Origin of the sequence: Candidatus Phytoplasma asiaticum, assembly GCF_015100165.3 — a bacterium.
GTDB classification, from domain to species: Bacteria; Bacillota_I; Bacilli_A; order Acholeplasmatales; family Acholeplasmataceae; genus Phytoplasma; species Phytoplasma citri.
In genome coordinates this window covers 173014-230684 of sequence record NZ_CP097206.1, presented here as the reverse complement: position 1 = coordinate 230684, position 57671 = coordinate 173014, and the positions used below count along the sequence as shown (strand labels likewise).

General features: G+C 24.7%; 66 protein-coding genes and 4 pseudogenes (1 of these 70 running past the window's edge). 6 read left to right on the top strand and 64 right to left on the bottom strand.

The genetic code is table 11. The annotated features are described in order from the left end of the window. Positions 1 to 197: 197 nt before the first annotated feature. The 4 genes from H7686_RS01065 to H7686_RS01050 form a co-directional block, all read right to left on the bottom strand. Complete coding sequence (locus H7686_RS01065) at positions 198 to 683, bottom strand: hypothetical protein (RefSeq protein ID WP_193621861.1); 486 nt, start codon at positions 681 to 683, stop codon at positions 198 to 200. A gap of 266 nt (positions 684 to 949) precedes the next feature. Next, positions 950 to 1288, bottom strand: coding sequence for an SVM family protein (locus H7686_RS01060; protein ID WP_249175850.1), 339 nt, complete (start codon positions 1286 to 1288; stop codon positions 950 to 952). 29 nt (positions 1289 to 1317) lie between these two features. Continuing rightward, the gene (locus H7686_RS01055; protein WP_444517555.1) at positions 1318 to 2181 is read right to left on the bottom strand and encodes a coiled-coil domain-containing protein; all 864 of its coding nucleotides are present in this window, start codon (positions 2179 to 2181) and stop codon (positions 1318 to 1320) included. Between the two features lie 281 nt (positions 2182 to 2462). Continuing rightward, a complete protein-coding gene (locus tag H7686_RS01050) occupies positions 2463 to 2744 on the bottom strand; it encodes a hypothetical protein (RefSeq protein WP_193621862.1) in 282 nt (93 codons plus the stop codon). A 132-nt stretch (positions 2745 to 2876) separates the two neighbouring features. Between H7686_RS01050 and H7686_RS01045 the strand changes: the two are divergent. Together H7686_RS01045 and H7686_RS01040 are read left to right on the top strand one after the other, a co-directional pair. After that, positions 2877 to 3477, top strand: a pseudogene (locus H7686_RS01045) (sigma-70 family RNA polymerase sigma factor). Continuing rightward, positions 3477 to 3655: pseudogene (locus H7686_RS01040) on the top strand (single-stranded DNA-binding protein); the annotation flags it as partial. The pseudogenes H7686_RS01045 and H7686_RS01040, both read left to right, overlap by 1 nt. Before the next feature lie 868 nt (positions 3656 to 4523). Here H7686_RS01040 and H7686_RS01035 read toward each other — a convergent pair. Beyond that, complete coding sequence (locus H7686_RS01035; protein WP_193621863.1) at positions 4524 to 4919, bottom strand: effector protein; 396 nt, start codon at positions 4917 to 4919, stop codon at positions 4524 to 4526. Between the two features lie 3284 nt (positions 4920 to 8203). Here H7686_RS01035 and H7686_RS01030 point away from each other — a divergent pair. The 3 genes from H7686_RS01030 (at position 8204) to H7686_RS01020 (ending at position 10138) form a co-directional block, all read left to right on the top strand. Continuing rightward, entirely contained in the window at positions 8204 to 9016 is an 813-nt protein-coding gene (locus H7686_RS01030) for a hypothetical protein (protein WP_304513375.1), read from the top strand. A 512-nt stretch (positions 9017 to 9528) separates the two neighbouring features. Continuing rightward, positions 9529 to 9741, top strand: a complete 213-nt coding sequence (locus tag H7686_RS01025) for a hypothetical protein (RefSeq protein WP_444517554.1) — start codon at positions 9529 to 9531, stop codon at positions 9739 to 9741. Positions 9742 to 9763: 22 nt separating this feature from the next. Further along, the gene (locus H7686_RS01020; protein ID WP_304513368.1) at positions 9764 to 10138 is read left to right on the top strand and encodes an SVM family protein; all 375 of its coding nucleotides are present in this window, start codon (positions 9764 to 9766) and stop codon (positions 10136 to 10138) included. A 329-nt stretch (positions 10139 to 10467) separates the two neighbouring features. On the opposite strand, the gene H7686_RS01015 is transcribed toward H7686_RS01020, so the two are convergent. The 49 genes from H7686_RS01015 to rpsD form a co-directional block, all read right to left on the bottom strand. Continuing rightward, positions 10468 to 10926 (bottom strand): effector protein, encoded by a 459-nt coding sequence (locus H7686_RS01015; protein ID WP_444517553.1) that lies wholly within the window; start codon positions 10924 to 10926, stop codon positions 10468 to 10470. A gap of 374 nt (positions 10927 to 11300) precedes the next feature. Then, positions 11301 to 11738, bottom strand: coding sequence for a hypothetical protein (locus H7686_RS01010; RefSeq protein WP_444517552.1), 438 nt, complete (start codon positions 11736 to 11738; stop codon positions 11301 to 11303). A 275-nt stretch (positions 11739 to 12013) separates the two neighbouring features. Further along, positions 12014 to 12427, bottom strand: a complete 414-nt coding sequence (locus tag H7686_RS01005; RefSeq protein WP_193621906.1) for an SVM family protein — start codon at positions 12425 to 12427, stop codon at positions 12014 to 12016. A gap of 2309 nt (positions 12428 to 14736) precedes the next feature. Then, positions 14737 to 15270: a hypothetical protein gene (locus tag H7686_RS01000; protein ID WP_193621905.1), complete on the bottom strand. Its 534-nt coding sequence runs from the start codon at positions 15268 to 15270 to the stop codon at positions 14737 to 14739. Between the two features lie 139 nt (positions 15271 to 15409). Beyond that, the gene (locus tag H7686_RS00995; protein ID WP_193621904.1) at positions 15410 to 16969 is read right to left on the bottom strand and encodes a class I tRNA ligase family protein; all 1560 of its coding nucleotides are present in this window, start codon (positions 16967 to 16969) and stop codon (positions 15410 to 15412) included. Positions 16970 to 17008: 39 nt separating this feature from the next. Further along, positions 17009 to 17857 carry a 16S rRNA (cytidine(1402)-2'-O)-methyltransferase gene (rsmI, locus tag H7686_RS00990; RefSeq protein WP_193621903.1) on the bottom strand — a complete coding sequence of 283 codons (849 nt, stop codon included), beginning with the start codon at positions 17855 to 17857 and terminating at the stop codon, positions 17009 to 17011. A 21-nt stretch (positions 17858 to 17878) separates the two neighbouring features. Further along, the gene (locus H7686_RS00985) at positions 17879 to 18823 is read right to left on the bottom strand and encodes a hypothetical protein (protein ID WP_444517551.1); all 945 of its coding nucleotides are present in this window, start codon (positions 18821 to 18823) and stop codon (positions 17879 to 17881) included. Positions 18824 to 18828: 5 nt separating this feature from the next. Then, positions 18829 to 19449: a dTMP kinase gene (tmk, locus tag H7686_RS00980; RefSeq protein ID WP_193621901.1), complete on the bottom strand. Its 621-nt coding sequence runs from the start codon at positions 19447 to 19449 to the stop codon at positions 18829 to 18831. 94 nt (positions 19450 to 19543) lie between these two features. Then, a complete protein-coding gene (locus H7686_RS00975) occupies positions 19544 to 20545 on the bottom strand; it encodes an energy-coupling factor transporter transmembrane component T family protein (RefSeq protein WP_193621900.1) in 1002 nt (333 codons plus the stop codon). Continuing rightward, positions 20529 to 21404 carry an ATP-binding cassette domain-containing protein gene (locus tag H7686_RS00970; protein ID WP_193621899.1) on the bottom strand — a complete coding sequence of 292 codons (876 nt, stop codon included), beginning with the start codon at positions 21402 to 21404 and terminating at the stop codon, positions 20529 to 20531. Before H7686_RS00970 ends, H7686_RS00975 begins: the two co-directional genes overlap by 17 nt. Then, positions 21380 to 22201: an ATP-binding cassette domain-containing protein gene (locus H7686_RS00965; protein ID WP_193621898.1), complete on the bottom strand. Its 822-nt coding sequence runs from the start codon at positions 22199 to 22201 to the stop codon at positions 21380 to 21382. Before H7686_RS00965 ends, H7686_RS00970 begins: the two co-directional genes overlap by 25 nt. 124 nt (positions 22202 to 22325) lie before the next feature. Next, the gene (gene rplQ, locus H7686_RS00960; RefSeq protein WP_193621897.1) at positions 22326 to 22682 is read right to left on the bottom strand and encodes a 50S ribosomal protein L17; all 357 of its coding nucleotides are present in this window, start codon (positions 22680 to 22682) and stop codon (positions 22326 to 22328) included. A gap of 50 nt (positions 22683 to 22732) precedes the next feature. Further along, a complete protein-coding gene (locus H7686_RS00955; protein WP_193621896.1) occupies positions 22733 to 23698 on the bottom strand; it encodes a DNA-directed RNA polymerase subunit alpha in 966 nt (321 codons plus the stop codon). Between the two features lie 13 nt (positions 23699 to 23711). Further along, positions 23712 to 24104, bottom strand: coding sequence for a 30S ribosomal protein S11 (gene rpsK / locus H7686_RS00950; protein WP_078122918.1), 393 nt, complete (start codon positions 24102 to 24104; stop codon positions 23712 to 23714). A gap of 8 nt (positions 24105 to 24112) precedes the next feature. After that, the gene (gene rpsM / locus H7686_RS00945) at positions 24113 to 24511 is read right to left on the bottom strand and encodes a 30S ribosomal protein S13 (RefSeq protein WP_193621895.1); all 399 of its coding nucleotides are present in this window, start codon (positions 24509 to 24511) and stop codon (positions 24113 to 24115) included. Positions 24512 to 24533: 22 nt separating this feature from the next. Beyond that, positions 24534 to 24650, bottom strand: coding sequence for a 50S ribosomal protein L36 (gene rpmJ, locus H7686_RS00940; protein WP_078122916.1), 117 nt, complete (start codon positions 24648 to 24650; stop codon positions 24534 to 24536). 22 nt (positions 24651 to 24672) lie between these two features. After that, positions 24673 to 24897 (bottom strand): translation initiation factor IF-1, encoded by a 225-nt coding sequence (gene infA / locus H7686_RS00935; protein ID WP_439099936.1) that lies wholly within the window; start codon positions 24895 to 24897, stop codon positions 24673 to 24675. A gap of 22 nt (positions 24898 to 24919) precedes the next feature. Beyond that, positions 24920 to 25666, bottom strand: a complete 747-nt coding sequence (gene map / locus H7686_RS00930) for a type I methionyl aminopeptidase (RefSeq protein WP_193621894.1) — start codon at positions 25664 to 25666, stop codon at positions 24920 to 24922. An 80-nt stretch (positions 25667 to 25746) separates the two neighbouring features. Then, positions 25747 to 27003, bottom strand: coding sequence for a preprotein translocase subunit SecY (gene secY, locus H7686_RS00925; RefSeq protein ID WP_249175854.1), 1257 nt, complete (start codon positions 27001 to 27003; stop codon positions 25747 to 25749). A 32-nt stretch (positions 27004 to 27035) separates the two neighbouring features. After that, positions 27036 to 27473: a 50S ribosomal protein L15 gene (rplO, locus tag H7686_RS00920; protein ID WP_193621892.1), complete on the bottom strand. Its 438-nt coding sequence runs from the start codon at positions 27471 to 27473 to the stop codon at positions 27036 to 27038. Between the two features lie 47 nt (positions 27474 to 27520). Then, positions 27521 to 27703 carry a 50S ribosomal protein L30 gene (rpmD, locus tag H7686_RS00915; protein WP_193621891.1) on the bottom strand — a complete coding sequence of 61 codons (183 nt, stop codon included), beginning with the start codon at positions 27701 to 27703 and terminating at the stop codon, positions 27521 to 27523. Beyond that, positions 27700 to 28224, bottom strand: coding sequence for a 30S ribosomal protein S5 (gene rpsE, locus H7686_RS00910; protein ID WP_193621890.1), 525 nt, complete (start codon positions 28222 to 28224; stop codon positions 27700 to 27702). Before rpsE ends, rpmD begins: the two co-directional genes overlap by 4 nt. 36 nt (positions 28225 to 28260) lie before the next feature. Further along, positions 28261 to 28614: a 50S ribosomal protein L18 gene (gene rplR, locus H7686_RS00905; RefSeq protein ID WP_078122909.1), complete on the bottom strand. Its 354-nt coding sequence runs from the start codon at positions 28612 to 28614 to the stop codon at positions 28261 to 28263. A 20-nt stretch (positions 28615 to 28634) separates the two neighbouring features. Next, the gene (rplF, locus tag H7686_RS00900; protein WP_193621889.1) at positions 28635 to 29180 is read right to left on the bottom strand and encodes a 50S ribosomal protein L6; all 546 of its coding nucleotides are present in this window, start codon (positions 29178 to 29180) and stop codon (positions 28635 to 28637) included. Positions 29181 to 29205: 25 nt separating this feature from the next. Beyond that, positions 29206 to 29586: a 30S ribosomal protein S8 gene (gene rpsH, locus H7686_RS00895; RefSeq protein ID WP_078122907.1), complete on the bottom strand. Its 381-nt coding sequence runs from the start codon at positions 29584 to 29586 to the stop codon at positions 29206 to 29208. A 28-nt stretch (positions 29587 to 29614) separates the two neighbouring features. After that, positions 29615 to 29884 (bottom strand): 30S ribosomal protein S14, encoded by a 270-nt coding sequence (rpsN, locus tag H7686_RS00890; protein WP_193621888.1) that lies wholly within the window; start codon positions 29882 to 29884, stop codon positions 29615 to 29617. A 19-nt stretch (positions 29885 to 29903) separates the two neighbouring features. Then, positions 29904 to 30455 carry a 50S ribosomal protein L5 gene (gene rplE, locus H7686_RS00885; protein ID WP_193621887.1) on the bottom strand — a complete coding sequence of 184 codons (552 nt, stop codon included), beginning with the start codon at positions 30453 to 30455 and terminating at the stop codon, positions 29904 to 29906. Between the two features lie 19 nt (positions 30456 to 30474). Continuing rightward, positions 30475 to 30822, bottom strand: coding sequence for a 50S ribosomal protein L24 (rplX, locus tag H7686_RS00880; RefSeq protein ID WP_193621886.1), 348 nt, complete (start codon positions 30820 to 30822; stop codon positions 30475 to 30477). 11 nt (positions 30823 to 30833) lie between these two features. Beyond that, positions 30834 to 31214 carry a 50S ribosomal protein L14 gene (gene rplN, locus H7686_RS00875; protein ID WP_078122904.1) on the bottom strand — a complete coding sequence of 127 codons (381 nt, stop codon included), beginning with the start codon at positions 31212 to 31214 and terminating at the stop codon, positions 30834 to 30836. Then, complete coding sequence (rpsQ, locus tag H7686_RS00870) at positions 31211 to 31477, bottom strand: 30S ribosomal protein S17 (protein ID WP_193621885.1); 267 nt, start codon at positions 31475 to 31477, stop codon at positions 31211 to 31213. Before rpsQ ends, rplN begins: the two co-directional genes overlap by 4 nt. Positions 31478 to 31899: 422 nt before the next feature. Then, positions 31900 to 32091 (bottom strand): 50S ribosomal protein L29, encoded by a 192-nt coding sequence (rpmC, locus tag H7686_RS00865; protein ID WP_193621884.1) that lies wholly within the window; start codon positions 32089 to 32091, stop codon positions 31900 to 31902. Further along, complete coding sequence (rplP, locus tag H7686_RS00860) at positions 32088 to 32507, bottom strand: 50S ribosomal protein L16 (protein ID WP_078122901.1); 420 nt, start codon at positions 32505 to 32507, stop codon at positions 32088 to 32090. The genes rpmC and rplP overlap by 4 nt, the downstream gene beginning before the upstream one ends. Before the next feature lie 85 nt (positions 32508 to 32592). Then, positions 32593 to 33309, bottom strand: coding sequence for a 30S ribosomal protein S3 (gene rpsC / locus H7686_RS00855; protein ID WP_193621883.1), 717 nt, complete (start codon positions 33307 to 33309; stop codon positions 32593 to 32595). A 24-nt stretch (positions 33310 to 33333) separates the two neighbouring features. Next, a complete protein-coding gene (gene rplV, locus H7686_RS00850) occupies positions 33334 to 33678 on the bottom strand; it encodes a 50S ribosomal protein L22 (RefSeq protein WP_078122899.1) in 345 nt (114 codons plus the stop codon). A 29-nt stretch (positions 33679 to 33707) separates the two neighbouring features. After that, entirely contained in the window at positions 33708 to 33989 is a 282-nt protein-coding gene (gene rpsS, locus H7686_RS00845) for a 30S ribosomal protein S19 (protein WP_193621882.1), read from the bottom strand. Positions 33990 to 34007: 18 nt separating this feature from the next. Next, positions 34008 to 34838: a 50S ribosomal protein L2 gene (gene rplB, locus H7686_RS00840; RefSeq protein WP_193621881.1), complete on the bottom strand. Its 831-nt coding sequence runs from the start codon at positions 34836 to 34838 to the stop codon at positions 34008 to 34010. A gap of 69 nt (positions 34839 to 34907) precedes the next feature. Then, the gene (gene rplW / locus H7686_RS00835) at positions 34908 to 35201 is read right to left on the bottom strand and encodes a 50S ribosomal protein L23 (RefSeq protein ID WP_078122896.1); all 294 of its coding nucleotides are present in this window, start codon (positions 35199 to 35201) and stop codon (positions 34908 to 34910) included. Next, a complete protein-coding gene (gene rplD / locus H7686_RS00830; RefSeq protein WP_193621880.1) occupies positions 35194 to 35829 on the bottom strand; it encodes a 50S ribosomal protein L4 in 636 nt (211 codons plus the stop codon). Before rplD ends, rplW begins: the two co-directional genes overlap by 8 nt. Next, on the bottom strand, positions 35822 to 36487 hold the full coding sequence (rplC, locus tag H7686_RS00825) for a 50S ribosomal protein L3 (protein ID WP_193621879.1): 666 nt from the start codon (positions 36485 to 36487) through the stop codon (positions 35822 to 35824). The genes rplD and rplC overlap by 8 nt, the downstream gene beginning before the upstream one ends. Before the next feature lie 89 nt (positions 36488 to 36576). Continuing rightward, a complete protein-coding gene (gene rpsJ, locus H7686_RS00820; protein WP_078122893.1) occupies positions 36577 to 36891 on the bottom strand; it encodes a 30S ribosomal protein S10 in 315 nt (104 codons plus the stop codon). A 323-nt stretch (positions 36892 to 37214) separates the two neighbouring features. Continuing rightward, the gene (gene rsmH, locus H7686_RS00815; protein WP_193621878.1) at positions 37215 to 38153 is read right to left on the bottom strand and encodes a 16S rRNA (cytosine(1402)-N(4))-methyltransferase RsmH; all 939 of its coding nucleotides are present in this window, start codon (positions 38151 to 38153) and stop codon (positions 37215 to 37217) included. Positions 38154 to 38177: 24 nt separating this feature from the next. Beyond that, positions 38178 to 38402, bottom strand: a complete 225-nt coding sequence (gene rpoZ, locus H7686_RS00810; RefSeq protein ID WP_193621877.1) for a DNA-directed RNA polymerase subunit omega — start codon at positions 38400 to 38402, stop codon at positions 38178 to 38180. A gap of 37 nt (positions 38403 to 38439) precedes the next feature. Continuing rightward, a complete protein-coding gene (gmk, locus tag H7686_RS00805) occupies positions 38440 to 39051 on the bottom strand; it encodes a guanylate kinase (RefSeq protein WP_444517550.1) in 612 nt (203 codons plus the stop codon). A 105-nt stretch (positions 39052 to 39156) separates the two neighbouring features. Further along, positions 39157 to 41610 (bottom strand): leucine--tRNA ligase, encoded by a 2454-nt coding sequence (leuS, locus tag H7686_RS00800; RefSeq protein ID WP_193621875.1) that lies wholly within the window; start codon positions 41608 to 41610, stop codon positions 39157 to 39159. A gap of 46 nt (positions 41611 to 41656) precedes the next feature. Further along, entirely contained in the window at positions 41657 to 41896 is a 240-nt protein-coding gene (acpP, locus tag H7686_RS00795) for an acyl carrier protein (RefSeq protein ID WP_439099937.1), read from the bottom strand. A gap of 299 nt (positions 41897 to 42195) precedes the next feature. Further along, positions 42196 to 42975 (bottom strand): diadenylate cyclase, encoded by a 780-nt coding sequence (locus H7686_RS00790; protein WP_193621874.1) that lies wholly within the window; start codon positions 42973 to 42975, stop codon positions 42196 to 42198. A gap of 38 nt (positions 42976 to 43013) precedes the next feature. Then, positions 43014 to 45461 (bottom strand): magnesium-translocating P-type ATPase, encoded by a 2448-nt coding sequence (gene mgtA, locus H7686_RS00785; RefSeq protein ID WP_304513245.1) that lies wholly within the window; start codon positions 45459 to 45461, stop codon positions 43014 to 43016. Between the two features lie 26 nt (positions 45462 to 45487). Further along, on the bottom strand, positions 45488 to 45688 hold the full coding sequence (locus H7686_RS00780; protein WP_249175852.1) for a hypothetical protein: 201 nt from the start codon (positions 45686 to 45688) through the stop codon (positions 45488 to 45490). 90 nt (positions 45689 to 45778) lie between these two features. Further along, entirely contained in the window at positions 45779 to 46384 is a 606-nt protein-coding gene (gene rpsD / locus H7686_RS00775) for a 30S ribosomal protein S4 (RefSeq protein ID WP_193621873.1), read from the bottom strand. A gap of 512 nt (positions 46385 to 46896) precedes the next feature. Between rpsD and H7686_RS00770 the strand changes: the two genes are divergently transcribed. Beyond that, positions 46897 to 47568, top strand: coding sequence for an adenylate kinase family protein (locus H7686_RS00770; RefSeq protein WP_193621872.1), 672 nt, complete (start codon positions 46897 to 46899; stop codon positions 47566 to 47568). 63 nt (positions 47569 to 47631) lie between these two features. Here the strand turns inward: H7686_RS00770 and H7686_RS00765 are convergent, their stop codons facing one another. The 10 genes and pseudogenes from H7686_RS00765 to H7686_RS00720 all read right to left on the bottom strand — a co-directional run. Beyond that, the gene (locus tag H7686_RS00765) at positions 47632 to 48261 is read right to left on the bottom strand and encodes a hypothetical protein (RefSeq protein WP_193621871.1); all 630 of its coding nucleotides are present in this window, start codon (positions 48259 to 48261) and stop codon (positions 47632 to 47634) included. A 40-nt stretch (positions 48262 to 48301) separates the two neighbouring features. Next, on the bottom strand, positions 48302 to 49585 hold the full coding sequence (gene obgE / locus H7686_RS00760; RefSeq protein WP_193621870.1) for a GTPase ObgE: 1284 nt from the start codon (positions 49583 to 49585) through the stop codon (positions 48302 to 48304). 297 nt (positions 49586 to 49882) lie between these two features. Continuing rightward, the gene (gene rpmA / locus H7686_RS00755) at positions 49883 to 50185 is read right to left on the bottom strand and encodes a 50S ribosomal protein L27 (protein ID WP_193621908.1); all 303 of its coding nucleotides are present in this window, start codon (positions 50183 to 50185) and stop codon (positions 49883 to 49885) included. Between the two features lie 80 nt (positions 50186 to 50265). Then, positions 50266 to 50436 (bottom strand): hypothetical protein, encoded by a 171-nt coding sequence (locus H7686_RS00750; RefSeq protein ID WP_212304293.1) that lies wholly within the window; start codon positions 50434 to 50436, stop codon positions 50266 to 50268. 153 nt (positions 50437 to 50589) lie between these two features. Continuing rightward, positions 50590 to 52321, bottom strand: a pseudogene (locus tag H7686_RS00745) (reverse transcriptase domain-containing protein). A 659-nt stretch (positions 52322 to 52980) separates the two neighbouring features. Further along, on the bottom strand, positions 52981 to 53304 hold the full coding sequence (gene rplU, locus H7686_RS00740) for a 50S ribosomal protein L21 (protein WP_193622141.1): 324 nt from the start codon (positions 53302 to 53304) through the stop codon (positions 52981 to 52983). Positions 53305 to 53402: 98 nt separating this feature from the next. Continuing rightward, complete coding sequence (gene trhO / locus H7686_RS00735; protein ID WP_193622140.1) at positions 53403 to 54368, bottom strand: oxygen-dependent tRNA uridine(34) hydroxylase TrhO; 966 nt, start codon at positions 54366 to 54368, stop codon at positions 53403 to 53405. A gap of 109 nt (positions 54369 to 54477) precedes the next feature. Then, a complete protein-coding gene (locus H7686_RS00730) occupies positions 54478 to 54834 on the bottom strand; it encodes a nucleotidyl transferase family protein (protein WP_439099974.1) in 357 nt (118 codons plus the stop codon). 204 nt (positions 54835 to 55038) lie between these two features. Beyond that, positions 55039 to 56758: pseudogene (locus H7686_RS00725) on the bottom strand (reverse transcriptase domain-containing protein). A gap of 573 nt (positions 56759 to 57331) precedes the next feature. Beyond that, positions 57332 to 57671, bottom strand: partial view of a GNAT family N-acetyltransferase gene (locus H7686_RS00720; protein WP_193621764.1) — the 3' portion only. 323 nt of this gene lie beyond the right edge of the window; only the last 340 of its 663 coding nucleotides appear in the window; its start codon lies beyond the right edge, outside the window; its stop codon occupies positions 57332 to 57334.

Here is a 57671-nt window from a genome sequence, read left to right as displayed (position 1 = left end):
CATCTTCAGGAAGAAGTCGGATACCATTATCGAAATAAATGGCAAAGTTTTCCAACCCATTAAAAATTCCCCTAGAGAAAGGTACCACCAAACCTGTAGTCGGAGTAGCGTTATAACAACCTAATTTAATCAAGAGATGTTTATTAATGATTTGGTTTTTGATTAAATAATCATTAATGGCATCCTCTTTACTTTCGTCAGCAAATAGATTGAGAACGATTAATTCTGGATTGATTTCTGTTGAGGGGGGGTTGTTGGTTAGCATCCCAAAAAACAAAAGCCTCTTCAATCGCAATTTCATATTTTAACAGATCTGTTAAAGTATATTTACTATCTGCCACAGGATATCGGATATGAAAAGGATTATTTCTCGGTTTTAAATAAACTCCTAATAGACCTGATGGGGGATCTTTTAGTTCCCAGTAAAAGAAATCTAGACCATAAGGGTTATAAGCGGGGTTATCCAACTCATAAGTAGAAGTTTCAATTTTAAAAGATTTTAAGATTTCGAGAATGCTTTGTTTAGTTAAAACAGAAATATCGTATCTTTTTAGCTTAGGTTGATTTTCTAACCATTTTTGTTGGAGCGTTTGGGAGTCAGATAATTGGATTTTGGTTTTATTTTGGCGATGAAAACCAGAATAAGCAGAAAGAGGAGGGATAACATATAAAATAATCAACAAGAAGATGATGAAGTAATTTTTAAAGAAAGGGAATTTTGATTAATTTAAAAATTATCCGACAACCTCCTATTATTGGAATTTCTTTTATTAATTGTTTTAAATTGTTCATATTATAAAAAACTCCTTTGTTTTGTTTAGTTAATAAGATATTCATTTATTTAATGGCAATAAAAAAAGACTCTTGTCGAAAGAGTCTTGTTATTTAGTATGGTTAAATAAAAAAGACCCTTCGAAAAGGGTCTTAAACAAAAAATAATAGTTTATTTTTATTTTTTAGAATCATCAGGTTTTTTAGAGGAAGAACCTGTTTTTTGTGAATTAAGTGCTTTTTCTTGTAATGATTTTAATATTTTTGGATCTGATAACATCTTAATAATTTTATTCCGATCTTCTTCGGAATAATTTTCAAGAGTATTGTATAATTCATAATATTGTGATACGTCTTTTTTTGTTGTTTTTTCTTTTTTTTGAGATGAAGAAATTTCTTTGCCTTTATCATTTTTTTTCGGAGCAGCCATAACAGAATTAATATTGATTAAAAGGAATAATCCTAAAAAACTAATTAAAAAGAATGGTAAAAGATGTAATTTATTTTTTACTTGCATCAGTTTAACTTATAACTCCTTTTATTTTTTTATCCCTCAGCTGAGGTTATTTTATAAAAGGAATTTAAATCTGAAAGAATTGAATTTGTAGATTCTTTTTTATCTATTTCATATCTTTTTTCTAACCTTTTTTTAGAATTTTCGGCATCAGTTAACATTTCTTGGTAGTATTTTTGGCCCGCTTCTAATTTACCAATTCGAATATTAATATCTTTTATTTTAACAATTATTTCAAGTGTTTCTTCCTGGAGTTTTTCAATTTCCGCTTGTAGTCGGTTTCGATTAGTTTCCCTTTCGGTTCTTACTGAAGGCGATTGATTATGTATATATTTGTATTGTTGTGATTCATTTTTTAACCTATCGATTTCTGCATTTTTTTTTGCTAGTTGTTCTTCTAATGGTAATTTTTGTTGTTTGAAAGAATTTATTTTTGGGGAAATAAGATTTAATTGTGATTGATACTCATCACAATTTTTTTGTTGTTCATCTACCCATGTTTTTCGCTCTTTTAATAAATCCAATGATAATTTCCGACTCTTTTTTAATTTCGCAATTTTTTCTTGTTCTTCAGAAGATAAATCAGATGGTAAGATAGCATGATGAGCGGTTTCTTGAAAAAGATAAGTTTTCATTTGTTCGAAACGACTAGCTTTTGTTTTGATTTTTGGTTGGGGAATTTCTAAAGAACGTTTTGGTCTGGGAGAAATTGGTTTTTCTCTTTCTGATTCTTCAGACTCGGATTTTTCTTTTTCTGCTTCTAAAGAAGATAAAGGTTTTTGCGGATAAGTAACATGAGTACGATTTTTATTAATTATAATGATAATTACTATTCCCACGAATAAAATTACCATTATTTCAATAAAATATTTTGAAAAAAAGTTTTTTTGATTCACGAATTTATGAACCTTTCTGATAATAAGAGATTTTATTATCAAATTTAGAAATTTAAATATATCGCTATTATATCACTTTAAGCAAGAAATGTGGAAAGAAAATAATGATGAAAATTGATTTCATCATTATTTATTGATAATTGGTTGATAAAATTTAGCATATTTTTTTCTTTTTTGTTGTTCTTCAAAACTTTTTTGAGTGCGAGCGTAACTCGGATTTTTTTGTTTTAGTTCTTCTTTGGTGGTATTTATTTTTTCATTTTTAATTTCTAATTTTTCTTCTAAATTGTATTTTTTTTAAATAAATCTGAGGTATCTGAAACTTCTTTTTGTTTTTCGGTTAATTCCTTGGAGATGGTTCGATATTCATTAATCCAAGATTGAAATTCTTTGTTTATATTTTCTTTTATTAGGACAGAATTCATAATTTCTTGTTCTAAATTATCTTTTTCTTGACGTTTTTGATAATCAGCTATTCTTTGTTGATAATCTTTTTCATCCGCTTCGAGTTTGGCTAAATCACGGTCAATGCGAGCACAAATGGATAGATAAGCGCACTGCACCCCAAAATTATGACAACTAAATAATTACTTAATAATCATTAAGATCAACTTATCAGTTGGTCTTTTTATTTTTTAAAAAGAATAAAAAGTTAATTTTCAGCTTTTCTAAAAATATTTTTAGAAAGGGGACTCATAAATCTAAAAACATTATTTTTACTTTTTTTAAAAGATAAAAGTGATTTTAAGTTACGCGAAAAATTAATAATATTACATTTTACCTTTAGTTAAAAAACTAGTTTATCAATTCAAATATTATCCGCGTTGTTTAACTCGAGCCGATTTAGAACAAGAAGGGATGAGTGGTTTAAGCAAAGCTCTCGATCATTATCAAGATTTAGGTTATGATTTTTTAGCTTATGCGAAACCCCATATTCAGAAAGCGATTTCCGAAGCCATTCGAAAAATGACTAAATCAATTACTTTAGTTAGTTGGGTAGATCATTATCATTATCCTTTAACATCGCCCTTATTAACACCACATCAATACTGGTTAAAACAAGGGCATCATGAACTTTTTTTAAAAAAAATGAAAAAGAAATTAAGTACAAAGGAATTTAAAATTATTCATTTAAGTTTTGGGATTATTTTGAGCAATATCCATGAAAATTACCAAAGCTGTTATACCAACAAGGAAATTGCTGAACAACTAAATTTAACTTTAAGACAAGTAGCAAATATAAAAGAAAAAGCAATCAAAAAATTAAAAAAAATTTATCGAAAGATCAATAAATGATTTTAAACAAATTCCAATTAATTGGCCGTTTGAGCCATGATTTAGAAAAACAATACATTAATAGCCATCATGAACAAATTCCAAAATTGATTTTCAATTAGCCGTTAATCACAAAGACCAAGTCCAATTTATCCCTTGTGTCGTATTTCGAAAACTAGCGGAAAACATGAGTCAATATTTTGACATAATAACCCCACTCTTTTGGTAATTAATTGGTAATGATGTTGACGTTTTTGTTGAGCTTTTTGACTTTTCCGCCAATAATAATAAAGATGCCTTTTGATTTTTAAAAGGTTAAAAATCTTGGTAATCGTTAAAGTTTGGCGGTAAACTTTGACTAAAGGTAATATTATTTTTGATAAATCGGGGCGTTGATAAAGAATGACTGTTTGTAATAATTCAATTTGTTTCGGGATTAACATGTGCAACTTTTTTCCTTTATTTAAGATAGTACCATTTTACCATCCTTATCGGAAATAAATGAACTAAAATAAAAAAATAATTTATTTGAGAGGCGATTTTTTTCTTTTTTTTGGTTAACTAATAAGTGAGGAGGTAAAATAATTTTGGTTTTTGTCTTGAGTAAAACTTTTATTGGACATTTAACTTTCTACAAATGGCGCAGTTCCAAAAAGTTTGGTTCACGAGAAAAGCTGAGATATTTCCGACTTAAATAGCGATTGAGATGATTAATAATATTCTTAAAAGTTGTCACAAAATATAGGTTTCAGTGCGGGGCATGATGGATGTTAAGTAGGGTGTTTAATTCCAGGCCAACTTTAAATTTTTTCCGCAATTAATTTTGCGGTTAATATAGTTTCGATTTAGGAGATAGCTCGGGATAAATTAATTATCTGAAATTATTCATCTAAATCTAGACAAAAATAGCGAATAATTTATGTACAAATGGTTTTATAGGTACCAAATTACTTCTAATTCTTTTCTTTAGGGTTAATCCATGTAAGATAAGAATCGATTTCCTTTATTAGAATAAAAATTAAAATTTCAAAAATAAATTAGTTATTTTGATACCAGAAAACAAATTATTATTTTTCTTTATATTTCCAAAAAATATACATATTTTTAGCATTATTAGCTATATATTTTAATTCTTCTAAAGAATACTTATTATCTTCATTATCTCTATTACCTGCATCAAAAAAAACACCTAATAAATTTTCGGGTGGATTTTTAATTTTCCAAGTCATGCCAAATTCTTCTAATTCGGAATTATAACTAGGATATTTGCAAGACCAATCAAAATATTTTTGAAACAAATTATGTTTTTTTAAAATATCATCACTAGCAACAATTACATTAACAATTCTAGTTCCATTAATGAATTCATCTTGTGATGGTGAAGCTATAATAATATTATTCAAAACAGAAATTTTAATAAATATGAATAAAATATATAAATAATAAAAATACAATTTTATCATAATTTTCCTAAACCTCTTTTTCTTGAAAAATTAAATTATTTCATTAACTTAATTTATTAATCTTACGATTCATATTCTATAATAATTTCAAAAAATTTTGATACAAAAGTAAAAATTAGTCAAAATTATTATTATATTTAATATCTTTTTAGTTAAAAAATAATAATTTAAACAATCATCGGAAATAAAATAATTTAAATTAGAAATTATATTAAATTCCGCAATATTTCACTTATATACTTAAATGATTTTTATTCATTCATCGAAACTAAGAAATAATTAACTCTCAACATTATAAACTTTAGATATAGTTACAATTTAATTATGTGATGGATATTATATTTATCAATTTAGTATTAAAAATTAGATAATAATAGGATTAAAATTATAATTATTAATTTTCCGATTCTTAAATTTTTTTCAATATTTATTTATTATATTTAGAAAATATATTAAAATCATAATTCAAAAAATTATTAAACTTCTTAATATTTATATGCTATAATTATTAATAGAAATTTATTCTAATTAGAAATTTTAAATAATATTAATAACACAAATGTAAAAAATAAACAAGAAATATTATTAATATTTTTTTTATTAATTATATTTATCTTAGTAACTTTATATATTTTAATTTCTTAAAAATATTTTTTTAATAAATAATAAATCTTCAATAATAACTCAAATTTAAAATTTTAACATAATAAGAATACAATAAAAATTCGATTCCCAAGCGAAAGATAATTGAATAATTGTAAATAAATATCTTATATTTATTAAATTTTTATAGAAAAAATTATTTAAAATCTTGATCATAGGCTATGAATTTATATAAAATTAGATTATTTCATCGAAATACACAAAAAAATTAAAGTTTTAAAATAAACAAAATCAAAAAAATAATATAAAAAATATAATTATATAAAAAAATAACTTTTCCTGAAGTAAAAATATCATTAAATATTATATGATTCAAGTAAATATGATAATATTACATCACAATTAATATTAAAAATTAATATATTCCGCATTAGAAAAAATAAATTTCCATATATTTTAGAAATTGATATAAATTTAAATTTGTTATTAAATGAAAATTATTTATTTCTAATTTAAGATTTTTTTTAATTTAAATAATAATTAATTATTTTTTTATTAATATTTTTTAAATTATATTTAAAAAAATATAAATTATAATTTCTTATTTAAATTTATTTAAATTAAAAAAATATATAGCTTAAATCGCTTATTAATAGAGATAGATTATTTGCGTTTATTTGACAACTATCAAATATTAAAAACAGTCCCCATCCAAACGATGCGAGTAAGTTTCCCAGCACACCGCTTTACCTAATTTATCCCTTTTCCGGGTTTAACTTTGTGTCACCACTGGTTAAATACTTATTCTTGACCTTTTGTTCTTTTCCGATACTCTCATACCTTTTTATCTATCAACCCTTCTCCAATTAGGTTTCGACATAATAGACTTTTTCTAATAATTTATTTTCTAACTGGAAAATATCACATTTCTGCACTATCAGTCTAGCAGTTAATCTCGTTTGTCCTGGGAAGAGATTGAGATTGATAATTATCTTGCTTAATTCGCTTTGATAATTTCTAATCCCTTTAATTCTTTCGCGAAAGAAGCTCTACCATGACTCAACTTTTATCCTTTTAAGTTGTGAGTTATCTTTGGCTCCCCATCCCGATCGATAACTAAAGATTTTTTAGAAATCCAAAACTTTTTGCCGCTAAAACGATTTTTAATTTATCGGTGTTGATTTTCAGACCTAGGTCTTCCGTCAACTACTGACTAACTAGTTTATGAATTTTTTCCGCCTATCTCTCTTTCCCGTTTAACGCCGATTATAAAATCATCAGCATATCTCGCACATACTTGACGCGCAGTTTAAGGTTAAAGTTAATAAAGCTGTTTATTTTTGTTCCTTTCTTTATAAAGCCTTAATTATGTAGCTTTCTTTTATCTTTAACTTTGTCTTTCCTTTTTTGAATATTTCCTCTAATTTCGTATCCATATAATCTCAATAGATATCGGTGAGTAGCGTCAAAATGATTCCTCCTTGTGGAGAACCTGACGTTAACTTGTATTACCACCCTTTTTCGATGATGTTTGCTTTTAACCATCTTTAGATAGTTTTGAGCACTTTTTATTTTCGGATATACTTATTTTATCATCTTTTGGAGAATATCATGATTGATAGCGCAAAAGTAACCTTGAATATCGATTTTGATCAAATAACCAATGCCTTTGAATCTTTGTTAAATTCGTTTAATCTCTTTCGAACCCAATTTCTTAGGTCTAAATCCTAAATTCCATTCCGAAAAGATGTTTTCAAAATAGGAAGTTAATAATTGTTCTAGTGCTTTTAGGATAATTCTATCTTGAATCAAAGATCTGTTTTTATCCTTTTTTTTCGTAAGATAAACTCTTTTAACCAGTTCCGGATTGTCTTAGTTATAAACATATTTTTAGCGATCCTTACTTAATTTATTTAAGTCCATATAACTTATTGTTCTCTCATCAACTCCGGGTGTTCCTGACTCTTTATGGGCGGTAATGAGGTTAAATTTTATGTAAATGTTCATTAAATTATTAATTCCGTATTCGAGTTCTTATTTTAATGGGGGGATACAAATATCAGTCATAAATCTTATTCATAGTCCGCGAAAGCTTAACTCCAAATCATTCCTAGTTTCCGCGGTCTCAAAAATAAACAATACATTACTTTCTTCTTTCTCCCTATCCCTATAAGAGTGATTAACTCTCTTCTCGGTAAGACGATTAACTAAATTATTATAATGCATATATTAGTAAACTCTGGACTGTTCATGTAAGCAAATTTCGAACAGGTTTGTCAATTACCTCAATTTTCCTTTTTAGGCCATTCCAGGCTTCTCCATCGAATTATTTGGTGGCGAGGTCTGTTTGACTAATTTGCTTTTGTCGCAACCCGCTTTTATGGTCTGCTGTAATCTGACATTCTTTCGTTTGCTATACCGACCATTTCCTTTCAGGGGGGTTTATATCGGCCCTAGCTATTGGTTAGATAGCGCGAAATTTAGGCATCTTTAGTGATATTTATAATGTAGTATTTTTATTTTTTATATAATTTTAAAATACTTTACAAATTAATGTTTTTTATTATATAAAATTATTTAATCATATTATATTTGATAATAAAAATTTGCTCAAAATTAATTTCAAATATAAATATGTTTATTCGCTTCAACAAATAAATTTTTTTAAAAAGGAACAAAATATGAAATTTATTAAATTATCTAAAAAATTTTTAATATTTATAATTATTATAGTTATAATATCATTTTTCATTTTAAATAATATTAATTTTTTCAAAAATATCAATATTAGTAAAATTAAAAATCAATCATTTCAGAAAAGTTTTTTATCTTCTCCTAATAAATTTGAAAAATCAAATTTATCTTTATCTAAATTAAAAAGAAATAATGTTTATAAATTGAAAAATCTTAAATCTTATATTATTTCGGAAGATAATAATGATTCGGAAAAATTTTTAAATGATATTAACAAAGAAGAAAAAGAAAAATTCGAATCTCTTAAAAAAATGTTTTTATCAGATTTATCAGAATTTAATGATATTAATAATTTAATTAAAGAATATAAAAATAAAATTATAGAAGTTCAACAACAAATAGATTTAGTTCCAAAAAAAATAATTTTTACAAACGAACAAATTCTAAAATTTAAAAAAATTAAAAAAGAAATATATAAAAATATAAATATTCAAAAAAAAAACATACAAGATAAAAAAAGCAATTTACAAACTCAAGGTATAACAATTTATAATAATCAAGAAATTTATAAAATGGAAAATCAAATAAAAGAATTAATTAAACAAAAAACAGAAATAAACAAAGAAATATTAAAAAATTTAAAAGACATAACATTAATTAAAAAAAAATTAAATGATATTAATACACAAACACATCAAAACTGGGAATTATACCAAAAATTAAATAAAATAGCACATCAAAAAAAGCAATTTTATATAAACAAATTTTTATATTGTCTTGAAAAATTATACATTAATTAAAAAAATATTTTATTTTTTATTTTTTTTAATTTATTTTAAACAAAATTAACACTTACAAAAAAGAAAATTTTAATTATAACAAATACGAAGATCAAAATTTAATCTAAAAAAGTTTTTAGAAAAGATAGAAAATTTTATTAGTCTAAAAAATCTAGATTATTAATTATTAAAATAGAAATAGGTGAAAAATTAATTATCAATAAATATAAAACCATTATCAAAGAATTAACTCAAAAAAGATATACAAGATATTGATGAATTAAAAATAAAAATGATGAAATAAATATCAAAAAAAGAATAACTAAAACAAAAAATTCCAGTTATGCTCGTGCTTAAAAACGTTTCAAAATATGCTAAATTTTATCAACCGATTATCTAACAAATCATGATTAAATTAATTTTCATCATTATTTTCTTTAAACATTTCTTTCTGAAAGTTATATAATAAGGGTATATTCAAATTTCTAAATTTGATAATAATATTTATTATTATCAGAAAGGTTATGAAATTCGTGAATCAAAAAAAAGATATAAAAAAACATAATTCCATTATTAAATATAAAAAAAATTATGATGAATATCGATCTCAATTAATTTCTCTTTTACTTAAAACAGCAGTTTTAAAACCACAAAAAAGTTTATTAGACAAAGATAAAAAAGAATATCCAAATTCAATTCTTTCGGAACTAAATTCTCTTTATGAAATCGCCTCAGCTGAGGGATAAATAAAAGGAGTTATAAGTTAAAATGATGAAAATAAAAAATAAATTACATCTTTTACCATTTTTTTTAATTAGTTATTTAGGATTATTCTTCTTAATTAATATTAATCCAGTTATGGCAATGAATCCAAACCTTCCGGGAACTAGTAAAAATCAACCTTCTCAAATTAATCTCACCATTGAAGAAAACATCATTAATTTAAAACAAAAAATTTATGATAACGCAAAAGAAATAACAAACATAAATAAAACATTACAAGGATCAGTTAATCTCACTGATGATCAAAAAGAAAATCTCTTAAAATTAAAAAAAAATCATGAAAAATTAGTTAATAATCAAAAAGAACAACTAAAAACTTATCAAATGCTTTTAAACACTTTAAATTATGACAATAACTAAAATATTATCAATATAAAAATAAGTTTCTCTTCTTGAATATAAAAGACCCTTTCACGGGTCTTTTTTTATTTAAATAAATATAGTAAAAAATTAATGAACTTAATTAAAAGATTTACTATTTCAAATTTTTAAAATGAAATAGTTATTAAAAAAAAATTATTAGTATAACTTTAAAAGATTAACAATATAAATAATTCATAAATAAAACAAGATGAATAAATATATAATCTTAAAAAAAATTCTTTTTTATTAAAAAATGAAAAATTTAACAAAAAAATCGAAAATTTTTAATTTTTTTATGATAAAATTAATTTTAAAAAAGAGCAACATTATTTTTTCTTTAAAAAATCTAATTTTTTTCTTAATTTAAGTTCCAATTCTATTTGTTCTAAAGATAATTCATATAAATTTGTTTTAAGATTATTTTTTTTCGCTTTTAAACAAGAAATTTGATATTTTAAAAAACTTTTAGAAACATTAAAATTGGATTTATTTTTAATTCTTAAATTCAATAATAATAATTCTTTGTTTACTGTATCAATTTCTTTTAATAATTCATTTTTTTTCTTTGAACATTGATCTATTTTGTCTTTTAAAATTTCTATTTTGGTTTCCAAACAATCAAATAATATTTCAGAAGATTCTGTTCTTTTAACTACTGAATAATTTGAACCAGCGTAAACTATATAAGATTTTCGATTATTTATAAATATTAAAGCTAAGCAAATTATAAATAAAAAAATCATATTGTTTTTTTTTATTTGTATTTTTGTGAACTTGAAATTCATATGATAAAAAACTTTCTGATGAAATTGACAAATATTTATAAAATATTTATAAATTTTTTATAAATTAATGAATATTTTTAAAAATTTACTAACAATCCATTTACAAGAAATAATAATTTTATTAAATAAATTATTAAATAAAAATATAATTCGATCAAATTAAAATTCTTTTATTAAATATATATGTCTAAATATTAATAGAAAAAATATTATTAATTTAGTTCCTCAAATCAAAAAAATGTTCATATTATTTTATTTAAATTCAATATATTAAGATAAAATCAATAATTATATAAATTTTATTAAATTTTTAATACATTTTTATTATATAATTTTTTGAAATTTTATTTTCATAATAATGTAAAATTTAATTTTTAAATTACATAATTATGATAATTTTTTATTATTTTTAAAAAAACACATTTACTAATATAAATTAATTGTTTATAAAATTTTCTATTAATATTATTTTCTGTTTCCAATAGCGAATCGCTAAATAAGGATAGTCCTAAGAAAATAAATAAATAAAAACTTATTATTTTAAATACCCATTCTTCTATTTCTTTTATAGAAGCATTTTGCAAAAGAGGTTTTTTTGCTTTTATATCTGAAATATTTTTTTTTAATCTTTTGGTTGATAATTCAAAAAAATCATTTATTTCTTTATCACTAACTTCATAATTTTTAATTTGTTTATCTTTATTGTTATTATCCATTGCTATAACTGGATTAATATTGATTAAGAAAAAGAATGCTAAATAACTCATTAAAAAAAATGGCAAAAGATGTAATTTATTTTTTATTTTCATCATTTTGACTTATAAATCCTTTTATTTATTGTTGATGATTTGGTTTAATTACGTAATTTATTGTGCTTGTTGATTTATCATTGAGATTTGATTATGGGTTGTGTTTCTATTATATTTAAAATAGCAAACATTATTTTTCTATTCCAGGAGTAGCTAATTTTTTTATTCTTATTACATAAATAATAGTCCTAAGAAAATAAATAAATAAAAACTTATTATTTTAAATCGATTTTTTTGTAATTTAAAAATTATTAAAACTCTTTTTGAATTCAGAAAAATTATTTTTGTTCATATTGCCAAAAAATATACATATTTGAAGCACCATTTCCCATTTTTTTCAAATCTTCTAAGGTATATTTATCATCTTCATCATCTCTGGTACCATCATCAAAATAAACACCTAATAAATTATGATGCGGATTTTTGATTGTCCACATAATAGCAGAAGTTGCTACAGTTCCATTATAACAAGGTTCGCTTATTGCGAAATCAAAGTATTGTTTAAATGTTTTATGATTTTTAAGAATATCAATATTTGATACAGTTACATTCACGATTCTCATATTACCGAAAAACTCTTCATTAGGAGCAGCTATTACTTGTTTATTATTAAGATTAAGAATTGAAAACAATCCCCAGAAAATAAACAAACAAATACTAATTATTTTAAATCTATTTTGTAATTTAAACATTTTAATTAAATCTCCTTTTGTTTTTATTCTTTTCAATATAACATATCGTGAGTTATTAAATTTTATCATCAGTTATCAGAGTTGGTTTTTTTATTATTTTCAGATTCTTGAATTTTATTATAATTGTGTTTATCTTGATAAAACGATAAAGTATTATGGACAGGTTTTAAGTAGAGGTTAAAATTAATGAATTCAAAGTTAGAATCGGGAAATACGCGCTTATCAAAGATATTATTCTTTATATTTCTATCTAAGAAGTGTTTCGGACTTTTGTATTTAATAATTAAATAATTTCCGCCTAAGCTTTCGTATTTTTATTTTGCAATTTTTATATATAAATATAATTAACTGTTATCTTTTTTATGGCAAGAAGAAGAATCGAATTCGTTTAAAGTAGGTACGATCATAAATTAAATAAACCTCTTTTATTCTGACATTCGAAAGAATGAAAGCCTTTGATTTACAAAATGAATTTAGAATTTTTTTTGGAGTTTCGATAAATTTTAAATGTTCATAAATCGAAAATAGCCAATTTTGTCTCTTTTGGCAAGTTGTTTTCAATAATAAACAATACCATTAATGGCATGAAAAGTATATTTGACTTTAATCAAAGTATATTTTTATTATTATTAAACCATTTTTCAACATTTTCAAAATTAGTTTCTTGTATGCCAGAAATTTCTTCTTTTGGTAACTTAATTATGTCTGTTTCGGTTAAAAAAATCCAACCAATAACTAAAAAAAGAATTATTCCTAAAATACTAAAAAACCATTTAATAATTTTTTAATATTAAACATAATTAATTCCTTTCGAATCATCGGAATATACAAATATTTTAACACATTTGCCTTTTTAATTTTCATTAAAACCAATTTTTCAAACAAGAAGTTAATTATTTGTTTATTTTTCCGGTTCAAAATCGAATTAATCTAAATATTAGGAAATTCTATATTTTTTTAATTTCTTCATATTCTGTTGTTTATTAAGTTAATTCGTTTTTTTAAGTTTAAATCAGATTTATTCTTCTCATGAGATTCTTGTTCTTCTTTAATTTGTTCTTTAAGTTGATTAATTTCATGACGAATTTAAAAATTTTTTTAGATATATTGTCCTGAAATGTTTTCTAAATTTTAATATTATCTTAGAAGTCTAAAAAATGTAGACTTTGTTAGTACCTATTGGTTATTTTTTGTTCGAATTTCTCGATTAAACGATTAATTTCCTTTGCTTATAGGTTTTGAAAAAAGTTGTTAAATAAAAAACTCGCCAAATTGAGCGAGTTTGTTTAGATTAAATTATGTTCTTATAATTTTTTTTGATTTGAATTAATATTAAAGAAGCAATAAATATTAATGAGAAAATTAAGCCATAAAATAATAAATTACTTAAACTTATTATTTAAATCTATAATCTAATAAGGAAATTTTTGCCAAATAACACATAATATCAAATATAAAAAAGGATGAGTTAAACTAATATATAAAAATTTTTTAATTTTAACGAAGTTTTATTTAAAAAAAGTAATAATATGAAAATACTAAAGATAAAAATATATGTTTTAAATAAATAACTAAAATCTCAAAAGAATTTCTTTGATAATAAAGATGTTTATTTTCTATTTTCAAATTGTAAAAAATTAACAAATAATCAATTAAACAAATAAAACTTAAATTTTTTTTATTTTAGAGTTTACAAGTAAATATAAAAGAACAAAATAAATATTTATTAATAAAATAGTTTGTCTTTTAAATAAATATAATGAATACAAAGGTTTATAAAATACTTTAGCTAAAATTAATATTAAAATTAATAAATTAATTATCAGTAAATATATATTTTGTTCATAATTATATCACATTTATAAGCTTATTAAGTTTTTAATTATTATGTTGAAATAAAACATGATGTTTATTTTGTTAAAACGATAAAGTTTTCAAGATTAAAGTAAAAATAGAAATCGGTTAATTTGAAATAATAATTGTGAAAGCGCACGTAACCAAAGTAATAATCTTGTTCTTATTCTAAGAATTGTTCCGGAACTTTTTATTTCAAGATTAAGTAAGTGCCAATTGGACTTTCGTGTTATTTTTTTATAATTTTACATATAAATATAATTAACTGTCATCTTTTTTATAGTATATTGAATCTTGAATTCGGTTTTATCTTTAGATTTAGTTCAATATTAATTCCTCCTTTAACTCCATCGAGAGTATCGCCTGATGATTTGTTAATTTACTTGATATTTAAGTCTCTTTATCGCTTTAATCATATTATCAATCTATTTATAATTTTATTATCAAATAAAATATTAAAATAAATTTTGTTTAAAAAATAAAATTACTTTTTTCATATCAAGATTTTTAGGTTTTAAATTTCCTTGCTTATTGGAAAACATAAAATTATCACAATACCATTTTTTTAAATATTGATACATATCTAAAGATAATAAATCGTATAAATTATTTTGATTATCAATGGATAAAAAAGATTTAATAATTATATACCATGATATATTTTTATTATGAGGCATAAACCTTTTTAATTCCCATTGCAAACAACATTCTAAAATTACTAAAAAATTTGTATTAACGATTTTATAATTATGATTTTTAGAATAAAAATCATGAAAACTATTAACATAATGAATTCTTTGATGCATTTCTAAAACCCATTTATTAATAGACAAATTAAAATAATTACGACCTAAATCTAAAAAAGGTTGCATAGCTTTGTTTTTAATATTTTTGTTTAAACAATAATCATACATACCAAATTCTTTTCTTAAAGCACATAAAGAAATATCAGGGGCGTATGGATATAATTCATAAGGTATTATTCTCATTTAAAATCCTTTTTAAATAATTTTATTTACAATTTAATCTTATAAAAAGAAAATTATACTTTTTTATATTTATTTATCGAAATAATAAAATTTTTTTATGTCTAAATCAAAATGATTAATTAAAAAAATATTTTTAATTTTATTTTTCGAAACGCTGAAATAGTTTATCTTTCTTACCTACTAAAATTTTATTTTTGGTAATACCGAAAAATTTTAAACTTTCAAAATTATTTTCTTCTGATTGAATTTGATCTAAAATACATTTAGCTGTAGTTGGCAAAAAAGGCTGTAATAAAACACCAATAAAACGTAAAATTTCTATTGTATTATATAAACAATAATTTAATTTATTAATATCTTGAGAAGAATTACTTTTAAATAATTCCCATGGTTTTATTAAATCGATATATTTATTACCATAACGTGCTAAATTCATAATATGTCCAATAGCTTCAGATATTTTAAAATCTTTCATACATACACGAATTATTGGTAAAACCGAAAGAGCAAAATTTGATAATTTTAATCCTAATTCATTTTCAAAATTATTAACTTTAATAACTTTATTATCACAATATTTTTTTAACATGCCTATAGAACGACTTAATAAATTACCAATAGTATTTATCAAATCCGTATTATAACGTTCGAACATTAAATCATAAGTTAAACAACCATCAGAAACATATGGAATTTCATGTAAAACAAAATAACGAATAGCATCAATAGGAAAAATTTTATTTAAATCATCTACATAAACTACATTTTGAGTCGATTTAGACATTTTGCGATTATTAAATAAAATCCAAGGATGAATTAAAAATTGTTTAGGCAAAGGCAATTTTAAAGCAAATAAAAAACTCAAATAATAAATTAAATGAAATCTCACAATATCTTTACCTATAATTTGCAAATCAGGCGGCCAATATTTAACGAAATTTAAATCTTCATACCAGAGTTGATCATCATTTGATTTCGGAAATTTTAATAAACCTGTAATATAATTACTTAAAGCATCAAACCAAACATAAGTGATGTGTGTGTTATCAAAAGGCAAAGGAATTCCCCATCTAAAAGAAGTTCTTGAAATTGATAAATCTGCTAAAGGTTCTTTTAATAAATTTAAAATTTCCTTTCTACGCGTAACTGGTTTAATTAAATCAGGATGATCTTTTAAATATTGCAATAAAATTGGTTGATATTTAGATAATTTAAAAAAATAAACTTCTTCTTTCATCCAAATTGGAGTTTCGCCACTAGGTAATTTATTATCAATTAAATCTTTATCGGAAACATAACTTTCTTCAGCAACAGAGTACCAGCCTTGATAAACTCCTAAATAAATATCTTTTTGTTCAAATAATTGATCTATAAATTTTTGAACATATTTCTTATGTTTTTCATCAGTAGTACGAATAAAATAATCATATTGAATATTCACAGAATCATAAATTTTTTTAATTTCATTAGAAATATAATCAACATATTCTTGATTAGACATTTTATTTATTAAAGCTTTATTTTCTATTTTTTGACCATGTTCATCTGTTCCTGTTTGAAAAAAAACAGAATATCCTTCCATTTTTTTAAAACGTGATATAGCGTCTGCTAAAATAATTTCATAAACATTACCTATATGAGGCAAAGATGAAGTATATACAATTGAAGTAGTAATAAAAAATTTATCTTTTGGAACCATATAAACTAATTTTAATTACTCCTTAAATTCTAATTTAAGCTATTTTATCTGAAATTGATTATAAATTTGTTTTTTAGATATCTTACGTTCTCTAGATAAAAAACTCAAGGCTTCTTTCCGAGAATAACCTTGTTTCAATAAAAGTAAAAAATGTTCTTCCAAAGTTAAATCTTGAAATGGTGACAAAAATTTGTTTTTATCAATAATGATGACATATTCACCTTTTAAGGATAATTTTTCTTTTTCTTGCAAAATCTCATTAATATCTCCGCAAATAATAGTTTCAAATTTTTTCGTTAATTCTTTAGATAAATTAATATTTCTGTAAACATAAAGTTTTTGAATCAATAATAAAGTCTCTAATAAACGTAAAGGAGATTCAAAGAAAATTAAAGCTCCTTCAAAAAAACGATATTTTAATAAAATATTTTCTTTTTGTATTCTTTTTTTCGGAAAAAAACCTAAAAATAAAAAAGGTAAAGTGAAAGTAGAAATACTAAAAGAAGTTGTAACAGCAGAAGCTCCCGGTAAAGGACACACATAAAAACCTGATGCTTGTACTTCGCGAACTAATAACAAACCTGGATCACTAATCAAAGGAGTTCCTGCGTTACTAATAAGAGCTAAATCTTTATTTTGCCTCAATAAAGATAAAACTTGAGAAATTCTTTTTTTTTCGTTAAATTGATGTAATGACAATAAATTATTCTCGAATTTATAAAATTTCAAAATTTTATAAGCCTGACGAGTATCTTCAGCCAAAATACAATCTACTTTTTTTAAAATATTTAAAGCTCTAAAAGTTAAATCTGACATATTACCTATAGGAGTAGCAACCAAATATAAAGTAGCTTTTTTTTCTTGAAAAGTTTTTTGAATGTATAACATAATTCATATCCATCATAATTATTATTTTTTTTTAATTTCTAAAATTAAAGCTAACCAACAAAATTTATTTTCCATTTTTAAACTTATAGATTCCAAATCATTAAAAATTCTTAACCAATTTATAATTTCTATTTCTGATAAAGAAATTAAATTACCTATTTGAAACAAATATTTCGGAAAATTATACCTCGGTTTTTGGTTTTTTTGATAAAATAATAAATCTATAAAAAAATTACTTAATATAAACAAAAAATCACTAAAAAAATACTCATAAATCATTAAATTAAATGTTTCATATAATAATTGATTAGAAAAAGATTTTGTTTGAAAATTTTCCAAAAAAATTAAAAAAAATTTTTTTAAATTAAAAAAATAATTTTTATTCAATAAGTAAATTTCTTGTTTATTAATTTCTTTTAATAAATTCAATAATATTTTATCCAAAATATCTTTTTGCAAATCCAAAACATTAGAAAAAGAATTTTGAGAATAAGGATTCCAACATAAAAATTGTGATCTAGAAACAATAGTAGGTAAAACTAAATTACGATCTTCAGTGAACAAAATACCTAAAATATTTTCGTTTATAGGATTCTCTAAAAAATAAAGCAAACTATTAGCCGCATTATAACTAACCTTTTCTATAGATTCTATAACGTAAATTTTTTTTTTTTGAATTAAAGAAGTTTGTGTAAAATAATTATACATTTCTAAAATTTGTTCTTTACCTACAGAAAAATTTTTATCATCACGTAAATAATAAAAATTAGGATAACTATTTTCTATAATCATTTTTTTTAAAACATCAGATTTAATATTATCTTTTTGTAAAAATTCATATACTAAATCTACAATTAATGATTTTTTCGTTTGAGCATTCAAATTAGTTTCTATCAAATATAAATGAGATAATTTTTGATCACGCATTAACATTCTAAAATATTCTAGTAAATAATTATTAGACATAATATTTATATATTTAATCTAAATAATTCACGTAATTTATTCAAAATAATTATATGAACTTCTTCAAAAGAAAGATTATTAGTATTAATTTTAAAAATTCTTTTCGGATATAAATGGCAAAGTTTTAAATAACCATCTCTAATTTGTTGGTGCCAAAATAGTTTTTGCGCGTCAAATCCTTCTAATTTAGATTTACTTCGAGCATATAATCTTTTTAAAATTATTTCCGGTTCCAAATCTAAATAAAAAGTAATATCAGGCAATAATTTATAAGCTAAATAATTAATTTGCCGAATAAATTTAATACCTAATTTTCTCAAATAACCTTGATAAACAAAAGAAGAATCTAAATATCGATCACAAATAACAATATTATTATCTGATAAAGCTGGTTTGATAACTTGTTGAAGATGTTCTGTTCTATCTGCTGCGTATAATAAAGATTCTGTTACAAAATCGATTTTATTATGAGTATTAATTAAAATTTGTTTTATAGATTTAACTAAATTACAACCACCAGGTTCTCTAGTCATAATTACCGGATATCGCTTTTTAATAGTTTGAAATAAAGAAAAAACATGAGTGGTTTTGCCAACGCCATCTCCGCCTTCAAAAGAAATAAACATAATTTTTACCTTTAACTTCCACATTAAAATAAAAAATAAATAAATTTTAACTAAAAAATTCCTGACCAAAATCTTAATTATAAATGATTAAAAATCAAACAAAAAAACTCCAACACAATAATAATAAATGAAAAAATAATATCAAATAATCAAGATAACTCATACAATAATAAGTTAATTTTGTGCGTGGAGCTCCTAAAACATAACCTCGTGATTCCATAGCATTAGCTAAAATCGAAGATTTTTGAAAAGAAAGAACAAAAATCGGTATCAATAAAGCAATAAAATAATAAATTTTTTTAAAAATATTTTGAGTATTTAAATCAATACCTCGAGAAGTTTGTGCTTTTATTATTTTTTGTGATTCGGATAATAAAAAAGGTATAAACATATAAATTAATGATAATAACATAGTTAAAGTTTCTAAAGGAAAATTAATTTTTTTAAGAGGTTTTAAAATAAATTCTAATCCATCATTTATTTCCATAAAAGAAGTTGTCCCGGAAAATAAAGCAAAAACTAAAAAAATCATTAAAATACGTATAATAACAAAAAAAGTTTTCCATATATAATTGGAAGATAAAAATAATATTTGAGTTTCATTAATGAACCAACTTCGAGAAACGAAAAAACGAGGTAATAAAAAAATTATTATCAGAAAAAAATAACTATAAAAACCATTTACAAAATAATATTTAAAAATAAAAAATAATAAAGTAATTAAACACCAAATATAAAAGTTATTCCACATGAAAATTTTAATATCATCGCTTGATTTAGAAACGGTAGATAAATTCAAAATTAAACTCAATATAATTAACCAATTTAAATGTGAAAATTTCTTAAGCAATTTTACCCACGAATAATTAGTTTTTTGCAATAACCATAATATTAAGAAAAAATTAACTATTAATATAATTATATAAAAAAAAATATTTACCAAATCTTTATATATAAAATTTAATGCAAAATTTAAACCTAAAATAATTTTTAACCAACAAAAAAAAATAAATATTTTAACAGCAGGATGAATCGAATATAAAAAAAAACTATTACGATATGATACTATATTATTTTTATCATTTGTTTTTATCATATCTTTCAATTCCGCCTGTATAAAATTTACGTAAATAAGCTAAAAATTCCTTTTCAGAATAAACCGGATGAAAAGGAATATCAAAAGATTTTTGCATTAATTTTAAAAGACTAAAAGTTTTAGGTTCATATAAATTAAATTTATGCAATTTAAAAGTTTTAAAAAAAAATTCTTTAGAATTATCAAAAATAATATGACCTTTTTCCATAAAAATAACACGAGTAGCATATTGGGCTACCAAATTCATATCATGAGTAATACAAATAATTGTTTTTTTGTCTACTTGATAAAGATCTGTAAAAATTTTCATTATATCTGTATAACCTTGAGCATCTAATCCTCTTGTCGGTTCATCTGCAATAATAATTTGAGGTTCCATAATCAAAATTCCTGCAATAGCAACTTTTCTTTGTTGACCTCCGGATAACTTAAAAGGAGAAGTATTTATAAAATTACTACTAATTCCAACTTTATTTAAAATTTTTATAGCTTTTGTTTTTAATTCGTTAGAATTTTTATTAATATCATTTGTAAAAGCAAACAAAACGTCTTTTAAAACAGTAGATTCAAACAATTGATATTCAGGAAATTGAAAAATTAAACCTATTTTCCGCTTTATATTATTCAAAAATGCTGAAGAAGTTTTATAATTAATAATTTTATTAAAAATTTTTACTATACCTACTTCAGACAATAATAAACCATTCATTATTTGTACTAATGTAGATTTTCCTGAACCTGTAGGACCAACAATAGCAATAAATTCTTGATTCGGATTAATAGATAAATTAATTTTATTTAAAGCACAAACGCTATATTTATCATAATAAAAACTTACATCTTTAAATTGTATTGCCATAAAAAATCCTTCAATTTAGACAAAATAATAGGTGGTTTTGATAAGCGATTAAAATCTTGTTGTAATCTATAATAAAGTTTTAAAAATAAAGGCAAATTGATAAAATTATTTTTTAAAAATATTTCATCTTTCATAAAATTAATAGGAATATCTTTTTTTAAAAGATTACCTTTTTGCAAAAAAATAATTTCATCACTTCGAAAGGCAAATTCCCAATCATGTGTAATAGTAATTAAAGTTATATTATTATTTTGATGAAGATCTTCAATAAGATTATAAATTTCTTGGGTCCCTTGAGGATCTAAAAAGGATGTAGGTTCATCAAAAATTATAATTTTCGGTTCCATAACCAAAACAGATGCAATAGCTACTCGTTGTTTTTGACCTCCAGATAATTCTTGAGGATTACAATCCAATAAATGCAAAATATTTAACTTTTCGGCAATATTAAAAATCTTGTTTTCCATCACTTCACGAGATAAATTTTGATTTTCTAATCCAAAAGCAATATCATGTTTTACATCACAACCGATAAATTGATAATCTGGATTTTGAAAAATAATACCCATACGAGCACGTAATAAAAATAAATTTTCTTCCGTTAAAACAATATTATCAATAATAACTTTACCTTTTGAAATCGGCAATAAACCAACCAAAATTCTAGCTAAAGTAGATTTACCCGAACCATTACCACCTATAATTGAAATCCATTTTCCAGAATTAATACAAAAATTTAAATTTTGTAAAATTTCAACATCTTTATAACTAAAATATAAATTTTCAACAACAATCATAATCTACCTTAAAAACTCTAATATTTTTGGTTTTATATTATATTTATAAATTTTCATTAAAATTAAAAATTAAATAGAATAAAACAACTTATAAATATTAATCAAAAATACAAAAATATTTACTTCAAACAAAACGAATAATAGCCATAGGAGCAGAATCACCACGACGAAACTCAGTTTTAATAATACGCGTATAACCGCTTAATCTATCATTATATTTAGGTGAAATTTCCTTAACTAACTTACGTAAAATTGTTTGATTATTACTAAATTTTTGATTAAAAAATAAATTTAAAGCTCTTCTATGATTAGCTAAATTTGATGTTTTAGTCAAATTAATAACTTTATCCATCATACGACGTAATTCTTGAGCTTTTGGTAAAGTGGTAGTTATTTGTTCAGATATTACTAAACTGGATACTAAATTTTTTAATAAAGATTTTTTTTGAGATTTATTACGTCTTAATTTGCTAAAACTCATAATAAAATACTTAACCTCTTTCTTTGTGTATTTTTATAATTTTATTCAAATTATTCTAATTTATTTAACATACCAAAATGCAAATCTAAATTCTTCATTTTTTCTTTAAGTTCTTCAAAAGATTTTTTTCCTAAACTACTTAATTTAGTAATTTCTTCTTCTTGATGACTAACTAATTCTCGAACAGTAAAAATTTTAGATTTTTTTAAACTATTCAGTAATCTGACTGATAATTCTAATTGCTCAATTTTAAAATCTAATGCATGATTATGATGAGATTTTTCAGGTTCTTGAATAAAATTAATTTTTTGAGTTTCTTCTGATAATTCGACCAAAACAGCTAAATGATCTAATAAAATTTTAGCTGCTAAAGCTAAAGCTTTTTTAGGGGTAATAGCGCCATTAGTTTCAATTTCTAAAATTAATTCTTCTTTATTACCTAATTTAGATTCTACATGAAAAGTACTACGAACAATAGGAGTATATATAGAATCTATAGCGATAACGCCAAATTCACCACGATTATAAATTTTATTTTCTTCAGATCCTTTGTAACCGATACCTCTACGAACAGTTACTTCCATTTTTAATTTTGCATTTGAACTTAAAGTTGCTATTACATGAGAAGGATTAATAATTTTAATTCCAGTAACAGGTTTAAAATCTGATGCTGTAACTTCCTTAGGACCTTTTACATCTATTTCCAATTTTTGCTCAAAATCTTCTATAGAATCATAATCAGAACTTAAAATTACTCCTTTTAAATTCAATAAAATAGTCATTACATCTTCAGTAATACCTTCTATAAAACTAAATTCATGTTTAACACCTTCAATTTTAACATTAACAATAGCAATCCCTGGCAAAGAAGAAAGTAAAATTCTTCTTAAAGGTGTTCCTAAAGTATTACCATAAGTAGAAGATAAGCATTGAATCATAAAAATACTACAATTAGAATTAGAATTTTCTTTTTCTTGAATTTGCATTATAGGTTTTAAAAATTGTAATTTTGTCATGTCAATATCCTTTTTATCCACGAGGACGTTTACGAGGTCTACAACCGTTATGAGGAACAGGGGTAGCTTCTTTAAAACATGAAACAAATAACCCTGCTTCTTTAAAAGCTAAAACAGTATCACGGCCAAGACCAATACCATTAAAACGTACTTCTACACTTTTAGCGCCATAAGTTTTAGTAGCTATTTCAGCAACACTTTTAGCCACTTGTTGAGCAGCAAATAAATTGCTTTTACGACTACCACGAAAACCTAAATTACCAGCACTTTTTTGTACAATAGTATTACCTTGTTCATCTGTAAAATTAATAATAGTATTATTAAAACTTGTTTTAATATGAATAATTCCTACAGGAATATTTTTTTTAACTTTTTTATCTTTTTTTGTTTGTTTTTTTGAAGACATAAATTAAATTATCCTCTTTTTTTGAGATTATTATTTTTTTTAACTGAATCTGACAGATTTACTTGCCGATTTTTTCTAGATGTTTTAGCGTTGTTACGGGTATTTTGCCCTCTTACTGGCAACCCCAAATTATGCCTTCTACCTCTATAAGAATTAATAGATATTAAATTCTTAATATTCATTAAAGCAAGTTCTCTTCTGAGTAAACCTTTTTCATTTAATTTATTAATTTCTGTTCTAATAGCGGTTAATTGAGATTCTTGCAAATCTTTTACTCGAATATTACCATCAATATTAATGGATTGCAAAATTTTACGAGATGTTTTAATCCCTATACCATAAATATAAGTTAAACCAATTAAAATACTTTTAGTACCAGGAATATCTGCTCCTGCAATTCTTAACATTTAAAATATACTCCTTCCTGTATCAACCCTGCCTCTGATTATGACGACGTTTTTTTTTGTTAATAACAAATACTTTTTTATTACGTCGAACAATAATATCATCGGCACTACGTTTTTTTACAGATGCACGAACTTTCATAATTTTAAGATTCCTTTACAATTTATAACTTATAACGATAAACAATACGACCTATATCTTTGGAATCTGAACTAAATTCTACTTTTACTTTATCACCTAAAGAAATATGAATATTATTTTTACGTATTTTACCTGAAATACAAGCTATTATATTTTTTTTATTAGGTAATTCCAATTTAAATTTAGCACCCGGCAATGTTCCGATAACTGAAGCATCTATACTTATTTTTTCCATATAATATTCCAAAAAAACCCCCTTTATTACAAATTTATAATGTTAAAATTTCATAACCTTGAGAAGTAACTGCAATAGTATGTTCAAAATGAGCGCTCAAACTATTATCTTTGGTAACTGCTGTCCAACCGTCATAAAGTATTTGAACTTCTTTACTACCCAAAGTAAACATTGGTTCAATACAAAAAGTCATTCCTGGCACTAATACATAATCTTTTTCCACAAAATTAAAATTAAAAATATAAGGTTTTTCATGTAAAAATTTACCAATGCCATGACCAGAAAAACTTTCGATAATACCATAACCATTCGAACTACCAATTTTAAAAATAGCCTTCGAAATATCTGATATTCGATTACCTGGACAAACTTGCTCAATACCTTTATATAAAGCTTCTTGAGTATCTTTCAACAATTTAATAGTCTTATCAGGAATATTGCCTATAGAATATGTAAAAGCAGCATCTACAAAATAACCTTTATATTTAATTCCTAAATCTAGAGTTATAATATCACCATTTTTTAAAATTTGTTGATCAGAAGGTACTCCATGAACTATTGCATCATTCACAGAAGTACAAATATGTCTTGGAAAACCATTATAATTTTTAAAAGCAGAAATCACTCCATACTCTTGCATAAATTTATTAGCCAAAAAATCTAACTTCCCTGTGGATATACCTTCTTTTAAAAAAAAAATTAATTTTGTCTTAATTCTGGATAAAATTTTGCCTGCCATTTTCATTATAGCGATTTCATCTTTGTTTTTAACAGTGAACATAAAATAATTGATTCCATTTTATATATTTTCATAAATAAATTTTTATTTTTTAAAAGTACTAAAAATAATAATTAATAAAATTAAAATAATTTATTGTATAATTTATTCACATTAGTACTAGCTGTAATTTTTTGTACAATTTCAATAGCTACCCCCACTACAATTATAAGACTAGTTCCTCCTAAATTAAAAGTAGCAAAACGATTTAATTTACTAAAGAAAATAAAATTAATTATATCAGGTAAAGCTGCTAATATTGTCAAAGAAAAAGCCCCCATAAGGGTAATTTTAAATAATTTTTTTGTAATTTTATAAACAGTCTCTTGTCCCGGTTTAACCCCATCCAAATAAGCATCTTGTTTAGATAAATGATTAGCAATGTCATAAGGATCTAACATTATAAAAACAGAAAAAAACGAGAATAACAAAATCAATAAAAGATAAATAAAAAAACCTAAACCTAAATAATAATATTGTGATTCTTGCAACTGAATAATAAATTTTTTAAAATAATTATCATTAGATAAAAAAGCGCCTATAGTTGGAAAAATATTAAGAAAAGTATTAGCTAAAATAATAGGTAAAATCCCAGAAGTATTAATTTTTAAAGGGATATGATTTTGAATTGTATCATTTCGTTTGTATGTAGCATAACTAATAGGAATCTTCAAATAAGAAGAACATAAAATAATAGTTAAAATTAATAAAATTAAAAAAGATAATAAAACTAAAATTTTTTGACTTGTACTGAAAAATGCATCATTTGACAATAAAGATTTAAAACTTTTAGATAAATTTTCACTTATACTTATAACTATAAAAATAGAAACTCCATTGCCTATACCTTTATTCGTAATTAAATCTGATAACCAAATACAAATAAAAGAACCAACTACTAAAAAAAATACTACTTGCAAAACTAAAATTTTTTGTTGAGCCACATCAAAAAGTTGAGAACGAATAATAGAAGCCAAACCTTGGCCAAAAGCTATTATTAAAGTAAGCAATCTAGTAATAAAATTAATTTTATATTTTCCGATAGAACCTTGTTCATGCCATTCTTTTAAAAAGGGGAAAATTTTATTAGCAATTTGTATAATAATAGAAGCAGTAATATAAGGCATCACTCCTAAAGAAAGAAAATATATAGGCATAGAACTATTAAATATAGAAAGATCTCTTAATAATAATTTTTTTAATTGTGCAAATTGTAAAATATTAAGAGGTATAAAAGGGATGTATATATTTAAACCAATTACATAAATAAAAATAATAAATAAAGTTAAAAAAATTTTATTTATAATATGTTTTTTATCTTTAATAAAATTTACTAACATGCTCATTAAAATTTACCTTTTTTATTTAATTTTTATATAAATTGAATTTTTCCTCCAGATTTTATAATAGCCTCTTCTGCTTTTTTAGAAAATTTCACAGCTTGTACTATTAATCTTTTAGTTAAATTGCCTTTAGCTAAAATTTTAATCAAATCATTATTTTTTTTAATTTTGTTATGTTCCATTAATAATTTAGGAGTTATTAAAGTATCATTTTCAAATATTTCTAAATCTTCAAGATTAACTAAAGAATATTTTTTTTTATTAACATTATAAAAACCTTGTTTTGGGATACGTTGGAAAAAAGGAGTTTGACCGCCTTCAAAACCTACACGTGTTTTTCCGCCAGAACGAGCTAATTGCCCTTTATGACCACGACCACAAGTTTTACCTAATCCACTACCTGGACCTCTACCTAAGCGCTTAATACTTTTACGAGCTTTATGAACAGGTTTTAATGAATTCAACATATAAAAACTCTCCTCTCTTATTTAACCCGAAATAATCTTTTTCAAAATTAAAAATTTTTGTTAATTGAAATTAAATGCTTAATAATATTTAACATCCCGTTTAATACAGCATTTTCTTCCTTGATAACTATTTGATTAATCTTTTTCAATCCTAATGCATGAGCTGTTTTTATTTGTTTAGGATTTCTTCCGATTAAACTTCTGCATAACTTAATTTGAATATTATTCATTTAGCAATTCCTCTAATACGATTTTGTAATGTGATACCCCTAAGTTTTTCCACATCTTGTATATTTTTTAACTGTTTTAATCCGTTAACTGTAGCTCTTAAAACATTAATATGTGTACGTGAACCAAAAGTTTTTGTAATAATATCTGTAATACCTGCTAATTTAAAAATTGATCTTGCCGCCGTTCCTCCTGCTATAATACCTGTCCCTTTAGAAGCTGGTTTTAAAAAAAATTTAGTAGCTCCGAAACGACCTATAATTTCGTGAGGAATAGTAGTACCATTTAAAGCAACGCAAAACAAATTTTTTTTAGCTTTTTCAACAGCTTTTTTGATGGCTTCTAACACTTCCTGCGCTTTACAAGAAGCAAATCCAACATTACCTTTTTGATCACCTACTACAACTAAAGCAGAAAAACGAAAGCGACGACCACCTTTAACAACTTTAACAATTTTACTAATTTTTACTATTTTCTCTTCTAATGAAGAAAATTTTTTTTTATTAGATAATTCTCTTTTCATAAATGTCTCCATTTTTTTAAATAACTGAACATATTATTAAAAATTTAAACCTTCTGCTCGAGCAGAATCGGCTAAAACTTTAATGCGACCATGATAAAGATATCCGCCCCGATCAAAAACAACATTTTTAATACCTTTTGCCAAAGCTTTTTGAGCAATTATTTTGCCAATTTCTGAAGCTACTTTAGTATTAATAATATTATAATTAATATGTTTACTATGAACGCTACATAAAGTAATACCTAAATTATCATCAATAATTTGAACATAAAAATATCTATTAGAATAAGAGACATTTAAACGGGGTTTTTGTGAACTACCTACAATTTTTTTTCTTAAACGCAAATGACGTTTTCGTCTTAAAAGTTGAGAAGATTCTTTTTTAATCATAAACCGAATAAATTCCTTTTTTATTTTTTAGCACTTTTACCAGCTTTACGATGGATGTAACCGCCAACATAATATATTCCTGTCCCTTTATAAGGCTCTGGTTTTGCAAGAGATATTATTTTTGCGGCAAATTCGCCTACTAATTGTTTATCAACGCCTTTAATAATTATTAAATTATTTTGTTTATTCACTTGTACTATCAAATTAGGTAAAATATTCATAATAATATCATGAGAATAACCTAATTTAAAAACTAATTTATCTTCTTCTACTGTACACGAATAACCTAAACCTGTAATTTTAAGTTCTTTAGAAAATAAATTTTTAACCCCTTGAACCATATTATTCAATAAAGCTCTAGTAGTACCATGAATTTTTTTCATAAAATTATTATTATTAGGTCTTGTAATAGTAATAATATTATTTTTCTTAATAATACTTAAACAAGAATTAAATTGAAATTCTAATTTACCTTGCGAAGATGAAACTAAAACTTGATTATCTGGCTTAATTTCTACAACAACACCTTCCGGAATCGAAATAATTTTCCTTCCTACCCGTGACATAAATATTTCTCCTTCATTAAAATTACTACCAAATATAAGCTAATAAATGTCCTCCCACATTTAATGATGAAGCTTCATAATCAGTTAAAATACCTCGAGAAGTAGAAATTAAAGCTATTCCAAAACCATTTCTTACTTTAGGAATTTCTTGAACTGAAACATACTTAGAAACTCTTTTTAATCCTTTAATTACACTTTCTTTAGTTTCTTTATTATATTTTAAATAAATAATAATCTTATTAAGTTTTTTATCTATATTAAAATTAATAATAAATCCTTCTTTTTTAAGTACTTCTAACATTCTAATTTTTAAATTCGAACAAGGTACGCAAACTTCATCATATTTCATTGCATTAGCATTTCTAATTCTTGTTAATAAATCAGCAATAGTATCTGTCATTACCATAATTTTATAATTGTACTTCCTTTTATATTTACCAACTCATTTTTATAATACCGGGAATTTCACCTTTATTCGCTAATAAACGAAAATTAATACGAGATAAACCAAATTTTCGCATATAACCCCTAGCTCTACCATCAATTTTATCTATATTTTTGCAACGCACAATAGAAGAATTGACAGGTAATTTAGCTAAACTTTGATAATCTTTTTTTTGTTTTAATTCTGCTCTTATACAGGAATATTTTAAAAATATTTCTTTTTGTTTTAAATTTTTAATAATTTTAGATTTTTTAGCCATTTACATTTAACTCCTATTTTTATTTTATCCTTTTAAAAGGCATTCCATAAAAATCTAATAATTTTTTAGCTTGTTTATCGTTAGAAGCTGTAGTAACTATACAAATATCCATACCAAAATTTCTTTTTACTTGATCCAAACTAATTTCCGGAAAAATAATTTGTTCTTTGATTCCTAAATTATAATTACCTTTACCATCGAAAGATTTTAAGGACAGTCCTGAAAAATCTTTAATTCTCGCCAAAACAATATGAATCAATTTATTTAAAAAAAACTCTTTTCTATAACTTCGTAAAGTTACTTTTAAACCAATTATTTCTTTAGTTCGTAATTTAAAATTAGAAATAGATTTTTTGGCTTCAGTATTAATAGGAATTTGACCACTAATTAAAGCTAATTGTTGGCGACAATCAGCTAAAAATTTAGCATCTGAAGCAGCTTTTCCAAGACCTACATTAATCACAATTTTTTCTATCTTAGGGACTTGCATAATAGAATGAACATTAAAAATTTCTTTTAAAGCTAAAAAAGTATTATTTTTTGTATAATTATTATTTTTATTAATTTCCATATTATTTAACCTTTTTTATTCAAGTAATAATTGCTAAACCTGTTTTTTTAGAATAACGAATTTTTTTATCTGAATCAAAACGAAATCCTACACGAGTGGGAATTTTTAAATCCGGATCAATTAGAGCCACATTTGAAACATGAATAGGCATTTCTTCTTTAATAATTTGACCTTTTTGGTCATTATCATTGGCAGAAGTTTTATGTTTAATAGCAATATTGACGCCTTCCACTAAAACCCTTTGCTCTTTAAAAAAAACTTTTATAACTTTTCCTGTACGAAATACTTTTTTTTGACTATTAGGATCTATAACATAACGATCTTTGCCAGAAATAATAGCTACTGTATCACCTTTTTTTATACGCATTTATAACAACCTCATATCACTAAAACTTCTTCTGCTAAAGATATAAATTTAGAAAAATTATTTTTTTGAAAATTTTGATTTCTAATAGCAGGTCCAAAAATTCTAGTACCTCTCGGAGTCATATCATCTTTAACCATAACAACTGCATTATCATCAAATTTAATATAACTACCATTTTTGCTTTTAAAACCATATTTAGTTCTCAAAATAAGAGCTTTAGAAATACTACCTTTTTTAATTAAACTAGTAGTAGTAGTTTTTTTAACAGAAACTGTAACTAAATCACCAATGTAAGCATAACGTTTACCAGTATCCCCTGGAATACCAATCACTAAAACTTCTTTAGCTCCACTATTATCTGAAACTTTTAAACGTGTGTTAACTTGAATCATAAATCAGACACCTTTGCAACAGAACGTAAAATTTTTACTAAACGAAATCTTTTTAATTTTGATAAAGGACGAGTTTCTTCGATGGAAACCATATCACCTATTTTAGCATCTTCATTAGGATCATGAGCATAAAATTTACTAATTTTTTTAACACTTTTGCCGTATAATGAATCCTGTTTGTCATATTTAACAGCTACAGTTATAGTTTTAGACATTTTATCAGACACAACCATGCCTGAAAGTTTTTTTCTCACATTACGCATTTATATTTTAATCCTCCTTGTTAACATTAAATATCATTTAATAATATATTAAAAATAAATTGTTTAGTAAAATTTATATCAAAAAATGTAAAATTAATAATATAATATAAATTTAGAAATAATCAATATTATATCGAAAATAAATTTATAGATAATTAATGAAAAAAGAATTTTTCTTCAATTTTAAAACTTATAAAGAACTAAAATTTCTAATGTTTTGAACCATATCTAATTTTTTAAATATTTTTTAATTTTCAATAAACAGTGCTGATTTATTTTATCACGTTATTATGTCTTTTTTATCTTTTAATTTAAGATATTCCTAATAATATTTAATTAATATTTATTATTTTATTATTAATTTTTTTAAGCTTGTATATTTAAACTTATAAAATTTTAAATAATAACTATTAGAATAAAATTTATTTATTTTTTTGTTCCCGAATAACAGTTTTGAAACGGGCAATATTTTTACGAATTTTACGTATTACAGAAGTATCTTTTAATTTTGATAATCCTGATTGAAAATGTTTTTCAAAATATTCTTTTTGAAAAGATTCCAACTTTTTAAAAATTTCATCCATTCCCATTTTACGAATTTCATTAATTTTCATATTAGTTCCCCTTTTGCAACAATTTTAGTTTTAATAGGAAGTTTATGTGAAGCTAATCTTAAAGCTTCTTTTTCGAATTTTTCTATATTATTTAAATCGCGAACTTCAAACATAACAGTACCACGTTTAACAACAGCTACCCAATTAACTACGTTACCTTTACCAGAACCCATTCGAACTAATTTTTTTTCAGTAATTGGCAAATTAGGAAAAATATTAATAAATACTTTGCCTTCTCTTTTTAAATGACGAGTCATAGCTATACGAGCAGCTTCAATTTGTCGATTACTAATCCAATGCCCTTGTTGAGCTACTAAACCATAGTTACCATTCAAAATTCTAGTTTGACCTTTGGCTTTTCCTTCGTAACTTAAACGATGTAAACGACGATATTTAGTTTTTTTCGGCATTAACATAAAAAATTACCTCTTTTATTTAAGATGATTATTGATTATAAATAACTTATTCTCAGTTGTATTTAAAAATAATTTAAAAAATTATTTATTTTGCTGAATTTTCTGATTTTGCATTAGATATATTTTCGTGAGATATTTTTTTAGAACTTTCTTGATGATCTTGAGTAGAATAATTACCATCACAAACCCAAACCTTAACACCTAAAACTCCATGAATAGTTTTAGCAGCAACATATGCATAATCAATTTTAGAACGAAAAGTTCCTAAGGGTAAAATACCTTTAATAGTAGTTTCTGTTCTAGCGATTTCAGCCCCACTTAAACGACCTTTGAGGCTAATTTTAATCCCCTTCACTCCTGCTTTTAAAGCTTTTTGAATATACATCTTTTTAACAGCTCTAAAAAAAGCTCTTTGTTGTAATTGTGAAGCTATATTTTGAGCTATTAAAGAAGCTACTTTATCAGGATTTTTAACTTCGATCACATTAATATTAATATTCTTTTTAATTAATTTATATATTTCTTGAACTAATTTATTTTTTTCTTTATTATCAGCACCTATAACAACTCCTATTTTTGGAGTATGCAAAAAAATTTCAATATTTTCTTCATTATCTTTTTTAAAACGTTGAATTTCCACACGAGCAATAGTTCCCAAAGGATAATAATTATTAATAAATTTTCTAAGATTATAATCTTCATGAATTAACAAAGGAACTTTTTTATCTTCTGAATACCAATTAGATGCCCAATTACGAAGCAATGATAATCTTAAAACAATAGGACTACTCTTTTGACCCATTAAATGCTACCTTTCTTTCTGATTCTATTTTTGTTGAGCTAAAAAAATAGTAATATGACTAGTATTTTTTTGAATTTGATTACTTCTACCTTTAGCTCTAGGTAATAAGCGTTTCATTCTAACACCTTGATTTACAAAAATTTTCTTAACATATAAATTATTAATATTAAAATTAAAATTATTAACAGCATTAGAAACGGCACTTTTTAATAATTTTGAAACTACTATAGAAGCAGCTTTGCGAGTAAATTCCAAAATAGCTTGAGCTTCTTCAATATTTTTATAACGAATTAAGTCAATAACCAAACGTACTTTTCTAGGAGCTATCGGCACTCGCTTAGCGATAGCTTTTACATCATTGTTCAACATTTTATAAATTTTCTCGCTTTCCTAGAATTTTATTTTTTTTGCGAACTTTTATCTTTTTTAACATGTACTACATATTTACGAGTAAAAGCAAAAGAACCTAATTTATAGCCTACCATATCTTCAGTAATAAATAAATCTGTAAAATCTTTTCCATTATGTACAGAAATCTTATGACCAACAAATTCAGGTATTATACTAGTATCACGAGAATAAGTTTTTATAGTTTTTTTAATTTTCTGTTTTTCTTGTCGCATCACTTTAGATAATAAATTATGATCAGCGAAAAAACCTTTTTTAATAGAACGGCTCATGATTTACTATTCTGCTCCTTATTTTTTACGACGTTTTAAAATTAAACTTGTAGATTTTTTATTTTTTTTACGTGTTTTGATACCACGATCAGGTTTACCAGTATAACTTCTAGAAGAAACATATCCAATAGGGCTACGACCTTCTCCGCCACCATGAGCATGATCATTAGGATTCATAGCAGTACCTCTAACTTTAGGTCTTTTATTTAAATAACGAGATCTTCCTGCTTTGCCATTTCTAATTAATTTATAAGTATCATTCCCTATAGCACCTATAGTAGCTCTACAAGTAGCTAAAACTTTACGAATTTCTCCTGAAGGTAAAGTTAAAACAACATATTTATCTTCACGCGATACAATAGTAGCATAAGAACCAGCTCCACGAGCTAATTGTCCGCCTTTACCAGGTTTTAATTCTACATTGCTTACAACTGAACCAATAGGAAGATTTTTGAGAGGTAAAACATTTCCTACCTTAATCTCCGAACCTAAACCGGATGAAACATAACTACCAACATTTAATCCTTTTAAAGATAAAATATATCTTTTTTCGCCATCTCGATAATGAATCAAAGAAATATAAGCATTTCTTTTAGGATCGTATTCAATAGTAGAAACTTTACCTAAAATTCCATCTTTATCTCTTTTAAAATCTATAAGACGAATTTTTTGTTTTGCTCCGCCCCCATGACCTCTAACGGTAATAACACCTCGATTATTGCGCCCTCCTGTATTATTTTTAAAAAATAATAACTTTTTTTCTGGTTTGGAAGTAGTAAGTTCGGAAAAACTTTGCAATTGCATATTTCTATGGCCATTAGAGGTAGGTTTGTATTTTTTGATAGACATAATTAACCTATTTTCCTTTAATTTATTTCATATACTTTAAAAAAATTTTGTAATTGATAAAATTTAAAATCATTTAATTTCGCTAAAATCACTAATCCTTTGTCCCGGAACAACCTTTACAATAGCCTTTTTATAAGCAGAAGTGTAACCTGAATATTTACCTTTTCTTTTAAATTTTGGTAAAACATTAATAATATTAACAGACATAACATTTACTTTAAAAATATATTCTATAGCTTTTCGGATTTCTATTTTATTAATATTTTTTTCAACTTTAAAAAAATATTTATTATGCAATTCCATCTGTTTATTAGTTGCTTCAGTGATTATAGGATCTTTAATATATTTATAATATTTATTCATTAACAACTTTTCCTTCCAAATAATTAATTGCTTGACGAGTAATCATTAAGTATTTTGCTTGAAAAATTTGATAAACACTAAAATGAGTCACACTTTCTAACATTACTTGAGATAAGTTATTAGTAGATTTAATTAAATAATCAGTTAATTCGGGAACTACAATTAAAATTTTATGTTTCAAATCGATTTTTAATTCATTTAATAATTTAGTAAATTCTTTAGTTTTAGAATTTTTTAAATCTAAAGAATCTAAAATTATTAAAGTATTATTTTTCAAATGCCAAGATAAAGCCGAATAAAAAGCTAGTTTTCTAACTTTAGCATTAATTTTAAAATGATAATCTCTTTTTTGCAAAGCGAAAGCATGGCCTCCACCTCGCCAAATAGGAGAACGAATAGTTCCTTGACGCGATCTACCCGTTCCTTTTTGAGCCCAAGGTTTACGACCTCCTCCTGAAACTTCAGCACGATTTTTAGTTTTATGATTGCCCAGCCTTTTAGCAGCTCTTTGTTGATTAATTACATCATAAATTGCTTGTTGATGCAATTTAACTCCAAAAATTTTATTGGATAAAATTATTTCATCACATGGTTGACCATGTATATTAATCACGTTACACTTAAGCATGAGATATAGCCTCTTTATTAATTTTTTTAACGGCTGTTTTAATCATCACAAAACCTTTGTTAGGTCCGGGGATGCTGCCTTTAATTAAAATAACATCTTTATCTGATATTACCGATATAATTTTCAAATTCTGAATAGTCACTTTTTGAAAACCCATTTGACTAGGTAAATGTTTTCCTTTTTGATTGCCTTTAATAGGGCCATTAGAACCTGGTCTACGATGAAATCGCGAACCGTGACTTTTCGGACCAATAGTTTGATTATATTTTTTAATAACTCCCGCAAAACCTTTACCTTTGCTAACTCCCGTTACATCTATAAAATCTCCAGAATTAAAAATATTAATATCTAAAATTTGTCCTGGTTTTAATTCTGATAATTTATTTGGGTTGTTATGATTAAAAGAAATCTCGCGTACAAAAAATTTAGGGGAAGAATTATATTTATTAAAATGACCTTTAAGTGGTTTTGTCGTATTTTTTTCTTTTTTAGTTGCAAAAGCTAATTGTGTCGCTTGATAACCATCTTTTTCTATTTTTTTTTGTTGCAAAACAACATTATTAGCGACATGAACAATAGTAACAGGAATTACTAAACCTTGATCATGATCAAAGAACTGAGTCATACCTATTTTTCGTCCTAAAATTCCTTTAGACATGTTAAACAATATCTCCTTTTAAAATAATAATAAAATATAAAAATATTAAATAGAAATATAAAAAATTAAAATTAATTTAAATTATTATATTATTGTTTAATACTAATATCAACTGATTTAGGGACATTAATACGTGTTAATGCATCAATAGTTTTGGCATTAGGATTAATAATTTGAATTAAACGTTTATGTGTAAAACGGCCAAATTGTTCTCGACTATCTTTATGAACAAAAGTAGAACGCAAAACGGTAAATATTTCTTTACGAGTAGGTAATGGTATAGGTCCTTTAATTTCGGCTCCAGTAGCAACAATACTATCAATAATCTTTTTAACAGTTGATTCTAACATTTTAAAATCATAAGTTTTTAAACAAATTTGAAAAATTTCTGACTTTTTTTTCATCCCTTAGATTACCTTTCCTATTTTAGGATAAATAAAATATTTATTTGATATTTACATATATAAATTTTTAATTTTTGTTAAACACAATAGCGTATATAAAAAAAATTTTATTAACATAAAATAATAATTTAATTTATTGTAAAAATCCTTAAATTAAAAAATAAAATATTTTATATTATTCCGAAATTACCTCAAATAATATAAAATATTCACAGAATATACACATTTATCATTATATCATAAAAAAATATATCTATTTATATCAACAAAAAAATTTTCTAATAAAAATATAATTTTCGACAAAAATATAAAAAATATTATTTTCATATATTTTTGATAGCTATTCTGAGTTTAGCCGAATGACTACAAGAATTAAACTCTTGTTCCTCATAAGAAGGGCGCATAACCTTTTTATTTATAATTCTTAAAGCGGGAGTCGGTAAATCTTTATTTTGAACAGGTAAACGAGACCACACCAAATCATGAGAACTATTTTTTTTAAAAAACTGTTTTACTACACGATCTTCCAAAGAATTAAAACTAATTACTAATATAATTCCATCTTTTTTTAATAATTTTAAACTTTGTTCTAAAGCTAATTGTAGACATTTTAATTCTTGATTAACTTCTATGCGCAAAGCTTGAAAAACTCTTTTAGCACTATGTCCGCGATTATTACGAAAATTTTTAAATTTATCAGTAATTTTAACTAAATCAAAAGTCATATATAATGGTCTATTCTTAATAATTTCTTTAGCAATCATACGAGCTTTTGGTTCTTCGCCATAAATTTGAAAAATCTTTTGCAATTCTTCTAAAGAATAATTATTTAAAATATATTGGGCAGTAATAGGATTACTACAATTCATTCTCATATCTAAAAAATTATTACGTAAATAACTAAAACCTCTCGTATTATCATTAATTTGTAATGATGATAATCCTAAATCAAAAACAATACCATTAATCGTATTCACTTTACGTGCTAATAATTCATCATATAAACAGGAAAAATTTTTATTTATTAAAAAAATATTTTGATAATTAATAAACCTTTGTTGACATTGTTTAATAGCTTTAATATCCTGATCAAATGAGTATAAAGTGCCACTAGTTAATTTATTCAAAATAGCATGGCTATGACCACCTGCACCTAACGTAGCATCAACATAAACACCAGAAGAATTAATATTTAAATATTCCACAACTTCCCGAAGCATAACGGGTATATGATTTTTAATTAACAATTCCCTAAACCTCATCGATTATAAAAAAAGAAAATTTTTTTAATTTTCTTTAAAAATAATTCTAAAATTTTTATTAATAATTTCGGATAAAGCTTTACTAACAATTTTTTTACCTTTAATTTTAGATTTATAAGATTCATCTTTAGTTTCTATAACATGAGCAATTTTTCCAGCAACATAAGCTAATTTATATTTAGAATCAATACATTTTAATAAATCATCGATAGAATCAGTTGAAAAACCTTTTTTTTGATTAAAAATCATTTGTACAAATAATTTCCTTTCTTTCTTTAATATAATGTCAAATTAAAATTTGAGACGAATAAAACTTAATCATTCTTTTAAATTTTACACGTTCTGCAATTAAAACAGATTTAATAATATTAACTGTTTCGTCTAATTTATCATTGATAATCATGTAATCATATTTTTTTATTTTTTGAATCAATAATAATTCTTGACGAGCTTTAACAATTCGTTCATTAATAATTTGCGAAGACTCTGTATTTCGGTATTGAATACGTTGTTTTAAAATTGCAATAGAAGGAGGAGCTAAAAAAATAAAAACACTTTTACTTTTAATAAAATTATTGCTAATTTGTAAAGCTCCTTGAACATCTATCTCTAACAAAACATCTTTATTTTGTTTTAATTCTTCCATTACTTTAATTTTAGGAGTACCATAATAATTACCAATAAATTCATTATACTCTAAAAAATAATTTTCTTTAATTTTATCTTTAAAATATTGGTTACTAACAAAAAAATAATCTTTGCCATTTTTTTCATTTATTCTTGGAGACCTAGTAGTCATAGAAACTGAATAAACTAAATTATTTTCAATTCTCTCTAATAATAATTTCTTAACTGTTCCTTTACCAACTCCTGATGGTCCTGAAATAATTATCAACATCCCTTCCTTATTTAATCGCATAAATTAATTAAAAAACCATTCTTTCTAAAACATTATAAGTAAAGTATTTAATTATTAAATAATTAAAATTAAATAAAAATAAATCTATATAATAACTATATTTAACAATTTATTTTTGATATAAATAGTATTAATAATTTCTTTATTTTTAATAAAACTTAAAATTTTTTCATCTTTTTGAATAATTTTTAAAATTTCAGATTTCTCTGTATCTAAAGGAATTAATAATTTAGATTTAATTTTACCATTAATTTGAACAACAACAACAACCTCTTTTTCTTCTAAAAAGGAAATATCATATTTTGGCCAAGGAGAATACACTAATTCTTGATTAGATTTTAATTTCACTTGATTTAATTCTTCTGTAATATGCGGAGCTATAGGATTTAATAATTGTAATAAAATTCTAATTTGAGAACGATCTACCTTTTCATGTTGATAAATAGAATTAGTAAAAATCATCAATTGACTAATAACTTTATTAAATTGACATTTTTGATAATAATCAGTGACTTTTTGAATAGTTTGGTGTGTAATTTTATTTAAAATTGCAAAATTTGATTCATAAATAATAAAATTATCAAAAATATTATAAATACGATTTAAAAAACGTTGAATACCTTTTAAACCTTGATATGACCAAGATTTATTATCTTCCAAAGGTCCTAAAAACATAATATAAAGTCTTATTACATCAGCTCCATAAGTATTTAAAACTTCCGAAGCATTAACAATATTACCCCTAGATTTACTCATCTTTAAATTATCGTTTCCTAAAATCATACCTTGATTTATTAATTTATAAAAAGGCTCAGGAGTTGATATTAAGCCCCAATCATATAAACATTTACACCAAAATCGAGCATAAATTAAATGACCATGAACATGTTCGGCGCCGCCAATATAAACATCTACAGGTAAAAAATAATCTAATAATTCTTTAGCTTCCGTAGTATTTAAAGGTATCATACTTAGATAATTTTTCAAAATATAACCTATATAATACCAAGAACTACCCGCAAATTGAGGCATAGTATTAGAATCGCGTTTATAAATTTTATCATCTTTACGAAAATATAACCAAGAATGAATTTGAGCTAAAGGCGAACCACCTTGGTATAACTGTTCTAGATTATCAGTTTCAGGCAATTCTAAAGGCAATTCATCATCAGACATTAAATAAATTTTATTATTTTCATCATAATAAACAGGAAAAGGTTCTCCCCAATAAATTTGACGAGAATATAACCAATCATGAATTTTATAAGTATTAAATAATTCACCCCATTTATTTTTAATAGATAAATTTATAATTTTTTCTTTAGCAGATAATTCATCTAAACCATTTAAAAAATCACTATTAATAAAATTACCACTTTTTTGTAAACATGGTTTTTTGATTTTTTCTTTTCTCGAATACAAATGGCAACAAGGACTACAATATTTAATAATATATTTGTTCAAATTATATTTTTGAGCAAAAATAAAATCTTTTTGATTATACAAAGGAACTGACATTAATGCTCCTGTACCATAATGCATAAAAACATAATCTGAAATCCAAATAGGAATTTTTTGATTATTACAAGGGTTAATAGCGTAACTACCCGTAAAAACTCCTGTAATTTCTCTATTAATATCTCTTTCTAAATTGCTCTTGCGTTTAGTTTTTTGTAAATAATTATCAACTAATTGTTTATTTTCAGAAGTAGTTAAAATCGATATCAAAGGATGTTCAGGAGCCAAAATTAAAGCACTAACTCCAAAAATTGTTTGAGGCATAGTAGTGAAAACAGACAAAATTTGTTTGTTATCGACTGATAAAATAAAATAAAAAATAAAACCCGGTGTTTTGCCAATCCATTTAATTTGCATTTCCTTAATAGACTCTGGCCAATCTAATAATGACAAATCATTCAAAAGTCTATCCGCATATTTAGTAATTTTTAAAATCCATTGTTTCATTTTACGTTTAAAAACAGGATGACCACCACGTTCTGATATAATACCTTCAGAAGTAGAAATAACCTCTTCATTCGCTAATACTGTACCTAATTGAGGACAAAAATTTACCTCAACATCTTGCAAAACAGCTAATCCTTCTTGATAAAGTTTTTTAAAAATCCATTGAGTCCATTTATAATAATAAGAATCCGAAGTCGCTAATTCTCTACTCCAATCAATACCTTTTCCAAGCAATTTTATTTGTTTTTTAAAGTTTTCAATATTCTGATAAGTTACATAAGAAGGATGTTGACCTGTTTGCGAGGCATAACGTTCTGTAGGCAAACCAAAAGAATCCCATCCAAAAGGATGTAACACATTAAACCCTTGCATTCGAAAAAATCTATTAATAATATCACTAGCAGAATAACCTTCTAAATGTCCAACATGCAATCCTTGAGCAGAAGGATACGGAAACATATCTAAACAATAAAATTTTTTTTTATTATAATCAAGTTCGGTTTTAAATGTTTGTTGTTGTTCCCAATGTAATTGCCATTTAGCTTCTATACTACGAAAATCATAAATTAACATAAAAAACTTTTTTAACTCCAATTTTGTTCGATTAAACAGTTTAATTTTATTCTGTGTTTCCAGAATCATGAGATTCAATATAAACCACAATATCTTTTACTGATTTAAATTGTTGCAATTGTTCATCACTAATTTTAATATTAAAAATTTTTTCTAATTGAATAGCCAAATTAACAGCATCAATAGAATCCATCCCTAAATCTTCCTTTAATTTTGTATCTAATTGAATTAGATCTTCAGACAATGATAATTGTTCCGAAATTATTTTTTGAATTTTATTGAACACTATTAACTCCATATATCTAAATTTATGTTTTAAAAAAAATAAAAAATAAAATAATTATTATTAATTTATTATTTTAAAAATTATATTAAAAATAATTATCTTAAGAAATAAATAAAATAATTTATGCTTTTAAAATATTTAATCAATTCATACCTAAAAATAAAAAATTTAATTAAATTAAAATTAATTATACTCAAAAATTTAATTTAATAAAAAACTATTTATAATTTATAAAATAATCAAAATTTTCTATTATATAATTTAATAAATTTATGATTCATAAACAAATTTATCCATAATTAACCCATAAACATAGTTAAATATTCTTCAAATTTAGTACGTTCATTCATTAACAACATAATACCATCTACAGCAATAGAAATATCGCCTGTCTCTTCAGAAACTATAATAGTCATACTATCAGTATGTTCGCTAATACCTAAAGCAGCTCGATGTCGAGAACCTGTAATTTTTTCAAAATGTTGATTATCAGATAACATAAAATAAGCTCCAGCAGATAAAATTTTATTACCACGAATAATAACAGCACCATCATGTAAAGGGGTATTAGGCATAAAAATATTAATTAACAATTCGTAAGAAACATTAGCATCAATAAAAATAGATTTTTGCGCAAATTGTTCTAAGGTATTATATTTTTCAATAGTAATTAAAGAACCTATTTTTTTTTCTGACATAAACCAAACAGCTTTTAAAATTTGATTTTGTGTATTTTTATTACCCATAACTATCATTTTTTTTCGATTCCAAAAACCAGACCAATTTTGCAAATAAAAACGTAAATAAGGAGCTTTAATAATTATAGGTGCTATCATAACAAAATTTAATATTACATTATAAATATTAATTTTTTCTAAAAAATTTCTAATTGGTTCGAAATAATTATATTTTTCCAAAAAAAATTTCAAACAATAAACAAATAAAATTCCTAAAAAAAAACAATAAACTACTTTAATAACTTCGTATTTACTAAAAAAAATATTTAAAGAAATATAAAATAATATTAAAATAATCGTAAAAAACGATAATATATTTAAAATATCTTGCCAATAAATCATTAAACGCACCTATCCATTCGATCAACAATATTATAATCTCACAAAAGATCACGTTTATTTATAATAAATAATTTTTTAACCAAAAATAAACATAAACAATACAAACATAAAAAGCTTAACAAAATAAAAACATAATTTTTATCAAAAGGATTATCAAAATATAATCTTTTTGAAAAAAAACTTATACAAGGTAAATAAGAAGCTAAAATTCCAGCTATAAAAGGTAATATAAATATATAAATAGTTTTTTTCAAATTTCTCAAACAATTAGGAGTTCTAAGATAAAAAATAGTTAAAAATTGAGTCCAAATTGAAAAAATAAACCATCCTGATCTAAATAAATTAATTTTATCACAAGTCCAATCATGAAAGGAAAAAATACCATAATTCCATAATAAACTAGAACAAAACAAAATATCAAAAATAAAAGTTAATATCCCGAATGAAATCATAAAAAAACAAATATTACGACTATTCCAACAAGATTTTTTTTTCAAATAAATAGATTCTACATCATCAAAAGGTAAAACTAAACAAGATAAATCATAAATTAAATTTAAACATAAAATCTGAATAGGCATAAAAGGAATAAAAGGTAAATAATAAGAAGCTAATAAAATACTTAAAATATTACCAAAATTAGAGGCTAAAGTGAATTTAATATATTTCAACATATTAATATAATTTTTTCGACCCTCTAAAATAGCATCTTTTAGTACAGTTAAATTTTTATTCAATAAAATGACATCTGCCGATTCTTTAGCAACTTCAGCTCCCGAATCAACAGTAATAGATAAATCTGCGTTTTTCATAGCAACAGCATCATTAATACCGTCACCTATGAAACCTACAATATGTCCTTTTTGACGAAAAATATTAATAATTCTAGCTTTTTGTTCTGGATATAATTTAGCAAAAATACTAGTATAATGAGCTTGTTTATAAATTTCTTCATCGCTCATTTCAATCAAATTAGAACCTAATAAACATTTTGTAGAATCAATATTAACTTTACTAGCAATAATTTTTGATAAAATCTCGTTATCACCAGTTAAAATTTTCACATCTACGCCGCAACTTTTTAAAGCTAAAACAGCATCTGCAGAACTAATTTTAGGAGGATCTAATAAAATTAAAAAACCTAATATAATCATGTTATTTTCTATTTTTTTATCATTATTAAATATCAAATTTTGATTTTTTTGAATTAGTTTATAAGCGACCCCAATTACGCGAAATCCTAACTGATTATAATTAATAACATGATTTAAAATCTGAGATTTATCAATATTTAATATTTGAGCTTGATTTGTTTTCGGATCAATATATTCGGCATAATTACAAATATTTAATATTTCTTCAATCGCTCCTTTAGTAATGATTAAATCATAATCCTCATGAATATTATGAAGCGAAATAGTCATAATTCGACGTTTAAAATCAAAAGGGATTTCATCAATTTTAATAAAATTTTTCGTTAACATAGAATCAAAATGACAATTATTATGCATTTTATCAATAATTGCTTTATCTATAACATTTTTTAAACCCGTTTGAAAATAACTATTTAAATAAGCATATTGTAAAATTTTAAAATTACTTTTATTATAAATATCTAAAAAATTGTCAATAGCAACACTATCTTCCGTTAAAGTTCCTGTTTTGTCAGTGAATAAAATATCTATAGCACCAAAATCTTGCATAGAATATAAATTTTTTACAATAACGTTATATTTAGAAAGAACAGCGACCCCTCTCATAAAAGAAGTTGTTACAATCAAAGGTAACATTTCAGGAGTAATTCCTAAAATTATACTCAAAGCGAAAGCAAAAACATTCCAAAAAGTAAATTTTTCTGTACACTTATACCAATTTAAAACAAAAATTAAAGGAAATAAAATCAAAATACAACTGATTAATATTTTAACAATAGAATTTATACCTTGCTTTAAAGAAGAATAAGTTTTATCTTTATCTAAAGATTGATGAATATGACCTAAATAAGTATTTAATCCTGTCAAAACTACAATGCCAACAGCATAACCCGAAACAACATTAGTACCCATAAAAACTAATCTAGGATCTTTCAAAAGATCATTTGATTCTGCTTGAGAAAAAGCATTTTTTTCTACCGCATCCGATTCCCCTGTAAAAGTTGTTTCTTTAACAAAAAAATCTTTAGTCTCTAATAATCTAATATCTGCAGGAATGATATCTCCTGCTGATAATAAAACTATATCCCCAACTAATAATTCGTTTAAAGGTATTTTAAAAATTTGGTCAGATCTTTTTACAGATGCCGTTAAAGAAACAATTTTTTTAAGTTTATCTATTACACTAGAAAATCTAGCTTCTTGTAACCAATGCATAAAATTGGAAACCACTAAAATAAAAGATACAATAAAACAAGTAGCATAATCCCTAACTTTGGGATCTGCTAAATAAATATCTTTAAAAAAATAAAAAATTAATAAAAATAATAATATAAAATTAAAAGGATTTAATAAAACTCTTATAATTTTGATAAAATAAAAATTTTTTTTTTATTTAAAACATTAACATTAGAATTTTTCTTTCTTTCATCAATTTCATCCAAAGATAAACCATTAAGACTAGAAGATAAATAGGCTAAAAGTTCATTAATATTTTGGCGACTAACATTCTTAAGAAAATTAATGTTAGAAAAAAAACTTTTCCTAAAAGGCAACTTCATTTTGATTATACAACTCCCTAAATAAAGTAATTTGTTTAATATGAATACCCAAAAATTTCTTTATTATTAATTTCTTAATAAAAAGAAATTTTATCTATTATAATATTCCACAATTAATTGTTCGTTAATATCTGTTAAAAACTCATTTCTATAAGGATATCGGATATAACTACCTATTAAAGAATTTTTATCTAAAACAACGTAATCTACTTTATTATTTTTGGATGTCTCCAAACAATAAGAAACTATTTTCATTTGTTTCGCTTTTTCTTTTAAAGTTATTTTTTGTCCGGGTTTAACAACATAAGAACTAATATCAACTTTTTTACCATCTACTAAAACATGACCATGTGAAATTAATTGTCTTGCTTGTAAAATAGTTTTAGAAAAACCTAATAAATTAACAATTCTATCTAAACGAGATTCTAAGGATATTAAAAAGTTTTCCCCATGAGAACCTTTAAATTTGGCCGCATTAACAAAAAAACGCTTAAATTGTTTTTCAGACATACAATAAGTAAAACGAACTTTTTGTTTTTCTTGTAACTGAAGTCCATAATCACTTAATTTATTTTTTCGTTTTTTATTTTTACTTAAATTAAAATGATCTTTTTTATTTAATAATTCTTTTCCTGTTCCGGTTAAAGAAAAATTCAAAAAACGTGACTTTTTCCAAATCGGTTTCGCGGTAGACATCCACAATGCTCCTTTTTAATTCACTTATAAGTGAAATTTTATTTTTTATTTAATTTTGAAAACGCTAAAGTACATATAGATTAATCAATACAACACTATATATCATATATTTTATGATAAAACCAAAAGATAGTCAAGTAAATAGTTAAATTTAAATTAAATTTAATTAAAAAATTTTTAATTAAATTAATAAATATAAAAATTTAAAAAATCTATCGAATATAAAATACCAATGTTATTGAAATTAGTAAATTTATGTGATATAAATACTTAGTGTTTATCATTTTCAATTTTTAATTATAAATTTTATAAAATTTAAAATAACATATTTAAAACCTCAATAAGCACATTATTTGATAATGAAATAATTTAATTTAAAATTAATTGACCTTCACATTAGCGTTTTTTTTAAAATAAATAGAACTGCAAACTTTATATTATGTTAAATATTAAAACTGAATTTAAGAGATAATTCCCTAATTAAATTCTATCCAAATAAGAAAGGTTATAGAATGAATATAATATTAATAGGACCGCCTGCTACTGGCAAAGGAACACAAGCGATAATTTTATCTAAATATTTTAATATTCCACATATTTCAACAGGAGATATTTTCAGAAAAAATTTACAATTAAATACTAATTTAGGAAAATTAGCCAATTCTTATATAGAAAAAGGTTTTTTAGTTCCTAATCATATCACAAATGCTATGATTGAAGAACAATTATTAAAAGAACAAAATAAAAAAGGTTTTATTTTGGATGGATTTCCTAGAAATTCAATACAAGCTATGTTTTTGGATAAATTATTTCAACAAAAAAATATTATTTTGACAAAAGTAATTTATTTCAATTCTGATATCAAAATTTTACAAAAAAGAATTTTAGGTAGACGAATATGCCCAAAATGTAGAGAAATTTATCATTTAGAAACTAAAAAACCTAACAAAAACGGAATATGTGATAAGGACAACAATGTCTTAATCCAAAGAAAAGATGATAATTTAATAACTTTTAATGAACGTTTAGCAATTTATCAAAAAGAAACATATCCTTTAATAGAACAATATCGTAATAAAAATAAACTTTTAGAAATTCGTATTGACGATGACAATATGTCTATCAATGATGTAACAAAAATTTTATTAAAAAAAATTTCAAAATATTCAAAAACACAAACCTAAAACTAATCAATATTTACATTAATAAAAACATAACTTTATTTTATAATTTAAAACTAAAATTAATTATATTTTAGTATGATTCATGAAATAAAAAGATAAAAATTGTCGATATATCGTTAAATAAATATAAGTTAAAAATCCGGAAAAGAAAAAAACTGATAAAAAACGAATATAAATCCAAGGAGATACAAATCTTTTTAAAAATTTATTATAAACAGAAAAATTACTTAAGTAATCATAATTTTTATTATAAAAAATATAATCTAAACAAAAAAGATTTAATAAAATGTATGTTATAAAATATAAACAACAAATTAAAGTTATTCTCCAATAAACAGATAAAAATGAATCAAAATATTTTGAGAATAAAAAAATAGGCAAAATACCCAAACAAAGACCATAAAATAAAGTTAATAATGGATTATATGGATAAATAGTACCTCTGAAACAAAAAGCAATAATTTCTACAAAAGAAACAGAAATAAAAGACCAAAAATAATGACGATTGAATAAAGGAATAAAAAATAAAGGTATTAATTTGAAACCATCTAACCAAATAATAGAATTAAAAAAACGTAATATATAATAAGAAGTAAATAACTTTTTAAAAATTAAATCTAAAACAAGAGACAAAGAAGATAAACAAGATAAAAAAACTATTCTCTCTAAAGATGATAATTTTAGTTTTTTCATATGTGTATAATTTTCCTTTTTGTTTTTATAAATGCATTATTTAAAAATTTGTCTCATTTACAAATTCAAAAATACAATTACAAATTTTTACTTGATCAGAGGATCTCATTCCTCTTTTTTTTAATTCTTCTTCAACTCCTATTTTTTTCAAAATATAAGAAAAATGACTAATTGATTCATGATTATTAAAATCTGTTCTATGAAATAATTTTTCAATATAATCACCGGCAACTACATAACAACCATTACTTTCTTTAGAAATAATAAATTTAACAGATTCATTCAAAGTAAAAATCTTTTTATCTTGAATATTATTCGCGGTTGTATTTATATTACACAAATCAATTCTTTGTAAATGTTCTATAATAATATTTTTTAACTCTGTTAAACCTAAATAATTAATAACAGAAATAGGCATAATAATCTTATCTTTTATTTGTTGGGTTAAAATAAGAAAATTTTTTTGAAAACAAGATAAATCTTTTTTATTAACAACTATTATTTGAGGTTTTTTTAACATATTAATATGATATTTTTTTAATTCTTCATTTAATAATAAATAATTTGAATAAATATCATCATTTGAAGCATCACATATATGTAATAACAATTTACATCTTTCGATATGTTTTAAAAAATTAATACCCTGGCCACGTCCTAAAGAAGCATTTTCAATTAAACCAGGAATATCAGCAATCACAAAATTTAATTTTTTATCAAAAACCATTCCTAAACAAGGAGTTAAAGTAGTAAAAGGATAAGAAGAAATTTTGGGCTTAGCATTAGATAAAGCAGCTAACAAAGATGATTTACCTACATTAGGAAAACCTAATAAACCGACATCTGCTAACATTTTTAATTCTGTTCTAATAATTAAACTTTCTCCTAAATCGCCTTTTTCGGCATAAGACGGAGCTGAATTCAAATGATTAGCCAAAGAAAAATTGCCCTTACCGCCTTTACCACCTCGAGCAATTATTAAACGTTCTCCGGCTTCCAAAATTTCTCCAATTAATTGATTATTTGTATGATTATAAATTGAAACACCTAAAGGAACTTCTATAAACAAATCAGGAGCATTAGCTCCGTTTTTATTTTTATTTTCACCATTATAACCATTTAAAGCTTTAATTTTTTTACGATACTTAAGTTTAAATAAATTATTTTCACCCGAAACACCTACAAAAATTATAGATCCTCCGTTACCTCCATTTCCCCCTGAAGGTCCTCCGTAAGGAACATATTTTTCTCTTCTAAAGGCTACCTTGCCACATCCTCCGTCACCAGCTTTAACGTAATTTATCACTTCATCAATAAAATTCATATAATTCCCTAAATTAATTTATTTAGATAAATTATCCGTTCAATTCGGCAATAAATTTTATTTTTTACAGCATATAACGAATAATATTCTCTAAATTACTAAATTATAATTAACAAAAACATTCACTGACGTTCCAATATTTTTATTTTTGAAAAATTAACTTTTTTTAATTTAATTAAAAATTGTTTCTAAACCAAATAACTTCTAATTAAAACATTAAATATTAAATATAAAACTACTTTAAATATTATTTAAATTCTTTTATGTAAAATACTTGTTTAAAAAAAATTATAATAATTATTTTTGCAAAATACTGTTATAAACCGAAGCACAAGTTTTTTGTTTTTTATTAATACGAATTTTTTCAAATTTAACAAAACCATTAATAAGAGCAAATAAAGTATCATCTTTACCAATGCCAACGTTTTTGCCCGGCATAACTTTAGTTCCTCTTTGGCGATAAATAATAGATCCGGCATTTGTATATTGACCATCTGATAATTTGGCGCCTAAAGATTTAGAATGGGAATCGCGCCCATTGCGTGTAGAACTAACTCCTTTTTTAGTCGCAAATAATTGAATATTTAACTTAAACATAATTAACCTTAACCTCTTTTAATTATTTATATTTTCAACTAATTTCATTTTTAAACAATTTGGATATTATAGACTTAAATCTTTTATTTAATTAATTTAATTTTTAAACAATTTGGATATTGCCGACTTAAATCTTCGAAAGTATATTTAAAATTTTTTAATAATTTATTCACTATTAAATTAGATTCTAATAAAATTAATTTAAAATAACCTTTTTTTAATTTAAAATTAATTTTATTACTTAATTCTAACAATACGGATAGATTAATTGCGTTTTATGCAGCGATTTATCTTTGCTGTTTTATTTACAATCAGCCCCCGTCCAAACCGGACAAGCAAGTTTCCAAGCATCCGGCTTTCCCTAATTTACTCTCTCTCGAGAACTAATTTTCCTCACGGTTAATTAGTTATTTATTCTTATCGTTCTTATTCTTTCTGATATCATGTATCTGTTGATTGGTTACCTTACGATGACAATCTTTACACAATACCTTGGTACTTTTATTCATAATACTCTGGCGGTTCGCGTTGCGGACCGTGCCAATGTGATGAATTTGAAGTTGGGTTGTTTTTTCGCAGTTCTCACAACGTTCCGCTTTTAGACGGTCAGTTAGATGTGTACGACTCTGGAATAAAAATCTATTGATGGTAATATCAGGGTTTCCCTTGTATTTACGCATTTTTTTGATTTTATCCCAAGAGTAGACAACCCAGGGTTCGTGTTGGGTTTTCCCTCTATTAAGATAAGGAATGCCCCAAGTTGAACCTCTATTAAGTTTCTTTCGAACTCTGGCAATCGATGTTTTCCATTTTCTTGCCAGTGTCTTCAAACAGCTATATTCAGCTAGATAATTTAGATGGGTTAAAACACTGAGATTGTTAGCCAAACAAAAGTATTGGATAATTCCTCTAACGATTGTTTTGTAGGTTCGGATTATCTCTAATTCGTCTCTACCCGCTAATGTTTCGTCGTGTTTCGCCTTTCCCTTGTTTAACCAATTATATTCGTATCCGTATTCTTTGGCTTTCGCTTGGGGAATTTGGATTTGAACTTTACCGTTGAAAGAATTCTTTGCGGATTTCCTTGTACGAGTTTTATTGGTGGGATTTACCTTTACCATGTAGGATAGAAACCTAGTTCCTTTGCTGGCTTTAACAATCTTCGACTTGTTCTTACTGATAGTAAGTTTTAAATCTTGTTCTAGCCATTGTGTAACTTGGTTTTTAATACTGCATGCCTTACTATAATCCCCCTTAACGCCAATGATAAAGTCATCAGCATAACGGATATATTCAACCCTTATTTTTGGATTTAGATTGATATGTCTATCAACTCCCAGATTATGATGTTGGTTTTTAAACCATGCTTTCTTATATTCCGGATTATCCTTCCAAATCGGTTTCCCTTCTTTAATTAGTTCTCCCATTTTTAGGTCGATGTAATGTAAATATACATTCGCCAGCAAGGGGGAAATAATTCCTCCTTGAGGAGAGCCTGACAAAGATTCGTGTTTGATACCGTCTTTCATGAATCCGGCTTTCAACCATTTGTTAATGGTTGAGAGGACTTTATTCTTTCTGATGAACCGATTTAAGGTTCTTATGAGAATCTCATGATTGATGGTATCAAAGTAGCCTTTTAAGTCGATTTTGACGATGTAGTCAATTCCTTTAAATCTTTGTTTAACGCGTTTTACAGCGTCATGACAAGATTTTTTGGTTCTAAATCCAAAGTTCCATTCTGAAAAGATATTTTCAAAATAGGGAGTTAAGAGTTTTTTCCAGGCATTTTTGGATCAACCGATCTTTAATGGTAGGTAGCCCCAAGGGTCTAGTTCTTTTATTATCACTAGGAATGAGAATTCTTTTAACTGGTTTGGGGTTATAACCATTATTGACGTATTCCTGATGGTATCTTTCTAGTCTTTCTAGATTAATCCCATCAACGGTTTCATTGTCAACACCTGGCGTACCCGCTCCTTTATTGGCAGCGATTCTGTTGAATGCTGTTAACGTGTTATAGAAATTATTCATTCCTTGTTGCAGCTCTTTTTTTAGAGAGTAACCGTTTGATGAACGATGTTGAATTCTATTCAATGTTCGCGAAAGTTTAGTTTCGAGTGAAACAGTTGTTGACATAATGTATCAACCCCTTCCTTGATACCATTGAATAAATAGTAAATTACTTTCTTCTTTCGCCCTATAAGAGTGATTAACTCTCTTCTTGGTAAGGCGATTAACTAAATTATATCAAATTTAGGTTTACTCTTACGACTACTAAGAAGATTCTTTATCCTTGACCGTCCGGGCTTTATTTCCGGATTAGTAAACTTAATTACTTAGTTTTAGGATTCTCCAAGTTACTCTAAATTTCTACCTTAATTCCTTAGGTGAAGTACCCTCTTTTAGGAGGCTGATTCCAGGTTTCCTTTATCTGATAAACTACTCAGTACTTAATGTTTATACTAGTAGACTCTGGACTATCCGTTTAAGCAACTTCCGGGATAGGTTCTTTTATTACATCAATTTTCCTTCTTAGGCCATCTCAGGCTTTTCCATAGAATTATTCGGTGGCAGAATCATCTTGACTAATTTGCTTTCGTCGCAACCCGCTTTTATGGTTTGCTGTGATTCGGCATTCTTTCGTTTGCCAAACCAACCATATCCTTTCAGAGCTTATCGGCTCTGGCTATTGGTTAGATAGCACGAAATTTAGGCCTCTTTGGCGCCCCATTAATAAAAGTAATAATTTCGTTATTATATTTTATAAAACATTCAATCATATAATTAATAAATAATTATTTAGGTAAATTAATATTAGTAATTAAAAGTTTCGTGTATAACTGTCTATGCCCTTTTTTGCAACGATATTTTTTACGTCTTTTATAAGTTGCTACAATAATTTTTTTTGATTTACCTTGCTTAATAACTTTAGCTTCTACTGTAGCTCCTTCAATAAAAGGATTTCCCAAAATAGAGTTACCTTCTGAATAGATAGCTAAAACCTTACGAAAAACATAAACTTCTTCAGGTTGTACTGATAATTTATCTGTAAAAATTTCTTGATTTAAAGTAACTTGGAATTGTTTATTACCATTAGCCAAAATAGCAAATTTATCCATAAATAACCTCTTTCTTTCTTAAATCGATCTTAACCGAAATAATATTATTATTTTAAATAATTTAACATAATTATATAAATAATCACATCTTTTTTTAATCAGCAAATTATTACATCATCATTTCTATTCGAATTAATAGATTTTTTATAATTTTCGCGATTAAAACGATTATTAACATGTTTTCTACAACGTAGACAACAACTACCTGAATATTTGATTTCATTAGCTAAACTACATAAAATTTGTTTATTACATTCAGGATTGGCACAATTAATATATCTTTCACAAGGAGTCTGATCGAAAAAATCTTTTCCTATAATAGTATGTTTTTTTTTATTCGCTTTAACAACAATTCTTTTATCAAAAACATAAAGACTACCCTGGAATCTTTCACCCTGAAGTGTTTCATCTTGACTATAATTAATAATTCCCCCTTTTAATTGAAAAACTTCAGATATCCCTTTATTTTTTAAATAAATAGATAATTTTTCGCATCTTACCCCTCCAGTACAATAAGTTAAAACCTTTTTATTTTTAAAAAAATCTAAATTTTTATCTATCCAAGCAGGTAATTCTCGAAAATTATTAATATCAGGCAAAATAGCATTCAAAAAATGTCCTAACTTTGTTTCATAATTATTACGAGCATCTAATAAAATAATATCAGATTTTTGAGATAAATTATAAAATTCTTTAGGTTCTAAATAACAACTATTTTTAGGAAAAATATCATTTTTTAACTTTAAAGATACTATTTCTTTTTTGTATTTTACTGAAAGTTTAGGAAAAACATGGCCATTAACTGAATCTATTTTAAACGCAGTATTAGCAAAACAAGAATCTTGTAATAAAAATTGCATATAAGAATTAATATCTATTGTTAATCCTGACAAAGTGCCATTAATACCTTCTTCAGAAATAATAATTCTACCTAATAATTTATTTTTAATACAAAATGTTTTATGAAGATTACATAAAATTTTAGGATTTTTAATATAACTATAATTATAAAATAAAATTACTTGATAAAGATTTTTGTCCATTTGATTTTTATTGGATACCATAATATATTCGATAATTCCTTTATTTTTAAAAAAAAACAAGTATATGCATAAAATAATAACTCACTTTAAATTGTTTAATTTGTAACTAAAATACTTTAATCCGGAAAAGTTAAAAACTTTTATCAATCAATTTAGAAAGTTCAGGATTTTGAGCATATTTTTTATAATTTAATTTTTGCAAAAATTTTAAAGTAGTTATAGGGACTAATTTTTTCATATCTTTAAAATTTCCCTGGATAAACAATTTACGCACTTGTGTTGCTGAAATAGGTTTAAAATCCTCGATCAATCGAGGCAAAATAACTAATTCTATTGAAGATTTAAACAAAATTTCTTTCATTATTGTATTATATAAATTAGTAGTATAAGAAAAAGGTTCTTCTCCTACATAACGTGTTTTAATACCTAATTTACAAGCTATATAATTGGTAAAAATATTTGTATCTAAAATAATTTGAGAACGAATTACTTGTTCAGGAGATGATAAAAAATAAGAAGGAAAAACATTTCTAGAAATACGGATAGATTAATTGCGTTTTATGCAGCGATTTATCTTTGCTGTTTTATTTACAATCAGCCCCCGTCCAAACCGGACAAGCAAGTTTCCAAGCATCCGGCTTTCCCTAATTTACTCTCTTGCGAGAACTAATTTCTCCTCGCGGTTAATTAGCTATTTATTCTTATCGTTCTTATTCTTTCTGATATCATATATCTGTTGATTGGTTATCTTACGATGACAATCTGTACACAATACCTTGGTACTTTTATTCATGATGCTTTGGCGATTCGCATTGCGAACTGTCCCAATGTGATGAATTTGAAGTTGGGTTGTTTTGTCGCAGTTCTCACAACGTTCCGCTTAGTTAGGTGTGTGCGGCTTTGGAATATATATCTATTAATGGTAATGTCCGGATTCCCCTTATAGTTACGCATTTTTTTAATTTTATCCCAAGAGTAGACAACCCAGGGTTCGTATTGGGTTTTCCCTTTATTAAGATAAGGAATAGCCCAAGTTGAACCTCTATTAAGTTTCTTTCGAACTCTGGCAATCGATGTTTTCCATTTTCTTGCCAGTGTCTTCAAACAGCTATATTCAGCTAGATAATTTAAATGGGTTAAAACACTGAGATTGTTAGCCAAACAAAAGTATTGGATAATTCCTCTAACGATTGTTTTGTAGGTTCGGATTATCTCTAATTCGTCTCTACCCGCTAATGTTTCGTCGTGTTTCGCCTTTCCCTTGTTTAACCAATTATATTCGTATCCGTATTCTTTGGCTTTCGCTTGGGGAATTTGGATTTGAACTTTACCGTTGAAAGAATTCTTTGTGGATTTCCTTGTACGGGTTTTATTGGTGGGATTTACCTTTACCATGTAGGATAGAAACCTAGTTCCTTTGCTGGCTTTGACAATCTTTGATTTATTCTTGCTAATAGTAAGTTTCAAATCTTGTTCTAGCCATTGCGTTACTCGGTTCTTAATCTCTTCGGCTTTGTCATATTCACCTTTAACGCCAATGATAAAATCATCAGCGTAGCGGATGTATTCAACTCTTGGTTTTGGGTTTTGATTAATATCTCTGTCAATTCCCAATCTATGGTGATGGTTTTTACGCCATGCTTTCCGATATTCTGGATTCCCTTTCTTAATTGGTTTTCCTTCTTTAATCAGTTCCTCCATTTTCAGGTCGATGTAATGTAAATATACATTCGCTAGCAAGGGGGAAATAATTCCTCCTTGAGGAGAGCCTGATAAAGCCTCGTATTTAATTCCATCTTTCATGAAACCAGCTCTTAGCCATTTGTTAATGGTTGAGAGAGTTTTACTCTTTTTGATGAACCGATTTAAGGTTCGCATGAGAATTTCATGATTGATGGTATCGAAGTAACCTTTTAAGTCAATTTCGACGATGTAGTCAATTCCTTTAAATCTTTGTTTGGCGCGTTTGATCGCATCATGGCAGGTTTTTTGGTTCTAAATCCAAATTTTCATTCTGAAAAGATATTTTCAAAATAGGGAGTTAAGAGTTTTTCCAGGCATTTTTGGATCAACCGATCTTTAATGGTAGGTAGCCCCAAGGGTCTAGTTCTTTTATTATCACTAGGAATGAGAATTCTTTTAACTGGTTTGGGGTTATAACCATTATTGACGTATTCCTGATGGTATCTTTCTAGTCTTTCTAGATTAATCCCATCAATGGTTTCATTGTCAACACCTGGCGTACCCGCTCCTTTATTAGCAGCGATTCTGTTGAATGCTGTTAACGTGTTATAGAAATTATTCATTCCTTGTTGCAGCTCTCTTTTTAGAGAGTAACCGTTTGATGAACGATGTTGAATTCTATTCAATGTTCGCGAAAGTTTAGTTTCGAGTGAAACTGTTGTTGACATAGTATATCAATCCCTTTCTTGATGCCACCGAATAAATAGTAAATTACTTTCTTCTTTCGCCCTATAAGAGTAGTTAACTCTTTTCTCGGTAAGCCGATTAACTAAATTATTCCAAATTTAGGTTTACCCTTACGACTACTAAAAAGATTCTTTATCCTTGACCATCCAGACTTTCATTTCCAGATTAGTAAACTTAATTACTTAGTTTTAGGATTCTCCAAGTTACGCTAAATTTCGACCTTAATTCTTTAGGGGAAGTATCCTCTCTTGAGAGGCTGATTCCAGGTTTCTCAATCTGATAAACTACTCGATACTTTAGTTTTATAGCAGTAGTATCTGGACTGCTCGTTTAAGCAACTTCCGAAGCAGGTTTAATTATTACATCAATTTTCCTTCTTAGGCCATCCCAGGCTTCTCCATAGAATTATTTGGTAGCGGAGTCATTTTGACTAATTTGCTTTCGTCGTAACCCGCTTTTATAGTCTGCTGTAATCCAACATTCTTTCGTCTGTCAGATCGACTATATCCTTTCAGGGTTTATCGACCCTGGCTATTGGTTAGATAGCATGAAATTTAGGCCTCTTTGGCGCCCACTAAATAATTACTACCTTCTACAACAAAAACATTTGGTATGTCTTTTGTAGCTAATTTTACCATTTCTTTACGTTGTTCATAAGAAAATAAAGATATATCTTCTTTAACCATAATAATATAAACAAAATCACTATTATTAGATGCTGTTTTCGCTAAATAGTGATGACCTTTGGTAAAAGGATTAGCATTCATAACGATAGCAGATATATTATTCGAATTAGATAAATTATTTTTTTTATGTATTTCTGATAAATAAACCAAATATTCTTCAAAATAATCATATCTATTGGTAAAAAAACCAAATTCTTCATTGCAATAA

Coding starts and splice junctions, on each gene's coding strand:
- H7686_RS01060 (WP_249175850.1), bottom strand. CDS start 1,288: ATGCAAGTAAAAAATAAATTACATCTTTTACCATTCTTTTTAATTAGT.
- H7686_RS01035 (WP_193621863.1), bottom strand. CDS start 4,919: ATGATAAAATTGTATTTTTATTATTTATATATTTTATTCATATTTATT.
- H7686_RS01030 (WP_304513375.1), top strand. CDS start 8,204: ATGAAATTTATTAAATTATCTAAAAAATTTTTAATATTTATAATTATT.
- H7686_RS01020 (WP_304513368.1), top strand. CDS start 9,764: ATGATGAAAATAAAAAATAAATTACATCTTTTACCATTTTTTTTAATT.
- H7686_RS01015 (WP_444517553.1), bottom strand. CDS start 10,926: ATGAATTTCAAGTTCACAAAAATACAAATAAAAAAAAACAATATGATT.
- H7686_RS01010 (WP_444517552.1), bottom strand. CDS start 11,738: ATGATGAAAATAAAAAATAAATTACATCTTTTGCCATTTTTTTTAATG.
- H7686_RS01005 (WP_193621906.1), bottom strand. CDS start 12,427: ATGTTTAAATTACAAAATAGATTTAAAATAATTAGTATTTGTTTGTTT.
- H7686_RS01000 (WP_193621905.1), bottom strand. CDS start 15,270: ATGAGAATAATACCTTATGAATTATATCCATACGCCCCTGATATTTCT.
- H7686_RS00995 (WP_193621904.1), bottom strand. CDS start 16,969: ATGGTTCCAAAAGATAAATTTTTTATTACTACTTCAATTGTATATACT.
- rsmI (WP_193621903.1), bottom strand. CDS start 17,857: ATGTTATACATTCAAAAAACTTTTCAAGAAAAAAAAGCTACTTTATAT.
- H7686_RS00985 (WP_444517551.1), bottom strand. CDS start 18,823: ATGTCTAATAATTATTTACTAGAATATTTTAGAATGTTAATGCGTGAT.
- tmk (WP_193621901.1), bottom strand. CDS start 19,449: ATGTTTATTTCTTTTGAAGGCGGAGATGGCGTTGGCAAAACCACTCAT.
- H7686_RS00975 (WP_193621900.1), bottom strand. CDS start 20,545: ATGATAAAAACAAATGATAAAAATAATATAGTATCATATCGTAATAGT.
- H7686_RS00970 (WP_193621899.1), bottom strand. CDS start 21,404: ATGGCAATACAATTTAAAGATGTAAGTTTTTATTATGATAAATATAGC.
- H7686_RS00965 (WP_193621898.1), bottom strand. CDS start 22,201: ATGATTGTTGTTGAAAATTTATATTTTAGTTATAAAGATGTTGAAATT.
- rplQ (WP_193621897.1), bottom strand. CDS start 22,682: ATGAGTTTTAGCAAATTAAGACGTAATAAATCTCAAAAAAAATCTTTA.
- H7686_RS00955 (WP_193621896.1), bottom strand. CDS start 23,698: ATGACAAAATTACAATTTTTAAAACCTATAATGCAAATTCAAGAAAAA.
- rpsK (WP_078122918.1), bottom strand. CDS start 24,104: ATGTCTTCAAAAAAACAAACAAAAAAAGATAAAAAAGTTAAAAAAAAT.
- rpsM (WP_193621895.1), bottom strand. CDS start 24,511: ATGTTAAGAATTGCAGGAGCAGATATTCCTGGTACTAAAAGTATTTTA.
- rpmJ (WP_078122916.1), bottom strand. CDS start 24,650: ATGAAAGTTCGTGCATCTGTAAAAAAACGTAGTGCCGATGATATTATT.
- map (WP_193621894.1), bottom strand. CDS start 25,666: ATGTTCACTGTTAAAAACAAAGATGAAATCGCTATAATGAAAATGGCA.
- secY (WP_249175854.1), bottom strand. CDS start 27,003: ATGTTAGTAAATTTTATTAAAGATAAAAAACATATTATAAATAAAATT.
- rplO (WP_193621892.1), bottom strand. CDS start 27,473: ATGTTGAATTCATTAAAACCTGTTCATAAAGCTCGTAAAAGTATTAAG.
- rpmD (WP_193621891.1), bottom strand. CDS start 27,703: ATGAATAATATTCAAATTAAGTTATGCAGAAGTTTAATCGGAAGAAAT.
- rpsE (WP_193621890.1), bottom strand. CDS start 28,224: ATGAAAAGAGAATTATCTAATAAAAAAAAATTTTCTTCATTAGAAGAG.
- rplR (WP_078122909.1), bottom strand. CDS start 28,614: ATGATTAAAAAAGAATCTTCTCAACTTTTAAGACGAAAACGTCATTTG.
- rplF (WP_193621889.1), bottom strand. CDS start 29,180: ATGTCACGGGTAGGAAGGAAAATTATTTCGATTCCGGAAGGTGTTGTT.
- rpsH (WP_078122907.1), bottom strand. CDS start 29,586: ATGGTAATGACAGATACTATTGCTGATTTATTAACAAGAATTAGAAAT.
- rpsN (WP_193621888.1), bottom strand. CDS start 29,884: ATGGCTAAAAAATCTAAAATTATTAAAAATTTAAAACAAAAAGAAATA.
- rplE (WP_193621887.1), bottom strand. CDS start 30,455: ATGGAAATTAATAAAAATAATAATTATACAAAAAATAATACTTTTTTA.
- rplX (WP_193621886.1), bottom strand. CDS start 30,822: ATGCGTATAAAAAAAGGTGATACAGTAGCTATTATTTCTGGCAAAGAT.
- rplN (WP_078122904.1), bottom strand. CDS start 31,214: ATGATTCAAGTTAACACACGTTTAAAAGTTTCAGATAATAGTGGAGCT.
- rpsQ (WP_193621885.1), bottom strand. CDS start 31,477: ATGCGTAATGTGAGAAAAAAACTTTCAGGCATGGTTGTGTCTGATAAA.
- rpmC (WP_193621884.1), bottom strand. CDS start 32,091: ATGAAAATTAATGAAATTCGTAAAATGGGAATGGATGAAATTTTTAAA.
- rplP (WP_078122901.1), bottom strand. CDS start 32,507: ATGTTAATGCCGAAAAAAACTAAATATCGTCGTTTACATCGTTTAAGT.
- rpsC (WP_193621883.1), bottom strand. CDS start 33,309: ATGGGTCAAAAGAGTAGTCCTATTGTTTTAAGATTATCATTGCTTCGT.
- rplV (WP_078122899.1), bottom strand. CDS start 33,678: ATGTTGAACAATGATGTAAAAGCTATCGCTAAGCGAGTGCCGATAGCT.
- rpsS (WP_193621882.1), bottom strand. CDS start 33,989: ATGAGCCGTTCTATTAAAAAAGGTTTTTTCGCTGATCATAATTTATTA.
- rplB (WP_193621881.1), bottom strand. CDS start 34,838: ATGTCTATCAAAAAATACAAACCTACCTCTAATGGCCATAGAAATATG.
- rplW (WP_078122896.1), bottom strand. CDS start 35,201: ATGAATAAATATTATAAATATATTAAAGATCCTATAATCACTGAAGCA.
- rplD (WP_193621880.1), bottom strand. CDS start 35,829: ATGCTTAAGTGTAACGTGATTAATATACATGGTCAACCATGTGATGAA.
- rplC (WP_193621879.1), bottom strand. CDS start 36,487: ATGTCTAAAGGAATTTTAGGACGAAAAATAGGTATGACTCAGTTCTTT.
- rpsJ (WP_078122893.1), bottom strand. CDS start 36,891: ATGAAAAAAAAGTCAGAAATTTTTCAAATTTGTTTAAAAACTTATGAT.
- rsmH (WP_193621878.1), bottom strand. CDS start 38,153: ATGAGGTTTAGGGAATTGTTAATTAAAAATCATATACCCGTTATGCTT.
- rpoZ (WP_193621877.1), bottom strand. CDS start 38,402: ATGATTTTTAATCAAAAAAAAGGTTTTTCAACTGATTCTATCGATGAT.
- gmk (WP_444517550.1), bottom strand. CDS start 39,051: ATGTTGATAATTATTTCAGGACCATCAGGAGTTGGTAAAGGAACAGTT.
- leuS (WP_193621875.1), bottom strand. CDS start 41,610: ATGTTAATTTATGATTTTCGTAGTATAGAAGCTAAATGGCAATTACAT.
- H7686_RS00790 (WP_193621874.1), bottom strand. CDS start 42,975: ATGATTTATTGGCAAGATATTTTAAATATATTATCGTTTTTTACGATT.
- H7686_RS00780 (WP_249175852.1), bottom strand. CDS start 45,688: ATGAAGTTGCCTTTTAGGAAAAGTTTTTTTTCTAACATTAATTTTCTT.
- rpsD (WP_193621873.1), bottom strand. CDS start 46,384: ATGTCTACCGCGAAACCGATTTGGAAAAAGTCACGTTTTTTGAATTTT.
- H7686_RS00770 (WP_193621872.1), top strand. CDS start 46,897: ATGAATATAATATTAATAGGACCGCCTGCTACTGGCAAAGGAACACAA.
- H7686_RS00765 (WP_193621871.1), bottom strand. CDS start 48,261: ATGAAAAAACTAAAATTATCATCTTTAGAGAGAATAGTTTTTTTATCT.
- obgE (WP_193621870.1), bottom strand. CDS start 49,585: ATGAATTTTATTGATGAAGTGATAAATTACGTTAAAGCTGGTGACGGA.
- rplU (WP_193622141.1), bottom strand. CDS start 53,304: ATGGATAAATTTGCTATTTTGGCTAATGGTAATAAACAATTCCAAGTT.
- trhO (WP_193622140.1), bottom strand. CDS start 54,368: ATGGTATCCAATAAAAATCAAATGGACAAAAATCTTTATCAAGTAATT.